Annotated in this window: 53 protein-coding genes (2 of these 53 running past the window's edge); 26 read left to right on the top strand and 27 right to left on the bottom strand. The window is 71.0% G+C overall.

Annotated elements, in window-relative coordinates:
* Both ACFYXF_RS17595 and ACFYXF_RS17590 read right to left on the bottom strand, forming a co-directional pair.
* Positions 1–714 carry the 5' portion of a helix-turn-helix domain-containing protein gene (locus ACFYXF_RS17595; protein ID WP_389350486.1) on the bottom strand. 342 nt of this gene lie to the left of the window's left edge, so the window shows 714 of its 1,056 coding nt (coding positions 1–714); it begins with the start codon at positions 712–714; its stop codon lies off the left edge, out of view.
* Positions 715–1,303: 589 nt separating this feature from the next.
* Positions 1,304–2,278, bottom strand: coding sequence for an alpha/beta hydrolase (locus ACFYXF_RS17590; protein WP_389350485.1), 975 nt, complete (start codon positions 2,276–2,278; stop codon positions 1,304–1,306).
* A gap of 259 nt (positions 2,279–2,537) precedes the next feature.
* On the opposite strand from ACFYXF_RS17590, the gene ACFYXF_RS17585 reads away from it, so the two are divergent.
* Both ACFYXF_RS17585 and ACFYXF_RS17580 read left to right on the top strand, forming a co-directional pair.
* Complete coding sequence (locus ACFYXF_RS17585; protein WP_389350484.1) at positions 2,538–3,521, top strand: TerC family protein; 984 nt, start codon at positions 2,538–2,540, stop codon at positions 3,519–3,521.
* 78 nt (positions 3,522–3,599) lie between these two features.
* Entirely contained in the window at positions 3,600–4,481 is an 882-nt protein-coding gene (locus ACFYXF_RS17580) for an LLM class F420-dependent oxidoreductase (RefSeq protein WP_389350483.1), read from the top strand.
* Between the two features lie 143 nt (positions 4,482–4,624).
* On the opposite strand, the gene ACFYXF_RS17575 is transcribed toward ACFYXF_RS17580, so the two are convergent.
* Positions 4,625–5,185, bottom strand: coding sequence for an NAD(P)H-dependent oxidoreductase (locus tag ACFYXF_RS17575; RefSeq protein WP_389350482.1), 561 nt, complete (start codon positions 5,183–5,185; stop codon positions 4,625–4,627).
* A gap of 129 nt (positions 5,186–5,314) precedes the next feature.
* Here ACFYXF_RS17575 and ACFYXF_RS17570 point away from each other — a divergent pair, with 129 nt between their 5' ends.
* From ACFYXF_RS17570 to ACFYXF_RS17560, 3 genes are all read left to right on the top strand, one after another.
* A complete protein-coding gene (locus tag ACFYXF_RS17570; RefSeq protein WP_389350481.1) occupies positions 5,315–5,989 on the top strand; it encodes a TetR/AcrR family transcriptional regulator in 675 nt (224 codons plus the stop codon).
* Between the two features lie 310 nt (positions 5,990–6,299).
* A complete protein-coding gene (locus ACFYXF_RS17565) occupies positions 6,300–7,334 on the top strand; it encodes a LacI family DNA-binding transcriptional regulator (RefSeq protein WP_389350480.1) in 1,035 nt (344 codons plus the stop codon).
* Positions 7,335–8,003: 669 nt separating this feature from the next.
* Positions 8,004–9,449 carry an aldehyde dehydrogenase family protein gene (locus ACFYXF_RS17560; protein ID WP_389350479.1) on the top strand — a complete coding sequence of 482 codons (1,446 nt, stop codon included), beginning with the start codon at positions 8,004–8,006 and terminating at the stop codon, positions 9,447–9,449.
* Positions 9,450–9,527: 78 nt separating this feature from the next.
* On the opposite strand, the gene trxA is transcribed toward ACFYXF_RS17560, so the two are convergent.
* Positions 9,528–9,896: a thioredoxin gene (trxA, locus tag ACFYXF_RS17555; RefSeq protein WP_319090984.1), complete on the bottom strand. Its 369-nt coding sequence runs from the start codon at positions 9,894–9,896 to the stop codon at positions 9,528–9,530.
* A gap of 129 nt (positions 9,897–10,025) precedes the next feature.
* Here trxA and ACFYXF_RS17550 point away from each other — a divergent pair, with 129 nt between their 5' ends.
* Positions 10,026–11,462: a dihydrolipoyl dehydrogenase family protein gene (locus tag ACFYXF_RS17550; RefSeq protein WP_389350478.1), complete on the top strand. Its 1,437-nt coding sequence runs from the start codon at positions 10,026–10,028 to the stop codon at positions 11,460–11,462.
* A gap of 37 nt (positions 11,463–11,499) precedes the next feature.
* Here ACFYXF_RS17550 and ACFYXF_RS17545 read toward each other — a convergent pair whose 3' ends face one another.
* Complete coding sequence (locus ACFYXF_RS17545; RefSeq protein WP_389350477.1) at positions 11,500–12,141, bottom strand: peptide deformylase; 642 nt, start codon at positions 12,139–12,141, stop codon at positions 11,500–11,502.
* Between the two features lie 176 nt (positions 12,142–12,317).
* Between ACFYXF_RS17545 and ACFYXF_RS17540 the strand changes: the two genes are divergently transcribed.
* A complete protein-coding gene (locus tag ACFYXF_RS17540; RefSeq protein WP_389350476.1) occupies positions 12,318–13,751 on the top strand; it encodes a PepSY-associated TM helix domain-containing protein in 1,434 nt (477 codons plus the stop codon).
* Between the two features lie 74 nt (positions 13,752–13,825).
* On the opposite strand, the gene ACFYXF_RS17535 is transcribed toward ACFYXF_RS17540, so the two are convergent.
* The 4 genes from ACFYXF_RS17535 to ACFYXF_RS17520 all read right to left on the bottom strand — a co-directional run bounded on the left by ACFYXF_RS17535 (position 13,826) and on the right by ACFYXF_RS17520 (position 16,217).
* The gene (locus ACFYXF_RS17535; protein ID WP_389350475.1) at positions 13,826–14,176 is read right to left on the bottom strand and encodes a tetratricopeptide repeat protein; all 351 of its coding nucleotides are present in this window, start codon (positions 14,174–14,176) and stop codon (positions 13,826–13,828) included.
* Positions 14,177–14,232: 56 nt separating this feature from the next.
* Positions 14,233–14,679, bottom strand: coding sequence for a MarR family transcriptional regulator (locus ACFYXF_RS17530; protein ID WP_389350474.1), 447 nt, complete (start codon positions 14,677–14,679; stop codon positions 14,233–14,235).
* Complete coding sequence (locus ACFYXF_RS17525) at positions 14,676–15,152, bottom strand: MarR family winged helix-turn-helix transcriptional regulator (RefSeq protein ID WP_389350473.1); 477 nt, start codon at positions 15,150–15,152, stop codon at positions 14,676–14,678. The genes ACFYXF_RS17530 and ACFYXF_RS17525 overlap by 4 nt, the downstream gene beginning before the upstream one ends.
* A gap of 99 nt (positions 15,153–15,251) precedes the next feature.
* Positions 15,252–16,217 carry a pirin family protein gene (locus ACFYXF_RS17520; protein ID WP_389350472.1) on the bottom strand — a complete coding sequence of 322 codons (966 nt, stop codon included), beginning with the start codon at positions 16,215–16,217 and terminating at the stop codon, positions 15,252–15,254.
* A gap of 132 nt (positions 16,218–16,349) precedes the next feature.
* Between ACFYXF_RS17520 and ACFYXF_RS17515 the strand changes: the two genes are divergently transcribed.
* The gene (locus tag ACFYXF_RS17515) at positions 16,350–17,867 is read left to right on the top strand and encodes a carboxylesterase/lipase family protein (RefSeq protein ID WP_389350471.1); all 1,518 of its coding nucleotides are present in this window, start codon (positions 16,350–16,352) and stop codon (positions 17,865–17,867) included.
* Positions 17,868–17,874: 7 nt separating this feature from the next.
* Here the strand turns inward: ACFYXF_RS17515 and ACFYXF_RS17510 are convergent, their stop codons facing one another.
* The 4 genes from ACFYXF_RS17510 to ACFYXF_RS17495 are packed head-to-tail and all read right to left on the bottom strand — an operon-like array spanning position 17,875 to position 21,763.
* Entirely contained in the window at positions 17,875–18,651 is a 777-nt protein-coding gene (locus tag ACFYXF_RS17510; RefSeq protein ID WP_389350470.1) for an SDR family NAD(P)-dependent oxidoreductase, read from the bottom strand.
* Positions 18,652–18,653: 2 nt separating this feature from the next.
* Positions 18,654–19,886 carry an amino acid deaminase/aldolase gene (locus ACFYXF_RS17505; protein ID WP_389350469.1) on the bottom strand — a complete coding sequence of 411 codons (1,233 nt, stop codon included), beginning with the start codon at positions 19,884–19,886 and terminating at the stop codon, positions 18,654–18,656.
* A complete protein-coding gene (locus ACFYXF_RS17500) occupies positions 19,883–20,746 on the bottom strand; it encodes an SDR family NAD(P)-dependent oxidoreductase (RefSeq protein WP_389350468.1) in 864 nt (287 codons plus the stop codon). Before ACFYXF_RS17500 ends, ACFYXF_RS17505 begins: the two co-directional genes overlap by 4 nt.
* A gap of 42 nt (positions 20,747–20,788) precedes the next feature.
* Positions 20,789–21,763 carry an SMP-30/gluconolactonase/LRE family protein gene (locus tag ACFYXF_RS17495; RefSeq protein WP_389350467.1) on the bottom strand — a complete coding sequence of 325 codons (975 nt, stop codon included), beginning with the start codon at positions 21,761–21,763 and terminating at the stop codon, positions 20,789–20,791.
* A gap of 246 nt (positions 21,764–22,009) precedes the next feature.
* Here ACFYXF_RS17495 and ACFYXF_RS17490 point away from each other — a divergent pair, with 246 nt between their 5' ends.
* The 5 genes from ACFYXF_RS17490 (at position 22,010) to ACFYXF_RS17470 (ending at position 27,195) form a co-directional block, all read left to right on the top strand.
* Positions 22,010–22,603 carry a TetR/AcrR family transcriptional regulator gene (locus tag ACFYXF_RS17490; protein ID WP_389350753.1) on the top strand — a complete coding sequence of 198 codons (594 nt, stop codon included), beginning with the start codon at positions 22,010–22,012 and terminating at the stop codon, positions 22,601–22,603.
* Positions 22,604–22,640: 37 nt separating this feature from the next.
* A complete protein-coding gene (locus ACFYXF_RS17485) occupies positions 22,641–23,798 on the top strand; it encodes an alpha-hydroxy-acid oxidizing protein (RefSeq protein ID WP_389350466.1) in 1,158 nt (385 codons plus the stop codon).
* A gap of 170 nt (positions 23,799–23,968) precedes the next feature.
* Positions 23,969–25,117, top strand: a complete 1,149-nt coding sequence (locus tag ACFYXF_RS17480) for an ABC transporter substrate-binding protein (protein WP_389350465.1) — start codon at positions 23,969–23,971, stop codon at positions 25,115–25,117.
* A 174-nt stretch (positions 25,118–25,291) separates the two neighbouring features.
* Positions 25,292–26,533, top strand: a complete 1,242-nt coding sequence (locus ACFYXF_RS17475; protein ID WP_389350464.1) for a sensor histidine kinase — start codon at positions 25,292–25,294, stop codon at positions 26,531–26,533.
* On the top strand, positions 26,530–27,195 hold the full coding sequence (locus tag ACFYXF_RS17470) for a response regulator (protein ID WP_389350463.1): 666 nt from the start codon (positions 26,530–26,532) through the stop codon (positions 27,193–27,195). The genes ACFYXF_RS17475 and ACFYXF_RS17470 overlap by 4 nt, the downstream gene beginning before the upstream one ends.
* A 77-nt stretch (positions 27,196–27,272) precedes the next feature.
* On the opposite strand, the gene ACFYXF_RS17465 is transcribed toward ACFYXF_RS17470, so the two are convergent.
* Complete coding sequence (locus ACFYXF_RS17465) at positions 27,273–27,398, bottom strand: hypothetical protein (RefSeq protein ID WP_389350462.1); 126 nt, start codon at positions 27,396–27,398, stop codon at positions 27,273–27,275.
* 99 nt (positions 27,399–27,497) lie between these two features.
* Between ACFYXF_RS17465 and ACFYXF_RS17460 the strand changes: the two genes are divergently transcribed.
* Positions 27,498–27,866: a cupin domain-containing protein gene (locus ACFYXF_RS17460; protein WP_389350461.1), complete on the top strand. Its 369-nt coding sequence runs from the start codon at positions 27,498–27,500 to the stop codon at positions 27,864–27,866.
* 11 nt (positions 27,867–27,877) lie between these two features.
* Here ACFYXF_RS17460 and ACFYXF_RS17455 read toward each other — a convergent pair whose 3' ends face one another.
* On the bottom strand, positions 27,878–28,855 hold the full coding sequence (locus ACFYXF_RS17455) for an NAD(P)-dependent alcohol dehydrogenase (RefSeq protein ID WP_389350460.1): 978 nt from the start codon (positions 28,853–28,855) through the stop codon (positions 27,878–27,880).
* Between the two features lie 237 nt (positions 28,856–29,092).
* Here ACFYXF_RS17455 and ACFYXF_RS17450 point away from each other — a divergent pair, with 237 nt between their 5' ends.
* Complete coding sequence (locus tag ACFYXF_RS17450; protein ID WP_369032698.1) at positions 29,093–29,794, top strand: SDR family oxidoreductase; 702 nt, start codon at positions 29,093–29,095, stop codon at positions 29,792–29,794.
* Between the two features lie 23 nt (positions 29,795–29,817).
* Here the strand turns inward: ACFYXF_RS17450 and ACFYXF_RS17445 are convergent, their stop codons facing one another.
* Both ACFYXF_RS17445 and ACFYXF_RS17440 read right to left on the bottom strand, forming a co-directional pair.
* Positions 29,818–31,197 carry a VWA domain-containing protein gene (locus ACFYXF_RS17445; RefSeq protein ID WP_389350459.1) on the bottom strand — a complete coding sequence of 460 codons (1,380 nt, stop codon included), beginning with the start codon at positions 31,195–31,197 and terminating at the stop codon, positions 29,818–29,820.
* Positions 31,194–32,051 carry an AAA family ATPase gene (locus ACFYXF_RS17440; RefSeq protein WP_389350458.1) on the bottom strand — a complete coding sequence of 286 codons (858 nt, stop codon included), beginning with the start codon at positions 32,049–32,051 and terminating at the stop codon, positions 31,194–31,196. Before ACFYXF_RS17440 ends, ACFYXF_RS17445 begins: the two co-directional genes overlap by 4 nt.
* 131 nt (positions 32,052–32,182) lie before the next feature.
* Between ACFYXF_RS17440 and ACFYXF_RS17435 the strand changes: the two genes are divergently transcribed.
* Positions 32,183–32,776 carry a TetR/AcrR family transcriptional regulator gene (locus tag ACFYXF_RS17435; protein ID WP_389350457.1) on the top strand — a complete coding sequence of 198 codons (594 nt, stop codon included), beginning with the start codon at positions 32,183–32,185 and terminating at the stop codon, positions 32,774–32,776.
* Positions 32,777–32,823: 47 nt separating this feature from the next.
* On the opposite strand, the gene ACFYXF_RS17430 is transcribed toward ACFYXF_RS17435, so the two are convergent.
* From ACFYXF_RS17430 to rhaI, 8 genes are all read right to left on the bottom strand, one after another.
* On the bottom strand, positions 32,824–34,137 hold the full coding sequence (locus ACFYXF_RS17430; protein WP_389350752.1) for an FtsX-like permease family protein: 1,314 nt from the start codon (positions 34,135–34,137) through the stop codon (positions 32,824–32,826).
* 15 nt (positions 34,138–34,152) lie between these two features.
* Positions 34,153–34,947, bottom strand: coding sequence for an ABC transporter ATP-binding protein (locus ACFYXF_RS17425; protein WP_389350456.1), 795 nt, complete (start codon positions 34,945–34,947; stop codon positions 34,153–34,155).
* Positions 34,948–35,063: 116 nt separating this feature from the next.
* Positions 35,064–35,732 (bottom strand): lactate utilization protein C, encoded by a 669-nt coding sequence (locus ACFYXF_RS17420; RefSeq protein ID WP_389350455.1) that lies wholly within the window; start codon positions 35,730–35,732, stop codon positions 35,064–35,066.
* On the bottom strand, positions 35,729–37,210 hold the full coding sequence (locus ACFYXF_RS17415) for a LutB/LldF family L-lactate oxidation iron-sulfur protein (protein WP_389350454.1): 1,482 nt from the start codon (positions 37,208–37,210) through the stop codon (positions 35,729–35,731). The genes ACFYXF_RS17420 and ACFYXF_RS17415 overlap by 4 nt, the downstream gene beginning before the upstream one ends.
* Positions 37,207–37,962 carry a (Fe-S)-binding protein gene (locus ACFYXF_RS17410; RefSeq protein WP_389350453.1) on the bottom strand — a complete coding sequence of 252 codons (756 nt, stop codon included), beginning with the start codon at positions 37,960–37,962 and terminating at the stop codon, positions 37,207–37,209. Before ACFYXF_RS17410 ends, ACFYXF_RS17415 begins: the two co-directional genes overlap by 4 nt.
* Positions 37,963–38,031: 69 nt before the next feature.
* Positions 38,032–39,495 carry a rhamnulokinase family protein gene (locus ACFYXF_RS17405; RefSeq protein ID WP_389350452.1) on the bottom strand — a complete coding sequence of 488 codons (1,464 nt, stop codon included), beginning with the start codon at positions 39,493–39,495 and terminating at the stop codon, positions 38,032–38,034.
* Positions 39,492–41,531 carry a bifunctional aldolase/short-chain dehydrogenase gene (locus tag ACFYXF_RS17400; protein WP_389350451.1) on the bottom strand — a complete coding sequence of 680 codons (2,040 nt, stop codon included), beginning with the start codon at positions 41,529–41,531 and terminating at the stop codon, positions 39,492–39,494. Before ACFYXF_RS17400 ends, ACFYXF_RS17405 begins: the two co-directional genes overlap by 4 nt.
* A 118-nt stretch (positions 41,532–41,649) precedes the next feature.
* The gene (gene rhaI / locus ACFYXF_RS17395) at positions 41,650–42,810 is read right to left on the bottom strand and encodes an L-rhamnose isomerase (RefSeq protein WP_389350450.1); all 1,161 of its coding nucleotides are present in this window, start codon (positions 42,808–42,810) and stop codon (positions 41,650–41,652) included.
* A 288-nt stretch (positions 42,811–43,098) separates the two neighbouring features.
* Between rhaI and ACFYXF_RS17390 the strand changes: the two genes are divergently transcribed.
* The 8 genes from ACFYXF_RS17390 (at position 43,099) to ACFYXF_RS17355 (ending at position 52,198) form a co-directional block, all read left to right on the top strand.
* Entirely contained in the window at positions 43,099–44,616 is a 1,518-nt protein-coding gene (locus ACFYXF_RS17390) for a sugar ABC transporter ATP-binding protein (protein WP_389350449.1), read from the top strand.
* Complete coding sequence (locus ACFYXF_RS17385; RefSeq protein WP_389350448.1) at positions 44,613–45,653, top strand: ABC transporter permease; 1,041 nt, start codon at positions 44,613–44,615, stop codon at positions 45,651–45,653. Before ACFYXF_RS17390 ends, ACFYXF_RS17385 begins: the two co-directional genes overlap by 4 nt.
* Positions 45,646–46,623, top strand: a complete 978-nt coding sequence (locus tag ACFYXF_RS17380; protein ID WP_389350447.1) for an ABC transporter permease — start codon at positions 45,646–45,648, stop codon at positions 46,621–46,623. The genes ACFYXF_RS17385 and ACFYXF_RS17380 overlap by 8 nt, the downstream gene beginning before the upstream one ends.
* A gap of 102 nt (positions 46,624–46,725) precedes the next feature.
* Entirely contained in the window at positions 46,726–47,808 is a 1,083-nt protein-coding gene (gene rhaS / locus ACFYXF_RS17375; RefSeq protein ID WP_389350446.1) for a rhamnose ABC transporter substrate-binding protein, read from the top strand.
* Positions 47,809–47,825: 17 nt separating this feature from the next.
* The gene (locus ACFYXF_RS17370) at positions 47,826–48,146 is read left to right on the top strand and encodes an L-rhamnose mutarotase (protein WP_235472834.1); all 321 of its coding nucleotides are present in this window, start codon (positions 47,826–47,828) and stop codon (positions 48,144–48,146) included.
* 86 nt (positions 48,147–48,232) lie between these two features.
* The gene (locus ACFYXF_RS17365) at positions 48,233–49,657 is read left to right on the top strand and encodes a BNR repeat-containing protein (protein WP_389350445.1); all 1,425 of its coding nucleotides are present in this window, start codon (positions 48,233–48,235) and stop codon (positions 49,655–49,657) included.
* 92 nt (positions 49,658–49,749) lie between these two features.
* Positions 49,750–50,781, top strand: a complete 1,032-nt coding sequence (locus ACFYXF_RS17360; protein WP_389350444.1) for a LacI family DNA-binding transcriptional regulator — start codon at positions 49,750–49,752, stop codon at positions 50,779–50,781.
* 112 nt (positions 50,782–50,893) lie between these two features.
* Entirely contained in the window at positions 50,894–52,198 is a 1,305-nt protein-coding gene (locus tag ACFYXF_RS17355; protein WP_389350443.1) for an alpha/beta fold hydrolase, read from the top strand.
* Between the two features lie 18 nt (positions 52,199–52,216).
* Here ACFYXF_RS17355 and ACFYXF_RS17350 read toward each other — a convergent pair whose 3' ends face one another.
* On the bottom strand, positions 52,217–52,417 hold the full coding sequence (locus ACFYXF_RS17350) for a DUF5999 family protein (RefSeq protein ID WP_389350442.1): 201 nt from the start codon (positions 52,415–52,417) through the stop codon (positions 52,217–52,219).
* Between the two features lie 107 nt (positions 52,418–52,524).
* A complete protein-coding gene (locus ACFYXF_RS17345; protein WP_389350441.1) occupies positions 52,525–53,994 on the bottom strand; it encodes a cytochrome P450 in 1,470 nt (489 codons plus the stop codon).
* A gap of 117 nt (positions 53,995–54,111) precedes the next feature.
* Between ACFYXF_RS17345 and ACFYXF_RS17340 the strand changes: the two genes are divergently transcribed.
* Positions 54,112–54,720: a TetR/AcrR family transcriptional regulator gene (locus tag ACFYXF_RS17340; RefSeq protein WP_389350440.1), complete on the top strand. Its 609-nt coding sequence runs from the start codon at positions 54,112–54,114 to the stop codon at positions 54,718–54,720.
* A 127-nt stretch (positions 54,721–54,847) separates the two neighbouring features.
* On the top strand, positions 54,848–55,235 hold the 5' portion of the coding sequence (locus ACFYXF_RS17335; protein ID WP_389350439.1) for a DUF2470 domain-containing protein. Its footprint extends 338 nt past the window's final position; only the first 388 of its 726 coding nucleotides appear in the window; it begins with the start codon at positions 54,848–54,850; its stop codon lies beyond the right edge, outside the window.

The following is a 55,235-nucleotide window of genomic DNA, read 5'->3' as shown; positions in this document are numbered from 1 at the left end:
GGCGGTGAACCGGAGCGCGGTGCGGGCGCCGGTCCAGGAGCCGGGCAGTTCGAGCACCGGCACGGCGGGGCCGACACCGACCCGGCCGGGTGGGAGGGCGGGGTCGGGGGATCTGACGTGATCCGGTGAGTCAGGGCCGCCCTCGACGGGGGCGGGCCTGCGCAGGGCGGCAGCCGCCAGGATGCGGGGCGGGCCGTCGAGCGGGGCGACCGCGCGGGCCGGGGAGGCAGGGTCCAGGCCGAGCGCGCGGGCCGCGTGCAGCCGTACCGGCTCGGGGGCGGTGGGGTCGAGGAGGGTCTCGACGAGCGCGGGGTCGTCGGCGCGGGCGGCCGGGGCGCGGCCACGGGTGCGGTCGAGGACGGTACGGATGGCTGCCGCCGCGCGTTCCAGGATCACCGCGTCGACGACGCTGGGGGCTTCCGCTCGCTCCAGCCACAGGGCAGGGGCGCCGTCCGGTGAGAGTGGGGCCGACGGCCACGCGGGGTCGGGCGGCTGGTCCGTGTCGCGGCGGCGGCCGTCGGTCTCGACGCGGAGGTGCACGCGTCGGCCGGCGTCGGCGAGGCGGGCGGGGCAGCCGGACAGGACGGCGGCGCCGCGCACCAGTGCCTCCAGGCCGGCGCGGTGCTCGGCGAGGCGGTCGAAGTAGGCGATGACCTGGACGGCGGCACCGGCGTCCGGGTCCAGCGCGGTGAGGCGCCCCGCCAGCTCTTTCATGCCCCCATGGTGCCAGTTGCTCCGCAGGTTGTGCGGTTTCTTGTCTGCGGGCCCGGTGGGGGCTGGCCGCGCAGTTCCCCGCGCCCCTGGGGGGCTGCGCCCCCGGGCCGTGGGGTCCCTGGCTCGGTGGTCTGCTGCGGGTCCGCTGGGGTTGGTCGCGCAGTTCCTCGCGCCCCTGGGGGGCTGCGCCCCCGGGCCGTGGGGTCCCTGGCTCGGTGGTCTGCTGCGGGTCCGCTGGGGCTGGTCGGGCAGTTCCTCGCGCCCCTGGGGGGCTGCGCCCCCTGGTCCCCGACCCGCCATTGGGCTGCTGGTTTGGTGTTCTGGTGCGGGTTCGGTGGGGGCTGGTCGCGCAGTTCCCCGCGCCCCTATGGGGGGCTGCGCCCCCATTCCCCCGCGCCTCTGGGGGTGCTGTCCCCGCCCCTGCCTGTGGGGCTGGCCCGCGCCCCTTGAGGGCGCTTGTCGCCCGGGTCGTGGCGCTGGGGGGCGGAGTAAGGGCCCTTGGTGGGGCGCAGCCCCCCAAAGGGGCGCGGGGAACTGCGCGGCCAGCCCCCACCGGGCCCGCAGAGGACAACCGTCCCCCGCGCCCCCCTTACTCCGCCAGCAGCCTCCGCAGCCACGCCAGCTGGGCCGTCTGGCAGGCCTGGGAGAGGGCGGCCTGGGGGGCGAAGCCGTCGAAGCCGTGGAAGCCGCCCGGCCAGACGTGCAACTCGGCGGAGCCGCCTGCCTGCCACAGGCGGGTGGCGTAGGACACCACCTCGTCGCGGAATGTCTCGGCGGAGCCTACGTCGAGGAAGGCCGGGGGCAGGCCGGTCAGGTCCTCCGCGCGGGCCGGGGCGGCGTACGGGGAGACGTCCGGGCCGCCGCGCTCCGCGCCGAGCAACGCCGTCCAGCCCGTCTCGTTGGCCGTGCGGTCCCACACGCCGAGCCCCGCCATCTGGTGCGAGGAAACGGTGTCGTTGCGGTCGTCGAGCATCGGGCACAGCAGCAGCTGCCCGAGGGGGCGGGGGCCCTTGCGGTCCCTGAGGAGCAGCGCCAGCGCCGCCGTCAGGCCACCGCCCGCGCTGGCGCCGGCGATGACGATCCGCTCCGGGTCGCCGCCGAGCTCGGCGGCGTGGTCCGCGGTCCACAGCAGTCCGGCGTAGACGTCGTCGACGGGTGCGGGGTGCGGGTGTTCCGGCGCCAGGCGGTACTCGACCGACACCACCACCGCGCCCAGCTCCTTGGCCCACCGCAGTGCGGCGTCCACGCCCACGCGGTTGTTGCCGATGACCATGCCACCGCCGTGGACGTGGTAGATCACGGGGAGTGGATTCTCTGTCGCCGGAGCGGTCGGGCGACAGATCAGCAGCGAGATGTCGGGCGCGTTCTCGGGGCCCGGCACGACCCGGTCCTCGACCTCGAAGGCCCCGTCCAGCGTCAGGTCCAGGTCCGCCAGCATCGCGAGACCGGGCCCGTTGCGGGTGGCCTCGATCTCGTCCATGGTCAGCCGGGGCGGCACCGCGTCCTTGAGCATCTCCAGGACGGCGGCGAGTTCGGGGTCGAACGGCGGTGGCGTAAGCGTCATTGCCTCTGCTCCTCATGCTGCGTGCGGCGGCTCGTACGAGGATGATCCGCGCGCCCACCCGACTCCGGAGGGCCGCCGTCCGGCGGGACTTGCCCGCCATTCGGCGGGTAGCCCGGTCGGCCCAGCCTCGGCCGGAACCCTACACACGCTGGTGACCTGGGATTTTGCCAGGTAATGAGCCGTTGTTCACCCCTTCGGGGTGGAAGTGATCTCTGACGATGACAACGCTGCCATTGCCCATCTTTTCTTTGGAGTACCTGTGAACGTCTCTTTCGCCGTCTGGGCGCTGACCATCGTGGCCCTGTGCCTCCTCGTCGCCGTCGACTTCTTCATCGGCCGCAAGCCCCACGACGTGTCCCTGAAGGAGGCCGGCACCTGGACCGTGGTGTGGGTGGTCCTCGCCTGCCTGTTCGGGCTCGGGCTGCTGATCTACGGCGGGGCAAAGCCCACCGGCGAGTTCTTCGCCGGGTACATCACCGAGAAGTCGCTGAGCGTCGACAACCTCTTCGTCTTCGTCCTGATCATGGGCAAGTTCGCGGTGCCCTCGCAGTACCAGCAGCGCGTGCTGATGGTCGGCGTGCTCGTCGCCCTCGTGCTGCGGGCCGGGTTCATCGCGGCCGGCGCGGCGATCATCTCCACGTTCTCGTGGGTGTTCTACCTCTTCGGCGCCTTCCTCATCTGGACCGCCTGGAAGCTCGTCCAGGACGCCAAGAAGGGCTCGCACGAGGAGGGGGCCGAAGAGTACGAGGAGAACAAGCTGCTCAAGATGGCGGAGGAGAAGTTCGGCGTCGCCGATCGGTACCACGGGACCAAGCTGTTCATCGTCGAGAACGGCAAGCGGATCATGACGCCGATGATGGTGGTCATGCTCGCGATCGGGTCCACGGACGTCCTGTTCGCGCTCGACTCGATCCCCGCCATCTACGGGCTGACCCAGGACCCGTACATCGTCTTCACCGCCAACGCCTTCGCCCTGATGGGCCTGCGCCAGCTGTACTTCCTCATCGGCGGCCTCCTGAAGAAGCTCGTCCATCTCTCGTACGGCCTGTCGATCATCCTCGGCTTCATCGGGGTGAAACTGGTACTGCACGCGCTGCACGAGTCCGGCGTCCACGTGCCGGAGATCTCCATCCCCTTCTCGCTCGGCTTCATCGTCCTCGTCCTGGCCGTCACGACCGTGACGAGCCTGCGGGCCTCGAAGAAGCAGGAGGAGGCCGCGGCCGAGGCCAATGCCCGGGCTTGACTTCGTGTGTGCTCCAAGAACTAGCGTCGCTCGGGGGAACACCGGAACACCGCTGGATGCAGGCGAACGGAGACGGACATGCGGCTCGGCGTGCACATCAACAGGTTCAACCACTCCTCGGGTGCCGCAGCGCTCGGCCCCGAACTGGCGGCGGCCGGTGCCGCGGCCGAGGCGGCGGGCGTCCACCGGCTCACGGTCATGGACCACTACTTCCAGATGGAGTTCAACGGCGGCGCCGAGGACCCCATGCTGGAGGCCTACACGACCCTCGGCTTCCTCGCCGCCCACACCTCCACGATCCGCCTCGGCGCGCTCGTGACCGGGGTGACGTACCGCCATCCCGGACTGCTCGCCAAGATCGCCACCACGCTCGACGTGCTGTCCGGCGGCCGGGCCACCCTCGGCATCGGGGCCGCCTGGTACGACCGTGAGCACGCGGGGCTCGGGGTGCCGTACCCGGCGACGGCCGAGCGGTTCGAGCGGTTGGAGGAGACCCTGCGGATCTGCCTCCAGATGTGGGACCAGGACGACAACGGTCCCTTCGAGGGCACCCACTACCGGCTCGCCGAGACCCTCTGCGTCCCGGCGCCCGTCAGCTCCCCGCACCCGGAGATCATGATCGGCGGCGGGGGAGAGCGGAAGACCCTGCGCCTGGTCGCCCAGTACGCGAACGCCTGCAACCTGTTCGCCTCCAGTCCGGAGGAGGTCGGGCACAAGCTCGACGTCCTGCGCGGCCACTGCGACAGCGTCGGACGCCCGTACGACGACATCACCAGGACGCTGGTCTACATGGGCGAGGCGCTGGCCGAGAACGACGTCGACGGCTTCGTCCGGGACATCGAGGGCTACGCGAAGTTCGGCATCGAGACGGTGATGCTGGGACCGCACACGGGCGAACCGGCCGCGTGGATCGAGCAGTTCGTGGCCCCGGCGGTGCGCCGCGCGGCCGAACTGGGCTGAGACCGGGGCACCAGGGACCAAGGGCGCAGGAAAGAGGGCTCGAAGCAGGCAGGAAAGAGGGCCCGGAGGAGACAGGAAAAAGGGCCGGAGCCCGTGCGGGGCTCCGGCCCTTCCTCATGTGTACGTCGTCAGGCGTACGTCGATCAGGCGGCGGCGGGCGTGGCCTGGCCGTGGATCAGACCGATGACCTCGGTCAGCTGCGCGGCGACCTCGGCGTCGTCGGCCGGGTGGGTCTCGGCGAAGCGGACCACGGAGCCGGGGATGGAGAGCTTGACGTCCTCAAGGACCTTGGCGCCGGCGATGCCGACGGCCTTGCGGGTCTCGTCCTGCGCCCAGACGCCGCCGAACTGGCCGAAGGCGGTGCCGACCACGGCGACCGGCTTGTCGGCGAGGGCGCCGGCGCCGTACGGGCGGGACAGCCAGTCGATGGCGTTCTTCAGGACGGCCGGAATCGTGCCGTTGTACTCGGGGGAGAAGAGCAGCAGGGCGTCGGCGGTGCCGGCGGCCTCACGCAGCGCGGCGGCGGCGGCCGGGACGCTGCCCTCGACGTCGATGTCCTCGTTGTAGAACGGGATGTCGGCAAGGCCTTCGTACAGCACGACCTCGGCGCCCTCGGGGGCGAGCTTCACGGCGGCCTCGGCGAGCTGACGGTTGTGGGAACCGGCGCGAAGGCTGCCGACGAGAGCAAGGATGCGAACAGACATGGGGGACTCCACAGAGGCTGTACAGGGGGCTGAAACACTGTCGTTACGATCCGGACCGAGGTCCGTTTAAAGTTGTAGCATCTAAACGGACCAGGGTCCAGTTTCATTCCTGGGCGTTACGCTGGCTTCATGTCCGAGTCCCTGCCGCCCTTCCCGAAGCCCCTGGGGTGGGCCGACGAACCCCGTTTGCTCGAACTGGGCGCCGGTGTCGGCCCCGAGGTCGATGAGCCGTGCCTGCGCGCCGACGCCGCGCGCAACCGTGCCCGGCTGCTGGAGGCCGCCGCGCAGCTGGTGGAGCAGTGCGGTGTGGGATGCGTCACCATGGAAGCGGTGGCCGCCGCGGCGCAGGTGGGCAAGGGGACCGTGTTCCGGCGCTTCGGGGACCGCACCGGTCTGCTGTTGGCGCTGCTCGACCACTCCGAGAAGAAGCTCCAGGCCGCCTTCCTGTCCGGCCCGCCGCCGCTCGGGCCGGGAGCGCCGCCGGTAGAGCGGCTGCGCGCGTTCGGTGTCGCGGTGCTGCGCCGGACCGTGGACGAACTGGAACTGCAACTGGCCGCCGAGGGCGAACCGGGCCGCCGCTTCGCTTCCGCACCCCGCATGGTGCTGTCCGGGCACGTCACGCTGCTGCTGCGGCAGGCGATTCCGGAAGCCGACTGCGAACTTCTCGCGAAAACGCTGATGGGATATCTGGATCCGGCCCTTGTCCACCACTTGACCAAGCAGTGCGGGATGCCGACGGCGCGGCTGGAGGCGGGCTGGATGGACCTCGTCGACCGGATCGCGGGCGGTACGCCTTCGTATTGAGCGCGAGTTTCGGCCAATCGGCAGGCGGGTGCTCCGGCCTGCATGGGTGGTCAACCAGTGCAATCCGTCCGGGACTTGGGGCTGGCTGTCCGGAAAGCGCGTTCGGTGTGCGGCTGTTCGGGGTGAGGCCCTGAATCCGTGAGCCAGCAGGCCTCGGCAATCCGGAAACGATCTTTGGGTGATCTTTCTGAAGCGTTTCAATAAAGCGCTTTCCCCAAGCGCTTTCGTCAACCGCCTTTGCTTCCGGATCGATTGCGAAGTTCCCCCGCTCCGACCCTTGCCCCGAGCTTCTGCAAAGATGCCGTACGTCATGGTGCAGATACCGAATTCGGCCGCCCCGGCGGCGCCCCAGCCACGCTCCGTGCCCACGAGCGCGGATGTGGCCCGCCTGGCCGGCGTCTCGCGCGCAACCGTCTCCTACGTCCTCAACAACACCAGTGCCGTCCGGATCAGCGAACCCACCCGCCGCCGCGTCCACGAGGCCGCGGAGGAACTCGGGTATGTTCCGCACGCGGCGGCCCGCAGCCTGCGGGCCGGCCACAGCCGGATGGTCCTGATGCCCGCCCCGAGCGTGCCGGTCGGCCCGCTCTACAGCGGGTTCATCAACGAACTCCAGTGGGCGCTCAGCCGCCTCGACTACACCGTCGTGCAGTACGCCTCCGTCGGACTGCGCGGGGACGAGGCCGCCCGGGCCTGGGCCGAACTGCGGCCCGCCGCCGTCCTCGTGCCAGTCGGCGGGCTCGGACCGCAGGGCGTGGCCGTCCTCAAGCGCTCCGGCGCGCGGGCCGTCGTCACGCTCGGTTCCGAGCGCATCGAGGGCGCGCACAGCCTGCTCATCGACCACGAGGGTGTCGGCCGCACGGCGGGCGCCCACCTGTACGCCCGTGGCCGTCGCCGGATCGGCGTCGTCGTGCCCGAGGAGCCGGGCCTGAAGGTCTTCTCCAAGCCCCGTCTCGACGGGGTGCGCGGCGCGGTGGAGGGCACGGACGCCTCGGTGACCGTGCTGCCGCTCGCCTACGAGGAGGAGTCAGCGGCCCGCCTCGCCGCCCGCTGGCCCGAACTCGGCCTGGACGCCGTCTTCGGGTTCAACGACGAGTACGCGATGCTCCTGATGCGCGCCCTCCAGGACGAGGGCGTCACCGTCCCCGACGACACGGCGCTGGTCGGCGCCGACGACCTGATCCTCGGCCGGCTGCTGCGGCCCAGACTGAGCACGGTCCACATCGAACTCCCGGCCGGGAAGGACCTCGCCGAACTCGTCGACCGCGCGGTGCGCAATCCCGGCGCAGCGCCGGAGACCCACCACGTCCTGGGCGCGACACTCGTCCACCGCGACTCCAGCTGAGCCGCTGCGCTGGGCTGTGGGGTCGGGTGCGTGAGGTTTGGGGTTCTCCGCGGGCTGGTGGGGGCTGGTCGCGCCCCGCGGCGGAGCCGCTGATCGAGTACAGCCTCGCGCCCCTTTGGGGGGCGTCTGAGCGCTGCCCCTCGGTGTGGTGCTCGTCCGTCGTGACTTCGGGCGAACCGTTGCGCGGGGCGGCGGGGGTGGGTGCGTGAGGTTTGGGGTTCTCTGAGGGCCGGTGGGGGCTGGGCGCGCAGTTCCCCGCGCCCCTGTAGGGCGCGTCTGAGCGCTGCCCCCTCGGTGTGGTGCTCGTCCGTCGTGACTTCAGGTGAACCGCTGCGTGAGGTCAGGGGTTCGCCGCGGGCCGGTGGGGGCTGGGTGCGCAGTTCCTCGCGCCCCTGTGGGGCGTGTCTCCGTGACCGGCTGTTTGGCTGTGGTGGGACTGGTGTGTGCGGGGGAAGTGCCGTTGCTTTGCGTCGGCCCGATTCGGCTGACAGGCCATAGGATGTTGCACGCTCAACCAGATGGGGATGCCGTCGAACACCGGGCACCGCGTGCTGCTCTGCCGTGCGCCGGATCACCGCATCCCGCTGCGCGGCCGACGGACGGCCGCGAAACCACACGGGACCCGCGTTCGCTCCGCGCGTCCCGCCGGTGACTGATCGGAGAGCCGCAATGCCGTTGCTCGACCCCAAGACCTGGCAGTCCCACGCCGCCCGTCCCCTGTCGGGCCCCGAGTACACCGTCACCGAGCCCGCCACCGGCGAGGCGCTCGGCACGGTCGTGCTCGCCACCGGTGAGGACGTCGGACCGGCCGCGCAGGCCGCCCGTACCGCCCAGGCGGCATGGGCACACACCCCGCACTTCGTCCGTGCCGGAGTGCTCCGCAAGGCCGGGGACCTCTTCGCCGCGCACGCCGAGGAACTGCGCGACTGGATCGTCCGCGAGTCCGGATCGATTCCCGGCAAGGCCGAGTTCGAGCTGCACGTCGCCGCCCAGGAGTGCTACGAGGCCGCCGCCCTCGCCTCCCGCCCCGCCGGACAGGTGCTGCCCTCCGAGGCGCCCCGGCTGTCCTACACCCGGCGCGTGCCCGTCGGAGTGGTCGGCGTGATCTCGCCGTTCAACGCCCCGCTGATCCTCTCCATCCGTTCCGTCGCCCCGGCCCTCGCGCTCGGCAACGCGGTCGTCCTGAAGCCGGACCCGCGTACGGCGGTCTGCGGCGGGCTGTCCCTGGCCGCGATCTTCGCCGAGGCGGGACTGCCCGAGGATCTGCTGCACATCCTTCCGGGCGGGCCCGACGCGGGTCAGGCCCTGGTCGCCGACCCGCTCGTCCCCGTCATCTCCTTCACCGGCTCCACGGCGGCGGGCCGCGCCGTCGGCGAGGCGGCCGGCCGTCACCTCAAGCGCGCGCACCTCGAACTCGGCGGCAACTCCGCCCTGGTCGTCCTGGAGGACGCCGACCTCGACGCGGTGATCTCCACCGCCGCCTGGGGCTCCTTCTTCCACCAGGGCCAGATCTGCATGACGACCGGCCGCCACCTCGTCCACCAGTCGCTGTACGGGGAGTACGTCGAGCGGCTCGCCGCCAAGGCCGACTCCCTCGCCGTCGGCGACCCGCACCGCGCCCAGGTCCACCTCGGGCCGATCATCGACGGCGCCCAGCTCGCCAAGATCCACGGGCTGGTGGAGTCCAGCACGGCGAGCGGTGCGAGGCTTGCGGCCGGTGGCACGCACGAGGATCTCTTCTACCGGCCGACCGTTCTCGCCGACGTCGACGACAGCACCCCCGCGTACGCGGAGGAGGTCTTCGGGCCGGTCGCGCCCGTACGTTCGTTCGCGACCGCCGACGAGGCCGCAGCGCTTGCGGCAGTCGGCCCCTACGGGTTGTCGCTCGGCATCGTCACTCGTGACACCGCGCGCGGTCTTGACCTCGCCGAGCGCATTCCGACCGGGATCGTCCACATCAATGACCAGACGGTCAATGACGAGGCCGTGGCGCCGTTCGGTGGGGTCGCCGCGTCCGGCACCGGTGCGCGGTTCGGTGGGGAGTCGAACCTGGAGGCGTTCACGGACGTGCGGTGGACCACTGTGCGGGGGGATGTGGCGCCGTACCCCTTCTAGAACGCCTCCGGTGCGCTGTCGGCCGCGGGCCCGGTGGGGGCTGGTCGCGCAGTTCCCCGCGCCCCTTTGGGGCGCGGGCTACTCCGCCTGCTGGGCCGCCACCGACTTGCGGACCTCGTCCATGTCCAGCTTGCGGGCCTGGCCGATGACGTCGGTCAGGGCGGCCTCGGGGAGGGCGCCCGGCTGGGCGAAGACGGCGACCTGGTCGCGGACGATCATCAGGGTCGGGATGGACTGGATACCGAAGGCCTGTGCCAGCTCCGGCTGGGCCTCCGTGTCGATCTTGCCGAACACCAGATCCGGGTTGTCCTCAGCGGCCTTCTCGTACACCGGGGCGAACTGACGGCACGGTCCGCACCACGATGCCCAGAAGTCGATCAGCACGAACTCGTTCTCCGTGACCGTCTGGTCGAAGTTCTCCTTGGTCAGCTCCACGGTGCTGCTCATGACCTGATTCCTCTTCCTGCTGTCGGGTCGTTTCCGGTGAGTCGCGCTCGGACAACACGTCCCGGCGACGGCGTATTCCGCGCGCGTACCCGTGTGGCCACGGGCCACACCACCCACCAGACTGGCCCCATGACGGAAACGGAATCCAACGTGTACGACGTAGTGGTGCTGGGTGCCGGACCCGTGGGGGAGAACGTGGCCGACCGCACCCGCGCGGCCGGCCTCTCCACCGCGATCGTGGAGAGCGAACTGGTCGGCGGGGAGTGCTCCTACTGGGCCTGTATGCCCAGCAAGGCCCTGCTGCGCCCGGTCATCGCCCGCGCCGACGCCCGCCGCGTGCCCGGCCTGAGCCACCTCGTGCAGGGCGACCTGGACGCCGAGGCGGTCCTCGCCCACCGCGACTACGAGACCTCGAACTGGCAGGACGACGGACAGATCGGCTGGCTCGACTCCATCGGCGCCGACCTCTACCGGGGCCAGGGGCGCCTGGCCGGGCCCCGCACTGTGACGGTGACCGGCGCGGACGGCGCCACACGCGTGCTCACCGCCCGGCACGCGGTCGCCGTGTGCACGGGCACCCGCGCCCAGCTGCCCGACCTGCCGGGCCTTGCCGAGGTCGGGCCCTGGACCAGCCGCGAGGCGACCAGCGCCAAGTCGGTGCCCGGCAGACTGATCGTGGTCGGCGGCGGTGTCGTCGCCGTCGAGATGGCCACGGCCTGGCAGGCACTCGGCTCCCAGGTGACCCTGCTGGTCCGGGGCAAGGGCCTGCTGCCCCGCATGGAGCCCTTCGCGGGCGAACTGGTCGCCGAGGCGCTGGCGGAGGCGGGCACCGACGTCCGCACGGGCACCTCGGTCCGGTCGGTGACCAGGGAGAACGGCACCGTCGTCGCGGTCACGGACACCGGCGACCGGATCGAGGCCGACGAGATCCTCTTCGCCGTCGGCCGCGCCCCGCGCACCGACGACATCGGCCTCGACACGGTCGGCCTGGAGCCGGGCTCCTGGCTGCCCGTCGACGACAGCCTGCGGGTCACCGGCAGCGAGTGGCTGTACGGGGTCGGCGACGTCAACCACCGCGCCCTCCTCACCCACCAGGGCAAGTACCAGGCCCGGATCGCGGGCGCCGCCATAGCCGCCCGCGCGGCCGGCGTACCGCTCCTGGAGACCGACCCCTGGGGCGCCCACGCGGCCACCGCCGACCACGGCGCGGTCCCACAGGTCGTCTTCACCGACCCGGAGGCTTCGGCAGTCGGCCTCTCCCTGGCCGAGGCGGAGCAGTCGGGCCGCCGGGTGCGCGCGGTCGACGTCGAGTTCTCCTCGGTCGCGGGCGCCGGTCTGTACGCCGACGGCTATCGAGGACGCGCCCGCATGGTCGTCGACCTGGACAGCGAGACCCTGCTCGGCGTGACCTTCGTCGGCCCCGGCGTCGGCGAACTGATCCACTCGGCGACCATTGCCGTCGCCGGAGAGGTGCCGCTGGGGCGGCTGTGGCACGCGGTGCCGTCCTATCCGACGATCAGCGAGGTCTGGCTGCGGCTGCTGGAAGCCTTCCGCGACGGCAAGTAGGGCCGGGACGGAACCCACAGGAGGCGGTCAGGGGCGGTCAGAGGGTGAAGCCCAGCTCCTCGGCCGCCTCCGCCGGGGTCGGCTGGCCCCACCGCTCCACCACGGCCGCGCTGGAGGACAGCGAGCGCAGTTCGGCGCGGTCCAGATAGAGCGTGCCGTCCAGGTGGTCGGTCTCGTGCTGGACGATCCGGGCCGGCCAGCCCGTGAACACCTCGTCCACCGGATGCCCGTACTCGTCCTGGCCCGTGAGCCGTACCGTCGCGGGCCGGGACACCACCGCCTGCCAGCCCGGCACGCTCAGACAGCCCTCGAAGAACGCGGCCCGCTCTGTGCCGACCGCCTCGTACGCCGGATTCACGATCACCCGGAACGGCAGCGGCACCCGCCCGCGCACCACCCGCACCTCCTCCGGTACGGGCGCCGGGTCCTCGATGACCGCGATCCGCAGTCCCACCCCCACCTGAGGGGCCGCCAGACCGACGCCCGGGGCGTCGTGCATGGTCTCGCGCAGCGCTTCCACGAAGCGGGTCAGCAGCTTCGGGCCGAGCTGCCCGTCGAAGGGCACGGTGGGGCGCCGCAGTACCGGGTCTCCGGCGGAGACGATCGGCAACGGGCCGCCGACGGCCAGGAGTTGCTCGACATGGTCTGCAAGGGCGCTTGGGTCATGGGGAGTTGCCATGGCGCCAGGATGTCATGCACCTCTGACCACCGACGCCCCCCTGTGTGACGTACGCCACTTGCGGGGCCGGGAACTCGACGGCCCGCCCATCCGACTACTGGACCGCCCCCACAGCTGTACGCCCGCACGGCCGCCCCCCCCGCTCACCGTCCCCAGCCCTCCGGAGAACCCCGCCGATGTCCACCGCTCCCACGACCACGACGGACGAATCCCCGGAGTCCCCGGATTCGTCGGACGGGTCGAAACCCTCCGCCCCGGCGAAACCGTCCGCAGCCGCCACCCTCCGCCCGCTCGTGCTGCGGCTGCACTTCTACGCGGGTGTGCTCGTCGCCCCGTTCCTGCTGGTCGCCGCTCTGACCGGCTTTCTGTACGCGGCCTCGTTCCAGGCCGAGAAGATCATCTACTCCGATGAGATGACCGTCTCCGTCGGCGACACCAAGCTGCCCATCTCCGAGCAGGTGGCCGCCGCCCGCGAGGCCCACCCCGAGGGCACCGTGACGGCCGTACGCCCCTCGCCCGAGGACGACGAGACGACGCGGGTCATGCTGTCCGGCGTGCCCGGTGTCGGCGAGACCCACACGCTGGCCGTGTTCGTCGACCCGTACACCGCGAAGGTGGAGGGCGCGCTCGAACAGTACGGGTCGACGGGTGCGCTGCCGGTGCGGACCTGGATCGACGAGCTCCACCGCGATCTGCACCTCGGCGAGAACGGCCGCCTCTACAGCGAACTCGCCGCGAGCTGGCTGTGGGTGATCGCGGGCGGCGGTCTGGTGCTGTGGTTCGCCCGCCGCCGTTCGCAGCGCAAGATACGCGGCACCAGCGGACGCCGTCGCACCCTCGGTCTGCACGGCACCGTCGGCGTCTGGGCCTCGGTCGGCTTCATCTTCCTTTCCGCGACCGGCCTGACCTGGTCGGCCTACGCGGGTGCCAACATCGACGTCCTGCGCACATCCCTCGGTCAGGCCACCCCGTCGGTGTCCTCCGCGGCGGGCGGCGAGCACGCGGGCCATGACGCCGCGGCCGGTTCCGGGAGCACCACCGAGCACGGCGTCGGCCTCGACAAGGTCCTCGCCGCGGCCCGCGCCGAGGGCCTGAGCGACCCCGTCGAGATCGTCCCGCCCGCCGACGAGTCCTCCGCGTACGTCGTCAAGCAGGTCCAGCGCAGCTGGCCCACCAAGCAGGACGCGGTCGCCGTGGACCCGACGAGCGGCGAGGTCCTCGACACCGTCCGGTTCGCGGACTACCCGGTGCTCGCGAAGCTGACCCGCTGGGGCATCGACGCGCACACCGGCGTCCTCTTCGGGATCGTCAACCAGCTCCTCCTGATGGCCCTGGCGGCCTCCCTGGTCCTGCTCATCCTGTGGGGCTACCGCATGTGGTGGCTGCGCGGCCGGGCCTCCGCCTTCGGCCGCCCGATCCCGCGCGGCGCCTGGCAGCAGGTGCCCCCGCTGCTCCTCGTACCGCTGATGGCGGTCGTGGCCGTCGTGGGCTACTTCGTTCCGCTGCTGGGCATTCCGCTCGCCGCCTTCATCGCCGTGGACGTGATCCTGGGCGAGATCGACCACCGGCGCGGCAACCGGACGTACAAGGAACGGGCAGGCGCGCAGTAGGGGGGTCGTACGAAACGGCCCGGCCCCCTTCTTCCGGAAGGGGGGCCGGGCCGTCGTGTCCGTCGTGCGGTCGGCTACTCGAAGTCGCCCGCGAGGGCCGAGGCGAGCTTCATGTGCGGTGCGGCCTCCTCGTGGCGGCCCTGGCGCTGGAGGGTGCGCCCGAGCAGCAGCCGGGCGTACTGCTCCACCGGGTCGCGCTCGACGAGGACGAGCAACTCGGCCTCCGCGCGCCGCAGTTGGGCCGAGTGGTAGTAGGCGCGCGCCAGCAGCAGCCGGGGTGCGGTCTGCTCCGGCACCTCCTCGACCAGCCCGCCCAGCACCCGTGCCGCACCGGCGTAGTCCTTGGCGTCGAAGAACAGCCGCGCCCGCTCCCAGCGCTCCGCCGCCGTTCCGTGGTCGTAGTACGTGTCCGTCGTGGTCTTCACTCGTGCCTCCTTCGGAGGCGGTAACCGGCCCGAGCGGTCATTCATTCCACCGCTGGTCAGGCCATGGCGGCCAGCTCCGCGTTGGCCCGCTCGGTGATCAGCGACAGCACCCGGCCGGCGACGGCCAGATCCCCGTCCGGGATGCCGGCGTAGATCCGCGCGGAGTAGGGGGCGGTCTCGGCGCTGGTGGTGCGGTACAGCTCGCGCCCCGCGTCCGTGACGGTGAGCAGGGCGGACTCGGCCGTCAGCAGCCCGCCTCCGACGAGTTCGTCGACGACGGAGTGCGCGTCGGCCTTGTCGGTCTTCAGCGCGTCGACGACCTCGCCGACGAGGTGCTCGCGGTCGACGGGCCCGTCGGCGACGACGGCGAGCCTGAGCGTCACCGACTGCTGGAAGGTGACGCCGTGACGGGCCAGCACGTTCTCGAGGACGCCCCGCGCGGCGTAGTGGGCCAGGGCTATGACACGGGGGTTGAGCACGGGCGTTGCGGTGGGTGTGGTCATGGCTGCTCCTTCTCGGGGTCGGCGTGGAGCGGGGTGTCGAGCAGTAGTGCCAGGTCGCGGGTGAACTCCCGGGTGCGCTCGCTGTCCAGGCCCCCGAGGGGCTCGAGCAACTGCTGAAGCAGCCCCTGTACGACCTTGATCGCGCGCCGGGTGACCTCGCTGCCCTCCTCGGTGAGGGCCAGCTGCACCGCGCGAGGGTCCTGCGGGTCCCGGGTGCGCTCCAGCAGGCCTGCGGTCTCCAGGGCGCGCGCGAGCTTCGACACGTACAGCGGTTCGAGGCCGGTGTGGTCGGCGAGCCGGCGCTGACTGGGCCGCAGTCCGGCGCGCCGCATGCCGTACAGCGAGGCGACGAGCGAGTACTGCGCGTGGGTCAGCCCCAGGGGCGCGACCGCCCGGTCGACGGCCACACGCCACTTCGTCGACAGCCGCCAGACCAGGTAGCCGGGGGTCGCGCCCTCGGATGTCGTACTCATGATGGATACAGTACATGGCTACTATATCCATGGCTACTAAATATCACCGCCATGAAGCGGGGTGTGCGCTGGGTGCTCGCCAGCTGGCGCCCGCTTCGGCTAGCGCGTCCGGCCGCGAGGCTTGAGAGGGGTCGGGGGCAGTTCGGGGGCGGGGAGCGCGCTGCCGTCGTACCCCTTCACGTCACCGAACCGGGTGCCGGTCATCCAGTCCGAGCGGGCCTGCTCGATCTCTTCCTGGGTGCGCCCCACGAAGTTCCACCACATGATCAGCTCCTCCTCGAACGGCTCACCGCCCAGGAGCATCACGCTCGCGTCCGACGCGGCGCGCAGCGGGAGTTCGGTGCGGCCGCAGCCGAGGTAGAGCATCGAGCCCGGCAGCACCGGCACCCCGTCGACGTGCACCTCGCCGGACATCGCCAGCACCCCGTACTCGAAGTCGGGCACGAGCGGCAGGCGTACGTCCGCGCCGTCCGCGAGGGTCAGGTCGGCGCCGACGATCGGGGTGTACGTCGTGCCGGGCGAGGTCGAGCCGTCGAGGGCGCCGAGGATCACCGTGGCCGTCACGCCGGGTGCCGTGACCGTGGGCAGGTCGGCGTGGTGTTCGAAGTGGGGGGCGGTGTGGCGGTCGCTGTCGGGGAGGGCGACCCAGAGCTGTGCGCCGTGCAGGAACCGCGCGTGCGACTTGGGGCTCTCCTCCGAGTGGCTGATCGCCCGGCCGGAGGTCATGAGGCCCAGCTCGCGCGGGCGGATCGTCTGGAGGCTGCCGGTCGAGTCGCGGTGCAGCACCTCGCCCTCGTGCAGCCAGCTCACCGTCTGCAGGCCCATGTGCGGGTGCGGCGGCACCTGCATACCGGGCTCGTCGGCGATGTCGTCCGGCCCGTAGTGGTCGACGAAGGCCCACGCGCCGATCATGCGGCGGCCGAGGTTGGGCAGCAGGCGGCGTACCTCGGTGCCTTCCCCGAGCTTCACGCGCCGGGGGCTCAGCAGTTCACGTACGGGTTCGGCGACGACGAATCCACGGCCGCCACAGACGCTGGGTACGGGCGCGCGGTCAAGGTTGCTCATGGCGCACAACCTAGTGGGGGAGCGGGCCTGTCCTCATCTCGCGGGGGCGAGAAAATCGGAAGCCTTGGTCCCTCTTTGGCGTCGTGGTTCGTATAGTGAAGAACCATTCACTGCGGCGTGAGGGGTCTGTCGATGAGCGCAGCCGAGTTTCCCGAGGTCAGCACGGTGGCGGGCGCGGTCCGTGGGCGTCGTGAGGGCGGCCTCGCGGTGTTCCGCGGGATTCCGTTCGCGCAGCCGCCGGTCGGGGAGCTGCGGTTCGCGGCGCCACGGCCGGCCGGGCGCTGGGACGGGGTGCGGGAGGCCTTCGCGTTCGGGCCTCCGCCGCCGCAGGAGATGATGGGCCCGGAGGTCTCGCCCGCCGGGGACGACTGGCTGACCGTCAACGTCTGGACGCCCGACGCGGACCCGGCGGCGCGCCGTCCGGTGCTGGTGTGGATCTACGGCGGCGCCTACAAGTTCGGCTCCGCCGACGACCCGAACTACGACGGGGCCCGGCTCTCCCGCGAGGGTGAGACCGTCGTGGTCACCTTCAACCACCGGGTCGGCATCGAGGGGTTCGCCCGGATCGAGGGCGCCCCGGCCAACCGGGGGCTGCTGGACCAGGTCGCCGCCCTGGAGTGGGTACGAGAGAACATCGCGGCGTTCGGCGGCGACCCCGACCGGGTCACCGTCTTCGGGGAGTCGGCCGGCGCAGGTTCCATCGCCGCGCTGCTCGGCATGGAGCGGGCGCGCGGGCTGTTCCGGCGGGCGATCCTGCAGAGCGTGCCCGGCACGTACTTCTCGGACGCGCTGGCCGGGGACATCGCCGAGACGCTCGCCGGCGAACTCGGGCTGCGCCCGACCGTGGGCGACCTGTCCGGCGTGGACCCGCGCAAGCTGCCCGAGGCGGGCGCCACCCTCAGCGCCCGGATGCGCGAGTACGTGCCGAGGTGGGGCGCGGTCGCCCTCACCCCGACCCCGTTCTCGCCGGTCGTCGACGGCGACGTCCTGCCCGTCACCCCGTACGAGGCCCTGGCGGGCGGCGCCGCGCGGGACGTGGAGCTGATCCTCGGACACACCCGGGACGAGTACCGCCTCTTCGTCATGCTCGGCGGGCTGTTCGGCCGGGTGGACGACGAACTGGCGGCGACCGTCCTGCGTCTGTTCGGACCCGGCCCCGACCCCGAGCAGGCCTACCGTGCCGCGTTCCCGGACGCCTCGGCGGAGTACCTGTTCGAACTCGTGCAGTCCGACTGGCTCTTCCGGATGCCCGTGATCCACCTCGCGGAGGCACAGGTGATCGCGGGCGGCCAGGCCCATGTGTACGAGCTGACCTGGGCGGCTCCCGCGAACGGCGGTGTCCTGGGCGCCTGTCACGGCCTGGACGTGCCCCTGACCTTCGGCGTCGGCAGCGACGTCGAAGGCGGCCTCGGCGGCATGCTGATGGGGCCCGTGCCGTTGCCCGAGGCGGAGGCGCTCTCCGCCCGCCTCCGCTCCGCCTGGACCTCCTTCGCCGCCACGGGTGACCCGGGCTGGCCCGCGTACGACACCGAGCGGCGCCTCGTCCAGCTCCTCGACACCGAGCCGACCGTCGCCGCCTACCCGGAGGAGGCCTCCCGCCGCCTGTGGGAGCGGCACACGTTCGGCGCGCTGCCCCTGACGGCGGAGTAGCGCGGCCCTATCGGGCGGCGAGCAGTCGCAGCACCCGGTCGGAGACCGGCGCGGGCAGGGCACGCAGTGTGCGGACCAACGCCGTTGTCTGCCAGGGGAAACAGGCCTGCGCCGGTTCCCGTTCCAGGGCGCGTACGACGTACCGGGCCGCGCGCTCCTGGCTGACCTGGAAGGGCTTGGGCAGGCCGTCCCCGTCGACGCGGTCCGTGCCCACGAAGCCCGGGTGGATCGAGGTGAACCGGATGCCCCTGGGCGCCAGTTCGACGCGCGCGGCGTCGAGGAGGGTGCGTACGGCCGCCTTCGCCGCCGAGTACGGGCCCTGGCGGGGGATGCCCATCAGCCCCGCGAGGGAGTTGGTGTGGGCGATCAGACCTCCGCCCGGCTGCTCGCCCAACTGCCTTACCAGCGGGACCAGATAGTTGACGACGACGTCGTAGTTCAACGCCATGATCCGGGAGACGTCCGCCGTGCTCACCCGGTCCATGGCCATGTCCGGGCCCTGGCCCGCGTTGAGCAGCGCGATGTCGACCGAGCCGAACTCCGCGACTGCGGCTGCCACGACCCCGGCCGCCGCCTCCGGGTCCAGGGCGTCGGCGGCGATGTCCAGACAGGCGCTGCCGGCCGCCCGTACCTCCTGCGCCACGGTGGCCAGTTCGGGGGCGCGGCGGGCCGTGAGGACGAGCCGGTTGCCCGCCGGGGCGAGCTGCCGGGCCACCGCCGCGCCGATTCCGGAGGAGGCACCGACGATCAGGACCGTCCGGCCGGTGATGGTCGTGGCGGTCACCGTCACAGGAAGTGGTGTCCCTCGCCGCGGTAGGTGGGCACGGTGTCCACCACCGCGCCGTCGCTGACCAGGTGCAGATCGCCGATCCGCTCGCACAGCTCACCGGCCTTGGCGTGCCGCAGCCACACCCGGTCCCCGATGTTCAGGACGCTCGCGGCCTTGCCCACCAGTGGGGTCTGCACCTCACCGAAGGACTCGGTGGCGGTGACCCGCAGCCCCAAAGGCCAGGCCAGCGTGGGCAGCCGGTCCTTGCCGAGCGGCCCGGACGCGATCCAGCCGCCGCCCAGGAGCGTCGCGACCGAGGAGGAGGGACGGCGTACGACGGGCAGCACGAAGTAGGCCGCAGGGACGGGCCGGAAGGCACGGTAGAAGTCGAACAGGCCGGGACCGTACAGGCCGGATCCCGCCGCGAGTTCGGTGACGGAGTCCTCGCGGGTGGTGGTCTCCAGGCTGCCCGTACCGCCGCCGTTGACGAACCGCAGCGGTGTCACCGCCCGTACGGCCGCGACCGCGGCTTCCCGGCGGTGGCTCAGCTCCTCGACGGAGGAACGCTGCATCGCCCGTACGACGGCCCGCTTGAGCGCGTTGCCGGGCACGTTGTCGCCCAGACCGGCGACCTGACCCTCGTACCCCATGATCCCGGTCAGCTCGAAGCCCGGCCGGGACGCGACCTCGCGCGCGAACGCCGCCGCCTCCTGCGGGGTGTGCACCGGGGACCGGCGCGGCCCCAGATGGACGCGGCCGCCCGCCAGGCGCAGGGCCGCGTCCAGTTCCAGGCAGACCTGGATACGGGTCTCGCGGGGGCCGGTCGCCGCGTCGATCAGGTCGAGATGCTCTACGCAGTCCACCATCAGCGTGATACGGGACGCGAGCCGTTCGTCGGCGGCCAGCTGGCGCAGAGCCGTGCGGTCGGCGGTGGGATAGCCGACGACGATGTCGTCGAACTCCTCGGCCAGCCACAGGGCTTCGGGCAGGGTGAAGCCGAGGATGCCGGCGAATCCCGGGCGGTCCAGGGCACGTCGCATGAGGGCGCGGGAGCGCAGCGACTTGCTGGCCAGCCGGATCGGCTTGCCGCCCGCACGGCGCTCCAGGTCGAGGGCGTTGGCGTCGAAGGCGTCCAGGTCGATGACGCCGAAGGGCGGTTCGAGGCCGGCGGTCGCCGCCCGCAGCCGGTCGAAATGGCTCTGGGTCGCCGGAGCCGAACCGGCTCTGGGGGGTGTGGTGTCGAGAGTCATCGGTCGGTGTCTCCTTGCTCGGATGCTGCTGTCGGGGCCGGGACGAGACCCGTACTGCGGCGCTGGGCCATGGCCACCACCTTGGGGATCACAAAGCGCATGAGCCGGGGGAACACACCGGCCGCCCGCTGCACGCGTCCACCGATGGCGGGGTGGACGACTTCGACGGGCTTCTTCTCGATCGCGTCGACGATCACCGACGCGACCTTCTCGGCGGTGAGCGGCTTCTCGGCGAAGGTGATGACGGAGCTGGGGTCGGCCATCTCCTGCTCCAGCATGGGCGTTCGGGTGCCGGGCGGATGGACGATGCTGAAGGTCACGGGTCCGTCCCGTTCCTCGATGGCCACGCTGTGGTGGAAGGCGCGCAGCCCGTGCTTGGTCGCGCCGTACGTGGTGTAGCCGGGCAGCGGCAGGAACGACGTCATGCTGCACACGGTGACGATGTGCCCATGGCCCTGGGCGCGCATTCGAGGCAGGGCGGCCAGCGTGCCGGTGATCGGGCCGAGCAGGTTCACCTCGACCATGTGGCGGTGCCGGTCGGGCGCCAACTCGCGTGCGTAGCCGGTGTGGATGATCCCCGCGTTGTTCACGAGCACGTCCACCGGGGCGAGTTGGTCCTCCACGGCGTCCAACGTCGCTTCCCATGCTGCCTCGTCACGGATGTCCAGCTCGAACGCGCGGGCGCCGGGCCCGAGTTCGTCGGCGATCCGGGTCGCTCCGGCCAGGTCGATGTCCGCGAGGGCGACCCGGTGACCCCGGCGCACGGCCTCGCGCGCGGTCGCCGCACCGATGCCGCTCGCGGCGCCGGTGATCAGCACGACGTGTGCGGGCGGGGCGCCGTCCGTTCGAGGTGCGTGCATGGGAACTCCCGGGGAAATGGGGCGAGTTGGCGAGGAGTGCGATCAGGACGGCAAGGTGTACGCCTCCAGCCGCGACCCGCCCAGCCCCGCCGCTCGCTGCGGGTCGTCGGTCGGTGAGGTGGCCGCGTACAGGGTGTCGCCGTCGGGTCCGGCGACCAGACAGCTCAGGGTGGGTTGGCTGGTGGCGACGCGGTCGAGGATCGCACCGCCGGGTCCGACCCGGACGCACTCGCCGCGCAGCGCGTTGGCGACCCAGGCCGTGCCGTCCCGGCCCGGTGCGATGCCGTCGGGAGCGATGGGACTGGCGGAGCGATCGGCGATCGCTCTGTGGTCGAGGAGCGCGGAGACCCGCCGGGTGATCCGGCCCAGCAGCCCGGGGTGGTTGAGAGACGTCCACAGGGCGGAGGGGATCAGGGGAGCCCAGGGTTCGGGCGGGCCCAGTCGGCCGTCGGGGAGGACGGAGAGCGCGGTGAGGCGCATCGCGAGGGTCTCGGCGACGAGCAGGGTGGACTCGTCATCGAGGAGGAACATGCCGTTCGGGAACACCAACGGCTCGCTCACGCCGAGGAGTTCACCCTCGGGGGAGAGGCAGGCGACAGCTGTCCGGGGCGGCCCCGGCGGGACGTAGAGCATCGAGTTGGGCTGCCGGCGGACGAAGCCGTGATAGTCGAAGCCGAAGTTGCCGACGTAGGCGCGGCCCAGCCGGTCGACGAACATGTCGTTGACGGGACCCCCGGCGATGCCCTTCAGATCGGCGTGCACGACCAGCGAGCCGTCCGCCTCCAGCCGGTACACGCAGTGCCCGTCCATGGAGACGACCAGCATCCGCCCGTCGGGCAGCCAGCCCAGGCCGCCCGCCCGGCCGGGCACCTCCGCCACCGTCTCCGGTTCACCCCGGGTGTCCCAGCGGTGCACCGTCCCATGGGCGAGATCGCAGAACCACAGGGCGCCGTCGTGCCAGCGCAACGACTCCAGGACGCCGTAGCCGTCCAGAACCACTGTGGTTCGTGGTCGCACCCTGCCTCCTGAGGCCGCTGAGCGGATATCGCGCCCCGATAGGGGCGCGGGGAACTGCGCGACCAGCCCCCACCGGCCCGCGGGTGAACGAACCACATGCCCGTCCCCCGCACGCTACGGTGGCCCAAGCAAGAGAAGTAAGTCAAGCGTCCTGGACATCTGACTTACTTCTTATGGGCCGGTTGGCTATCCTGACGACCGAACCAACAGGTGAGCCCCGTGCGGAGAGGAGAACGCGTGCCCCGCATGGCGGCGAGCGACCGGAGAGCGGAGCTCCTGGAGGCGGCGATCCGGGTCATGGCGCGCGACGGCGTCGCCAAGGCGACCACCCGCGCGGTGGTCACCGAGGCGGGCATGACACTCGGAGCCTTCCACTACTGCTTCGAGTCCAGGGCCCAACTGCTCGAACTCGTCACGGAAACCCTCACCGAGCGGTACGTCGCCGAGGTCCGCGGTCTGTTCGCCCCCCACAAGGACATCCGCGACAGCGTCCTCGACAGCCTGCACGCGTTCTGGAAGGGCTTCGAGGCCAACCCCGGCGAGCACCAGATCAGCTACGAGCTGACGCAGTACGCACTGCGCAACTCCGGCTTCGAGGACGTCGCCGGGAAGCAGTACGAGATCTTCCTGCGCGCCTTCGCCTCCCTGCTCGAACTCGCCGCCGACAACGCGGGGATCGAGTGGACGGAGCCCGTGCCGGTGCTCGCGCGGTACGTCCTGTCGACGATCGACGGACTCAACATGATCTGGCTCGTCGACCGCAACAGCGACGACAGCCGGGCCGCACTGGAGATGCTCGCCGATCACCTCCTCCTGCACGCCCGGCCACGAGCCGCCTGAGCCGTGGGCCGCTCGACCTGAGGGAAAGGGTGCCCGTATGGCGTTCGCCGACTACCAGAACGAGATCTACCTCAACGGGCTCGGCGGTGTTCTGCCGTCCTTCCCCATGGAGTTCGCCGAACTGGAGGAGCGGGCCCGCGCCGCGCTCCCGCCGTCCGTCTGGTCCTACGTCGCCGGAGGAGCCGGCGACGAGCGCACCCAGCGGGCCAACGTCGAGGCATTCGCCCGCTGGGGCCTGATCCCGCGCATGCTCGTCGGCGCCGCCCAACGGGACCTGACCGTCGAGCTGTTCGGGACGACACTCCCGTCGCCGGTGTTCCTCGCCCCGATCGGTGTCATCGGACTGTGCGCCCAGGACGGACACGGTGACCTGGCCACCGCCCGCGCCGCCGCTCGTACCGGAGCGCCGATGGTCGCCTCCACGCTCTCCGTCGACCCGTTGGAGGACGTGGCCGCCGAACTCGGCGACACCCCCGGCTTCTTCCAGCTCTACACCCCGACCGACCGGAGCATCGCCGAGAGCCTCGTCCAGCGTGCCGAGCGCGCCGGGTACCGGGGCATCGTCGTCACCCTCGACACCTGGATCACCGGCTGGCGCCCCAGGGACCTCGCGACGGCCAACTTCCCCCAGCTGCGCGGCCACTGCCTCGCCAACTACACGACTGACCCGGCGTTCCGGGCCGCGCTCGGCCGACCGCCCGAGGAGGATCCGCAGGCCGCGATCCTCCACTGGACCCAGATCTTCGGCAACCCGCTCACCTGGGACGACCTGGACTGGCTGCGCTCGCTGACCGACCTCCCGCTGATCCTCAAGGGCATCTGCCACCCCGAGGACGCCCGCCGCGCCCGCGACGCGGGAGTGGACGCCCTCTACTGCTCCACCCACGGCGGCCGACAGGCCAACGGCGGCCTCCCCGCCCTCAACGTCCTGCCCGGTGTCGTCGAGGCCGCGGGCGAGCTGCCGGTCCTCTTCGACTCCGGCGTCCGCGGCGGCGCCGACATCGTCAAGGCCCTCGCCCTGGGCGCGACAGCGGTCGGCATCGGCCGCCCGTACGCCTACGGCTGCGCCCTCGGCGGCACGGACGGCATCGTCCACGTCCTGCGGGCCCTGCTCGCCGAGACGGACCTGATCATGGCCGTGGACGGCTACCCGTCCCTCAAGGACCTCGTGCCCGAGGCACTACAGGCCGTCTGACCGCCTGACCGCCGGCCTGTCCGGCCACCCCGTTCAACCGATCGATTGAACGGGGATTCAACCTGCCGCCCTCCACCTCGCTCCGTACAGCCGACGCGAAGACCCTCTCGCTCGCGTCAGGATCGAACCGAAGACCCCGCAGGAGACCCCCCACCAGAGAGGCCCGCAGAGTGTCCAGCTTCCTCAGCAGACGACGTGTACTCGCCACCGGAGCCGGAGCGGCCCTCGGCGTCGGCGCGCTCGGCGCCACCGGGACCCCCGCCGCCGCGGCCTCGCCCACCGGCTTCCGCCCGGCCGCGGGCGCCGAGGAGACCCGGACGCTCGACGAGCTGTACCGGGCCGCGCTCGCCGAGGGCGGCAAGCTCGTCATCTACGCGGGCGGCGACATCGACGGCCAGGGCAACGGAATTCGGGCCGGATTCGCCGCCCGCTTCCCGGAGATCGACCTCAAGGTCGTCGTGGACTACAGCAAGTACCACGACGTCCGCGTCGACAACCAGTTCGCGACCGACACCCTCGTCCCGGACGTCGTCCAGCTCCAGACCCTCCAGGACTTCACCCGCTGGAACGAGCAGGGCCGGCTGCTGCACTACAGGCCGGCGGGCTTCTCCAAGGTGTACGACGGCCTCAAGGACCGGCACGGCGCCTGGACCGCCATCGCGGTGATCGGCTTCAGCTACTCGTACAACGTCGCCGCGGTCGGCGCCGACGTCCCGAAGTCCCCGCTCGACCTGATCGACCCGAAGTGGAAGGGGCAGATCGCGTCGTCCTACCCGCACGACGACGACGCCGTCCTCTACCTCTTCAAGCTGTACGTCGACCACTACGGCTGGGACTGGGCCGCCAGGTTCGCCGCGCAGGACGTCCGGTTCGCCCGGGGCAGCCACACGCCCGGGCTGGCCGTCTCCGGCGGGCAGAAGGCGCTCGGCGTCGGCGGGTCGGGCTCGCTCGTCGCGCCGTCCACGGCGGCGTCGCGGTGGGCCGTCGCCGAGGGGCACCCGTTCATGGCGTGGGGGCAGCGGGCGGCGATCCTGAAGCAGGGCAGGAACATCGCGGCGGCGAAGCTGTATCTCAACTGGCAGTTGTCCGTCGCTCAGCAGCAGAGTGCGTTCAACGGGTGGTCGGTGCGGACGGATGTCGCGCCTGCGGGTGGGTTGAAGCCGATCTGGACGTATCCGAACGCGAATCTTGATGGTTTCCCGCGCTTTATGGCCGACCGGGCGGGGATCGAGCGGTGGAAGCAGACGTTTGCGTTGTACTTCGGTGAGGTGAAGGGCGATCCGACGCCTGGGTGGTTGGGGTTGCACCCCGGGGCGTAGGTGGTTCCTTGGCCGCGGGCCGGTGGGGGCTTGTCGCGCAGTTCCCCGCGCCCCTAAAAGCGGTCGGTTGCGCACCTGGCGCCAGTCTCGCCCGGCTCCTCACACGGGGCATACAGGCGGTCGATAGGATCGGGGTTCTGTTCGATTGGAACCGTCCGGTCAAGGGGATCTGCCGTGCTCGAGCGTGTTCGCGGGAGTCGGCCCACGTTGGAGCATGTGTCGCATCTGGCGTTCTTCGTCATCGTCGCGTCCGCGCTTCTGCAGCTCGCCCGGCTGAACAGCTCGCTGTGCTGGTACATCGCCACCGCCAGCGGGCTGCTCGCGCTCACCTACGCGGGCGGGCTCGTCCTGTGGGAGCGGCTCGGGGTGGTCGGGCGGGCCGCGTGGATTCCGCTGCTGCTCCTGTTGTGGGGGACGCTCCTCTTCCTCGTCCCGGACGTGCTGACCTCCGCCTATGTGTGGTGTGCCCTGCCGCTCGCGTGTGCGGCGCAGCGGGTGCTCGACCGCCGGTTCGCGATGGTCGCGCTCGCTGTGATCACCCTCGTGCTCGTCACGGCACTGGTCGAGGCCAGCGGCCGGTTCGTGCCGGACATCGTGCTGGTGCCCGTGGCGGCCGTCTGGGGCACCGTCGCCCTCTACCGAGCCCAGCAGCGGGACGCCGAGGTGCGCCGGCGACTCGTCGAGGAACTGCGCGGCACGCGTGACCTCGTCGCCCGGCAGCAGCGCCGGGCGGGCGTGCTGGCAGAGCGGACGCGGATCGCCCGCGATCTGCACGACACCCTCGCCCAGGAACTCGCCGGCGGGCTGATGCTGCTCCAGGCCGCCGAACGCGACTGGGACGACCGCCCCGACGTGGCCCGCACCCGTGTGCGCGCGGTCGCCGACGGTCTGGGCAGCAACCTCACCGAGACCCGCCGGATGATCCGGGACCTCACCCCGGCCGCCGTCGCCGAGACCGGCCTCGAAGGCGCGCTGCGCGTCCTGTGCGCCCGCTCCCAGGCCGACGGGACGGCTGCACAGGTGCGGTTCCGGGCGGTCGGCGACCCCCAGCCCGTCCTCGACGAACACGCCGCCACGACGCTGTTCCGCGTCGCGCAGAGCACGCTGGCCAACGTCCGGGAACACGCCCACGCGGTGAACGTGCAGGTCACCCTCAGCCGGCGGCCGGACCGGGTGGACCTCGAAGTCAGCGACGACGGCGTCGGGTTCGACCCGGCCGAGATCTTCGCCCCCACCTCGCAGGGCCCGGGCCGCGGCTTCGGACTGCCCTCGGCGCGGGCCCGGCTGCGCGAGTACGGCGGTGACCTCGACGTCTGCGGCGAGCCCGGCCGGGGCACCCGCGTCCGGGCCACGGTCTCCGCGCGGCCCCGACCGCAACCCGCTGCCGCGCCCGTCCCGACGGCGACCGCCGGATGACCGCCGACCCGCCCGGCGCTACCGGGCCGTTGCGCGTCCTGATCGCGGACGACCACGCCGTCGTACGGGCCGGCCTGCGCGCGCTCCTCGACGGCGAACCGGACCTCGATGTGATCGCCGAGGCAGGCAGCGGCGAGGAGGCTGTCTCCCTGGTCGCCCGGATGCTTCCCGATGTCGCGCTGATGGACCTCCGGTTCGGGAGTCCGGGCGGCGGGATCGACGGGATCGAGGCCATCCGCCGGCTCGCCGCCGAGGCACCCGGCGTGGCGGTGGTGATGCTGACCAGCTACGCCGGACGGGCCGATGTCGTACGGGCGTTGGAGGCGGGCGCCCGGGGCTACGTCCTCAAGGCGGGACCGCCCGAGGAACTGTTCCGTGCGGTGCGCGGGGCCGCCGCCGGGGCGTTGGGCCTGGCACCGGAGATCGTCGGGGAACTCGTCGGCCAAGTGGTCAGCCCGGAGCACGAGTTGACCGGGCGCGAGATCGAGGTCGTACGGCTGATGGCGGAGGGGCACAGCAACCGGGCCATCGCCGCGGCGCTGTTCCTCAGCGAGGCCACGGTCAAGACGCATCTCGTCCGCGTCTACCGCAAGCTCAAGGTCGACAACAGGGCGGCGGCGGTGTCGGAGGCCGTGCGCAGGGGAGTACTCGAACTCACCTGACGTGGACGGGGGGTTGGCCGGATGTCGGAGACTGCGCCTCGATGTCAGCCCCGGGCGGTGAGCCAGTCCTCGTCCGCTCAGGTCGCCGTCTTCGGGATGCATGATCCGTAGTCCTGGAACTCGTCCATGTGGGGCAGGGCCCAGATCCAGCCCATCCGGTGCACCTTGCCGCCCTCGCCGTCGGGTGCCAACGCGCCGTCCACGACCCACTTGACTCGCTCGGATGGCGGCCCCGGCTTGACAGGCGGACGATGGAAGGGAGCGGGGGTCCGACAGCCATGACGGGGGACGGGAGGCACGACATGCTGGAGATCAAGACGGTCGAGAAGCCTGACGAGCGGCGCGACTTCCCCAGGGGACACGTCGAAGCGGTGCACCTGACCGGGCTCGACTTCGCGGTGGGGACCTTTGAACCGGGCTGGCGCTGGTCCGAGTCCGTCGGGCCCATCGCGGGCACGAAGAGCTGCGAGATCCACCACAACGGCTACGTCCTCCAGGGCCGGATGCACATCCGTATGGACGACGGCGGCGAGAGCGAGGTGGGACCCGGCGACGTCTTCATGTGTCCGGCCGGGCATGACGCGTGGGTCGTCGGCGACGAGCAGGTCATCGTCCACGACTTCGCGGGAGGCATGGCGCAGGACTACGCGAAGGCACCGGAAGGAAGCTGACGGAGCCCGTCTCAGACCGTGATGACGACCTTCGCCCGCGCATGCTCCTTCACGAGATACCGCATCGCCTCGGGGACCTCGCTCAGCGCATACGTGCGGTCGATGACCGGGGCTATCTTCCCCGCCTCCGCCAGTTCGCACAGTGCCGTGAGGTTCTCCCGGCTCGCCACAGCCGGTAGTTCGAGGAGCCGCTGACGGACGAAGGGCGCCACCAGCCTCCGCTTGATGAACAGCCCCATCGGCCCGACGAGGCTGCCGCCCTCGTACACCCCGCCGCCCGACAGCAGGAGCGTCCCGGTGGGTGTGAGCACGCGCCGGAACGCGCCCAGGGAGTGGTTGCCGACCAGGTCGAGCACGACGTCGTAGCGCTTCTCGCCGAGGGTGAAGTTCTCCTGGGTGTAGTCGATGACGTGGTCCGCGCCGAGTGAGGCGACCATCTCCACGTTCCGCGTCCGGCACACGGCGGTCACCTCAGCGCCGTAGGCCTTGGCGATCTGTACGGCGAACGTGCCCACGCCGCCCGACGCGCCGTTGATCAGTACCGTCTGGCCCGGCGTCACCCGGGCCAGATCGCGCAGGCCGATGAGGGCGGTGTTCGCGGCCAGGGGGATCGCGGCGGCCTGTTCGAAGGTGAGCCCGGCGGGTTTGCGGGCCACCGAGTCCTCGGCCGCGCACACGTACTCCGCGAAGGAGCCGTCCGCCTCGCCGTACACCTCGTCGCCGAGCGAGATGCCCTTGACCTCGCTGCCGACGGCCTCCACCCGGCCGGCGAAGTCCCGGCCCCGGACCTTCAGCTTGGGCCTGGCGGGCCCGAACATCGCGAGGCGTGCCAGCTTCGGGTCACCGTGCATGAAATGCCAGTCGTACGCGTTGAGCGACGAGGCGTGCACACGCACCAGCACCTGCCGGGCGGTCGGCACCGGCTTGTCGATGTCCGTCACCTTCAGCACGTCCGCCGAGCCGTAGGCGTCCTGAGTCACTGCCTTCATCCTGTCCCGTCCCCCCTCGCGCACGGCGTCTGCCGCTACTCGCGAGCGTAGGGGGAGCGTCATGGGCGCGGGTATCCGGGAAAAGCCGTATTCGACCCGTAGGGGTCCGACCCCACTTGCCCCGAGAAACCGATCGGTTTACTCTCATGGAAGCCGGATGGAAACCGATCGGTTTCCCGGTGGTTCCAACGGGCTCTGCCCGCCCTGCCCCCTTGTCCCACGCTCCAGGAGAACCCCATGACGCGCATCGAAGGCTCGGTCGCCCTTGTCACCGGCGGCAGCCGAGGTATCGGACGGGCGCTGGTCGAAGCGCTCTACGAACGGGGCGCGAAGAAGGTGTACGCCACGGCTCGCGACCCCCGGACCGTCACCCACCCCGACGCGGTACCGCTGGCCCTGGAGGTGAGCGACCCCGCGTCCGTCGCGGCGGCGGCCGAGCGGGCCCAGGACGTGACCGTCCTGATCAACAACGCGGGCGCCTCCGTGAACGCCAACTTCCTGGACTCGCCCGTGGACGACGTACGCCGCGAGTTCGAGACCAACTTCTACGGCCCCCTCCTCGTCACCCGCGCCTTCGTCCCGGTCATCGAGCGCAACGGCGGCGGCCACATCCTCAACGTCCACTCGGTGCTGTCCTGGATCGGCCTCGCGGGCTCCTACAGCGCCTCCAAGGCCGCCTTCTGGTCCCAGACCAACTCCCTGCGCCTCGACCTGAAGCCGCGCGGCATCGACGTCACGGGACTGCACGTCGGCTACGTCGACACGGACATGACCGCCGGCATCGACGCCCTCAAGTCCACCCCGGACGGCGTCGCCGCACAGGCCCTGGACGGCATCGAGTCCGGCGCCTTCGAGGTACTCGCCGACGACCTCAGCCGCCAGGTCAAGGCGGGCCTGGCGGCGGGCGTCGAGGTGCTCTACCCGCAACTCACCGCGTAGTCGCCCCGATTGCCCGGCCATCGTCACACCGGCAGCAACCGGGTGATCAGCGCGCCGAGTTGGCGGGCGTTGCGGCACTCGCGCATCTCCACCAGCTCGGCGTAGGCGGGCGCCGCCGAGTCGCCCGTGCCCCACTGGGACCGTCCCTCGGGGTTCAACCAGTAGACGTGGCGCGCCCGTTCGGCCAGCAGCCGTACCGCGGGCAGGTTCGGGTCGCTCATGTTCGTACGGGCGTCACCGAGCACGAACACGGTGGTCCGCGGGCCGACCGCGTCGGCGTACCGCTCCGTGAACTCGCCCAGCGCGACGCCGTAGTCGCTGCTGCCGTGCCAGCCCGTCACGGTCGCCTCCGCAAGGATGCGGGCGCCCAGCCCCTCGGGGTCGGCGGAGCCGTGCACGAGCAGGCCGGTCACCTCGTCGACGCGATTGACGAAGGCGAACACCCGGACCTTGCTGAACTGGTCGTGCAGCGCCTGCACCAGCAGCATCGTGAAGTCGGAGAAACCGGCCACCGAGCCCGACACATCGCACAGCAGCACCAGTTCGGGCCGGGCGGGACGGCGCCGGCGCAGGACAGGCCGCATCGGCACGCCGCCCGTCGACAGCGACGCGCGCACCGTGCGCCGCAGGTCGATCGAGCCGCGTGCGGCCTTGCGGCGGCGCGCCGCCAGCCGGGTGGCGAGTTTGCGCGCGAGCGGCTGAACCGCCCTGCGCAGTTCGGTCAGTTGGGCGCGTCCGGCGATCAGGAAGTCGACCCGGTCTGCCGTCGGGGCCACCGCCCGCCGGGCGATCTCGTCCCGGCCGCGCCGCTCGGCCACCCGGCGCCGCGCCTCCGCGCCGACCAGCCGCCGGAACTCCTCGATCCGCCGCCGGATCTCGTCGTCGAGCAGCCGGTCGGCGAACCCGGTCTCCCCGGCCCCCTCGCGGAGGCTCGCCCGTACCCGGGCCAGCAGGGTCTGCGGCCGGAGCCGGTCCAGCGTCTGGTACGACGACCAGCCGTCCGACCCCGGCGAGGAGCCGTATCCGCCGAAGCCGTCGACCGCCTCGACGGCCAACTGGGCAAGCAGCGCCCGGTCGTTGGCTGCCAGTGCGGCGGCGAGTCGGTCGCGCAGTCCGTCCCGGTCCGCGGGTTCCGTGCCAGGCGCTCCGACGCTCCGGGGAAAGTACAGGTCGAAGACCGGATCGAACACCGGACGCTGGTCCGTGCCGTGCAGCAGGGTCGCGGCCAGCCCCTCGCGCAGCAACTCCCGGTCCGCGAACCCGAGTACGGCCACTGCCTGTGCCGCGTCCACGGTCTCGCCGGTGCCGATCCGGACGCCGTGCGAGCGCAGCGCCCCGACGAGCCCTGTCAGGCGTTCACCGACACCGGCACCAGAACCGGCGTCGGCGGAGCGGGCGTTCACAGTGCTTCCAGGTCCAACTTGGCGCTCGCCTTGAGGACGTCGTCCTGATGCTTGAGGAGAACGCCCAGGCTGTCCCGTACGACCGTCTCATCGAGCGTGTCCGCCCCCAGGGCCAGCAAAGTCCGGGCCCAGTCGATGGTCTCGGAGACCGACGGGACCTTCCGCAGGTCCATCGCGCGCAGTGCGCCCACTACCCGTACCACCGACTCGGCCAGCGCCGCGTCCAGGTCCGGCACCTTCAGCCGTACGATGCGACGCTCCAACTCGGCGTCGGGGAAGCCGATATGGAGGAAGAGGCAGCGGCGGCGCAGCGCCTCGGAGAGTTCGCGGCTGGCGTTGGAGGTGAGGACGACGAAGGGGCGGCGGGTCGCGGTGATCGTGCCCAGTTCGGGGACCGTGACCTGGAAGTCGGAGAGCACTTCGAGGAGCAGGCCCTCCACCTCGACGTCCGCCTTGTCGGTCTCGTCGATCAGGAGCACCTTGGGCTCGTCGCCGCGAATGGCGGTCAGCAGGGGCCGGGGGAGCAGGAACTCCTCGCTGAAGATGTCCGAGCGGGTCGCGTCCCAGGTCTCGTCGCGGCCCGCGCTGATGCGCAGCAGCTGCTTGGCGTGGTTCCACTCGTACAGCGCCCGTGCCTCGTCGACGCCCTCGTAGCACTGGAGGCGGATCAGTTCGGCTCCGGCGATCTCGGCGACGGCCTTGGCCAGCTCGGTCTTGCCGACGCCGGCCGGGCCCTCCACCAGGAGCGGCTTGCCGATCCGGTCGGCCAGGAAGACCGTGGTGGCGACGGCGGGGGAGGCCAGGTAGCCGGTCTCGGCGAGGCGTGCGGAGACGTCGTCGACGGATGTGAACAACGGGGCCTCCAGCGTGGGCGTGAACGGGGTGCGAACAGGTTCGGATCTACTATCTAAGCGCTTGGTCACCCCCTCTGTCACGAGTGAACCGATCGGTTTCCCCGCTGCGGTCCGCGAGGTAACCTCGCACTATGGCCACCACGGACAAGGCGCCGGGCAACGCGCCCGAGAAGGCATCCCCGCGCGACCGGCTGCTCGACGCCGCCGCCGAGCTGTTCTACCGCGACGGCGTCTCCATCGGCGTCGAGGCGCTGTGCAAGGCCGCCGGAGTCTCCAAGCGGTCGATGTACCAGCTCTTCACCAGCAAGGACGAGGTGCTCGCGGCCAGCCTGGACCGACGCTCGGCCGGGTACGCGGAGCAGCTCCTGCCCGGCCCGCAGGACGACGGCACCCCACGCGAGCGCGTCATCGGCCTGTTCGAGCGGCTGGAGAAGGCCTCCACGGAACCCGACTACCAGGGCTGCCCCTTTCTGGCCGCCCTCGTCGAACTGAAGGACCCCGGGCACCCGGCAAGTGTGGTCGCCCAGCAGGCCAAGCAGCACCTCCAGGACTGGTTCCGTACCCAGGCGGAAGCGGGCGGCGCGCGTGAACCAGAGCTGCTGGCCCGGCAGTTGATGCTCGTCTTCGACGGCGCGAGCGCCCGCTCCGGCGCCCGTATCGAGTCGCTGGACGGGCTGACCACGGTGACGGTGGCGACTCTGATGGACGCGGCGGGAGTGGCGTGAACGAGTGAGGGGCCGGTCGCTTCGGCGACCGGCCCCTCAAAGCCTGTTCACGCGGCGAGCGCGACCGCCGTCACCGCGGGCGTCCGCAGCACCCGCCGTGCCGTGGCCAGGATCGTCCCCAGCGTCGCCGCCACCGCCACCGCCACGACCGTCAGCCAGATGCCGAGCCCCTGCTGTCCCGGCAGCACCGCGTCCGTCCGGACCATCGTGAACGGAACGATCCCGGCCAGCCCCGCCGCCGTACCGAGCAAGACCCCGGTCGCCGTGAGGATCGCGCCCTCGACGGCGACCGTGCCCAGGAGCTGGCCGGGTGTCGCGCCCGCGAGGCGCTGCTGGCCGAACTCCCGTGCGCGGTACGTCGTTTCGGCGTAGAGGGAGTTGACCAGCATCACGCAGACGAAGACCACGATGATCCCGACGACCGTGAGGTTGAGCGTCTCCAGGTTCTTCGCCTCGACCGACTTCCGCAGCCCCGACGCCGAGATCGCGTCGCTCTCCACGGCCTGCATACAGAGCGTCGCCGTGGAGACCGCCGTGAACAGGACCAGCGACATCAGGGTCCCGGCGAGCCGGCCGGCCCGCTCCCGCAGATTCCGTACGGCCAGCCAGCCGCTCGCGCCCGTCAGCGGCAGCCGGTCGAGCACCCCCGTCAGCAGCCGAGGCGCGAGCAGCGCGCCGCCCACGGACAGCAGGATCGCCCCGTACGCCGGAGCCGCCATCAGCGCCGCGTCCGTCGCCGAGAAGGCGAAGGTCGAGCACACCGCGACACCGCCGCCGGCCAGAGCCGCGTACGCGGCGAACTTCCTTGCCCGGTCGCGTCGTTGAGCCCGACCAGTGGCCCGCCGCACCGCCAGGAACGCGGCGCCCGCCGCGGCGAGCAGCGTGATGTCGAAGCCCGACATCAGCGCGACGGGACCGAAGGAGTGCTCGACGGACCCGGAGACCTGGCCCGTGTCCTGGAACATGTCCAGCAGCGCCCGGCCGCCGAGCATCGCCGGGACGACCGCCAGCAGCGAGCCCACCAGGGCGACCGCCACCGCCTCACCCACGACCATCCGCTTGACCTGCGCCGGAGTCGCCCCCGAGCAGCGCAGCAGTTCCAGCTCGGCCGAGCGCCGACGGACGTTCACGGTGAGTGTCGAGGCGACGACGAAGAAGACCAGAAGGGTGCCGTACCCGCCCACCGCGCCCGCCGCCGTGGACAGGGTCTCCGCGCTCACGGAGTCCACGCCCGGCTGCCCGGCCGTGTCGTGCATCGAGTTGAACGTCATGATCACCGCTGCGCCGAGGAAGGCGGCGAGCAGGGTCGACGCGAACTGTCCGGGACGCTGCCGTACGGACCGTACGGCGAGCACGAACATGGGCATGGCCATGGCTCACACCCCCGCCTTCATGTCGTCGCCCAGGTGCGCCAGCCGCTCGGCCACCGCGTCGACGGTCGGTGCCTGGAGCCGGCCCGCGAGCCGCCCGTCCGCGAGGAACTGCACGGAGTCCGCGTACGAGGCGGCCACCGGGTCGTGCGTCACCATGACGACCGTCCGGCCGTGCACCCGCACCGCCTCCTGGAGCAGCCCCAGCACACCCCGCGCGCTGCGCGAGTCGAGCGCGCCCGTCGGCTCGTCCGCGAAGATCACCCGGGGCTCGGCGACCAGCGCACGCGCGATCGCCACCCGCTGCCGCTGCCCGCCGGACAACTGGTCGGGACGGTGCCCGAGCCGGTCGCCGAGCCCGACGGACGTCAGGATCTCCTGGACGCGCCCGCGGTCGACGCGCCGCCCGGCCAGCTTCAGCGGCAGGATCGTGTTCTGGGCGACGGTCAGCGTCGGCAGCAGGTTGTACTGCTGGAAGACGAAGCCGATCCGGCGCCGCCTGAACCGCGTCAGCGCGGCCTCGCCGTCGCCCGTCAGTTCCGTACCGTCGACCATCACGATCCCGCTGTCCGGCCGGTCGAGCCCGGCCGCGCACTGCAACAGCGTGGACTTGCCCGAGCCAGAGGGCCCCATGACGGCGGTGAAGGTGCCCCGCCGCAGGCTCAGGGTCACCTCGTCGAGGGCCCGCACCGCGCTGTCGTCGTTCCCGTAACTCCCGTACGTCTTGCTGACCTTGACCAGGCGCAGCGCCTCGGGGGCGGGTCCCTGGTCGTGCGAGCGCCGTGTGCCGGAGCGAAACATCGCGTCATCACCCTTTGCCGGCAACCGAGTTCGACACCGTCCGGTGCCTCGCTCACGACGCTACGCAGAGGGCGGCCGTGCCACATTGGGCGTAGAACCCGTATCGCGGGGTGTACTCAGCGACACCCCGGATCATCCGCCCCACCACTCACCAGCACCACTTCCAGCGTGCGCGGACCGTGCACCCCCTCGACCCGGTCCAGCTCGATGTCGCTGGTCGCCGAAGGCCCGGAGATCCAGGTCAACGGGCGGGCAGGGTCGAGGAGTTCGAGCGCCTGAGGGACGGACGAGACGACCTGGTCCGGCACCCGTACGACACAGACATGGTGGTCGGGGACGAGGGTGATGCGGCGGCGGCCCTGGTCGGGGGAGCCGTCCAGGACGATCGTGCCGGTCTCGGCGACGGCGAGCGCGCAGGCCGTGACCACGCTGTCGACCTGGTCCAGGTCGTACGGAGTGCTCTCGCCCCGGTCCGGGACGCGGACGGCGTCGGTGGCCGACAGCCATCGCTCGTCCAGACCGGGAGGCACGGCCACCGAGGCCGAGCCGTGTCCGGCCAGTATCCCGGCGAGGAGTGCCGGAAGCTCGTCGTCGGTGCAGCGGTGCACGATCGCCCGGTAGTCCGCCAGGTTCTCGGCGAGGAGTTCGACCGTCTCCTCGACGCTCCGGTTCCCGTGCTCGCGCAGATAGTCGCGGTCGACGGCCTGGTCGTACGGCGTGTCGTCGCGCGGTACGTCGGCGAGGGCGCGGCGCACCCGGCCCAGGATCAGGTCGCGGCTGTTCACTTGGTGGTGTCCTTTCCGCCGTTGGTGCGCTGCCACCAGTCGCGGAACGGCTCCGCCGGTACGGTCGGCAGATCGCGGGTGGCGCTCCAGGCCTTGCCGGGGCCGGGCAGAGTGCGGGGATGGAAACGGCGCGTCCGGGACGCGAGGCGCTGTCCGGTGCGCAGGGCGCCGGGGTGGCTGAACGCCCAGCGGGCGGCGCGCATCGCGGCCCGTTCGGCGGCATGGCCCTTCGCCGGCTTCAGGACGACCTTGTTGCCCTCCCGCGTCACCGGCCCGCCCTCCACGACCCGCTCGCGCAGATGCACCAGAACCTCGGGGATGTCGATGGCGACCGGGCAGACCTCGTAGCAGGCTCCGCACAGCGAGGAGGCGTACGGGAGCGAGGCGTCGATCTCGCTTGCGGTGCCCCGGAGTTGGGGGCTGAGGATGGCGCCGATCGGGCCGGGATAGACGGAGCCGTAGGCGTGGCCGCCGGCCCGCTCGTACACCGGGCAGACGTTCAGACAGGCCGAGCAGCGGATGCAGCGCAGGGCCTGGCGGCCGACCTCGTCGGCGAGGGTGTCGGTGCGGCCGTTGTCGATGAGGACCAGGTGGAAGGTCTGGGGGCCGTCGCCGTCCGTCGTGCCCGTCCAAGTCGAGGTGTACGGGTTCATGCGCTCGGCGGTCGAGGAGCGGGGGAGGGTCTGGAGGAAGACCTCCAGGTCCCGCCAGGTCGGCACGATCTTCTCGATGCCGACGACCGAGATCAGCGTCTCGGGCAGGGTCAGACACATCCGCCCGTTGCCCTCCGACTCGACCACCACCAGGGTGCCGGTCTCGGCGACCATGAAGTTGGCGCCGGACACGCCGACCTTGGCCCGCAGGAACTTCTCCCGGAGGTGGAGTCGTGCCGCTTCGGCCAGTTCGGCGGGGGTGTCGGTGAGACCCTCGGGAGCCGGGCGGCCCCACTCGCTCATCTCGCGCACGAAGATGTCCCGGATCTCACCCCGGTTGCGATGGATCGCCGGGACCAGGATGTGCGAGGGCCGGTCCTTGCCCAACTGCACGATCAGCTCGGCGAGATCGGTCTCGTAGGCGCTGATGCCCTCGGCCTCCAGGGCCTCGTTCAGCCCGATCTCCTGCGTGGCCATCGACTTGACCTTGACGACCTCCGACTCCCCGGTCATCCGCACCAGTTCGACGACGATCCGGTTGGCCTCCTCGGCATCGGCGGCCCAGTGCACATGGCCACCCGCCGCCGTGACCGACTCCTCCAACTGGACGAGATAGCGGTCGAGATGACGGAGCGTATGGTCCTTGATCCGCTTCCCCGCCTCCCGCAACTCCGCCCAGTCCGACACCTCGGCGACGGCCTTCTCCCGTTTGCCGCGGATCGTGTGGGTGGCGTGTCGCAGATTTCCGCGCAGGGTCTGGTTGTTGACCGCCTCGTGGGCCGCCTTGGGAAAGGCCGGCATCCCGACGAACGTCCCGCCGCTCATGTCAGGGGCTCCTCTTCCGTGCTCGCCAGGATCTCCGCGATGTGCACCGGCCGCATCCCGGTGGAGAGCCGGGTCATGGTGCCGCCGATGTGCATGAGACACGAGTTGTCGGCGGCGCACAGCACCTCCGCGCCCGTCGACTCGGCGTTGCGCACCTTGTCGGCACCCATCGCCGCCGAGACATCGGAGTTCTTCAGCGCGAACGTCCCGCCGAAGCCACAGCACTCGTCGGCCCCCGGCAGTTCGCGCAGCTCCAGCCCCTTGACGGCCTGGAGCAGCCGACGCGGCCGGTCGGCCAGCCCGAGCCCGCGCAGCCCGTGGCAGGTCGGGTGATAGGTGACGGTGTGCGGGTAGTAGGCGCCCACGTCCGTCACCTCCAGTACGTCCACCAGGAACTCCGTCAGCTCGTACGTCTTCGGCACGACCGGCGCCAGCGTGGCCGCGAGGGAATCCCCGCGCCCCTCGGCCCGCGCCCGCTCACCCATCCGGGGATACAGCTCCCGCACCATCGCCCCGCACGACCCGGAGGGCGTCACGATCGCCTCGTACCCCCCGAATACATCGGAGAAATGCCGGGCGAGCGGCTCGGCCTCGTGCCGGTACCCGGTGTTGTAGTGCGCCTGCCCGCAGCAGGTCTGGGCCATCGGGAAGTCGACCTCGACGCCCAGCCTGGTCAGCAGTTTCACCACGGCGCGGCCCGTGTCCGGATAGAGCGTGTCGTTGACACAGGTCAGGAACAGGGCGACACGCATCGCAGCTCCTAGTGGTCGATCATCGGATGAGTGCAGGGTACGCGGACGGCGCACAGGGAGGGAGCCCCCTCACCGGCCTTCGGTGAGCCGGGCTTGGGTGAGTCGGGCCTCCGCCGCCCGCCAGGCCGCCGGGTCACCGGACGGCTCGTAGCGGGTCAGCGGCTGGGTACGGGCGAGCAGCCGGCGCATGTCCGTACGGTCGCCCACGAGCCCGTGGGCCCTGCCCTGGACGAGGACGTTGCCGAGCGCGGCGGCCTCGGCGGGTCCCGCCACCACCGGCAACCCGCAGGCATCGGCGGTGAGTTGGCACAGCAGCGCGTTGCGCGTCCCGCCCCCGACGATGTGCACGACGTCGACGGCGTGCCCGGCGAGCCGCTGGGCGTCCACCACCGCCCGCCGATGGGCGAGCGCGAGGGAGTCGAGGATGCACCGCGTGATCTCGCCCGGCGACTCGGGCACCGGCTGCCCGGAGACCCGGCAGGCTTCGGTGATCCGCTCGGGCATCCGCCCCGGCGCCAGAAACGCCGCGTCCCCGGCGTCCACCACGGACCGCAGCCCGGGCGCCTCGGCGGCGGCCCGCAGCAACGTACCCAACTCCGGGTCCCCCCAGGCCCGTACACACTCCTGGAGCAGCCACAGCCCCATGATGTTGCGCAGATAGCGGACCGTGCCGTCGAGCCCCAGCTCATTGGTGAAGTTGGCGGCCCGGCTCTCCTCGGAGAGCACGGGCGCGTCCAGCTCCAACCCCGCCAGGGACCAGGTGCCGGTACAGATATAGGCGAACCGCTCGTCGACCGCAGGCACGGCGGCCACGGCGGAGGCGGTGTCGTGCGACCCGACCGTGGTCACCGGCACCGGCCCGGTGAGCCCGGTCTCCTCCAGCACCTCGGCGCGCAGCACGCCCGCCGGATCACCGGGCTGCCGCAGCGGGGCGAACAGTCCGAGGTCGATGTCCAGCTTGCGTGCGATGTCATGGGCCCAGTCGCGGGTCCGGGGATCGATCAGCTGGGTGGTGGAGGCGTTGGTCAGCTCGGTGCCGGCCTCGCCCGTGAGCCAGTAGGTCAGCAGATCGGGGATGAGCAACAGGCGGGAGGCGGCGGCGAGTTGGCGGGTGCCGCGAGCCGCCGTGAGCTGGTACAGGGTGTTGAAGGGCGCGTACTGCAACCCGGTGGCCGCGTACAGCTCGGCGGCCGGAACCGACCCCCACACCTTCTCCGCGACACCCTCGGTACGGGCGTCGCGATAGTGCACCGGATTGCCGAGCAGCGCCCCGTCCCGATCCAGCAGCCCGTAGTCCACGGCCCAGCTGTCGATGCCGACGGAGTCGACCTGCCCGGCGGCCCGCAGCCCGTCGAGGACACCGGCGTACAGGGACAGCACGTCCCAGCGCAGCCCCTCGGGCACCCGCACGGGCCGGTTGGCGAACCGGTGCGCCTCGGTCAGCTCCAGCGTGTCGGACCCGACCCGGCCGACCATGACGCGCCCGCTGGACGCGCCGAGGTCGACAGCGGCGTACGACTTGATCACGCTCATCGCAGGAAGGCGGCGGCGACGCCGGCGTCGACCGGGACGTGCAGCCCCGTGGTGTGCGTCAGCTCGCCGCCGGTCAGTGCGAAGACGGCGTTGGCGACGTGCTCGGGCAGCACCTCGCGCTTGAGGATGGTCCGCTGGGCGTAGAACTCGCCGAGCTTCTCCTCCTCGATGCCGTACGTGGCGGCGCGCTGGGCACCCCAGCCCCCGGCGAAGATCCCGGAGCCCCGCACCACGCCATCGGGGTTGACCCCGTTGACGCGAATGCCGTGCGCCCCCAACTCGGCGGCCAGGAGCCGCACTTGGTGGGCCTGGTCGGCCTTGGTGGCGGAGTACGCGATGTTGTTGGGCCCGGCGAAGACGGCGTTCTTGGACGCGATGTAGACGACATCGCCACCCAGCTCCTGCGCGATCATCACCCGAGCCGCCTCACGCGAGACGAGGAACGACCCGCGCGCCATGATGTCGTGCTGGAGGTCCCAGTCACGCGCGGAGGTCTCCAGCAGCGGCTTGGAGATGGAGATCCCGGCGTTGTTGACGACGAGGTCCACTCCACCGAAGGCGAGCACGGCGTCCCGGAAGGCAGCGCCGATCTGCTCCTCGGAGGTCACATCGACAGTGACGGCGACGGCCTTGTCAGGCCCACCGAGCTCCTCCGCCACAGCCGCCGCGTTCTCCGCGTTGAGATCGGCGACGACGACACAGGCCCCCTCGGCGACCAGCCGCTCGGCGATGGCCTTCCCGATCCCACTGCCCGCACCGGTCACCAGTGCGACCCGAGTGGCCAGCGCCTTCGGCTTGGGCATCCGCTGAAGTTTCGCCTCCTCCAGGGCCCAGTACTCGATACGGAACTTCTCCGACTCCTCGATCGGCGCGTACGTCGAGACCGCCTCGGCCCCGTGCATCACGTTGATCGCGTTGACGTAGAACTCGCCTGCGACGCGAGCGGTCTGCTTGTCCTTGCCGAAGGAGAACATGCCGACGCCGGGCACGAGCACGATCGCCGGGTCGGCGCCGCGCATCGCGGGGGAGTCGGGCAGGGCGTTGCGCCGGTAGTAGGCGGCGTACTCCTCGCGGTACTCGGCGTGCAGCTCCTTGAGCCGCGCGATCGCCTCGTCGAGGGGAGCGGAGGCCGGCAGATCGAGGACGAGTGGCCGGACCTTCGTACGGAGGAAGTGATCAGGGCAGGAGGTACCGAGCGCCGCCAGCCGGGGGTGCTCGGCACGCGAGACGAAGTCCAGCACGACGTCGGAGTCGGTGAAGTGCCCGACCTGCGGCTTGTCCTGCGAGGCGATGGCCCGGATGTAAGGGGCAAGGGCGGCGGCCCGCTCACGCCGCTCGTCCGGCGCGAGGGGACCGTACCCCTCGACGACGGGCCCGAACGGCTCGGCCTTCCCCTTCTCCTCCAGGAAGGCCTCGGCGGTACGGATGATGTGCAGCGAGTTGCGCTCGCACTCCTCGGCGGTGTCGCCCCAGGCGGTGATGCCGTGCCCGCCGAGGACGCACCCGACGGCCTGCGGGTTCTCGGCCTTCACGGCGGCGATGTCCAGCCCGAGCTGGAACCCGGGCCGCCGCCACGGCACCCACACCACGCCGTCCCCGAAGCACGCGGCGGTCAGCTTCTCCCCGTCGGCGGCGCAGGCGAGCGCGATCCCGGAGTCGGGGTGGAGGTGATCCACGTGGGCGGCGTCGACGAGACCGTGCATGGCGGTGTCGATCGACGGCGCCGCCCCACCCTTGCCGTGCAGGCAGTAGTCGAACGCGGCGACCATCTCGTCCTCGCGCTCCACCCCCGGATACACACCCTTGAGCGCGCGCAACCGGTCCAGCCGCAACACGGCCAGCCCACCCTCGGTCAGGGTCCCCAGATCACCTCCGGACCCCTTGACCCACATCAGCTCCACATCACCTCCGGTGACGGGATCGGTGTCGGTCCCCTTGGCGGACGTGTTCCCACCGGCGTAGTTCGTGTTACGGGGGTCAGCACCAAGCCGACGAGACCGAGCGATGAGGGCGGCGGCTTCGGGATGGGTAGCCATGCGTGATCAATCCTTACGTGATGTGGAGCGCCCCTTCAGGGGCGCGGGGAACTACGCGACAAGCCACAACGAACCGGTGGCCCGCGACGAACCGAACCAGGCAGACGAGACGCGGAAGTCACGCCCCCCAACCGGCCTGCTCCCCACCAACCCGCTCCGCAGCGATCTTCGCCCCCCACCCGGACCGGGCATACGCAGCGATCGGATCCCCGTCCAACCCCAGCTCCTCCCGAACCTCAACGAGCAACGGCCGCACATCCGTGTTGTACGCGTCCATCAGAACCGCGTTGGCAGCCAGGACATCCCCAGCCCGCTGAGCGGCCCCCAACGCCGACGCATCAACAAGGAGCGCCTTGGCGGTCGCTTCCTGCACATTCATCACCGACCGGATGATCGCCGGAATCTTCGCCTCGATGTTGTGGCACTGATCCAACATGAACGCCACCTCGGGCACGAACCCCCCGCCCCGGATCACCTCGTACATGATCCGGAACAGCTGGAAGGGATCAGCGGCCCCCACCATCAGGTCATCGTCCGCATAGAACCGCGAGTTGAAGTCGAACGCGCCCAGCTTCCCCTCCCGCAGCAGCGTCGCGACGATGAACTCGATGTTGGTCCCGGGAGCGTGGTGCCCGGTGTCGACGACGACCTGCGCCTTCGGCCCCAGCTTCAGACAGTGGGCGTACGCCGTCCCCCAGTCCGGCACGTCGGTCGCGTAGAAGGCCGGCTCGAAGAACTTGTACTCAAGGAGCATCCGCTGGTCGTCACCGAGCCGCTCGTACACCGCGGCCAGCGCCTCGGAGAGCCGGTCCTGCCGCTCACGGATGTCGTCCTGACCGGGATAGTTCGTCCCGTCGGCGAACCACAGCTTCAGGTCCTTGGACCCCGTCGCATCCATGATGTCGACGCACTCCAGCAAGTGACCGAGCGCCTTGCGCCGCACCACCGCGTCCGGATGGCAGATGCTGCCCAGCTTGTAGTCGTCGTCCTGGAAGGTGTTCGAGTTGATCGCGCCCAGCTTCAGACCGCGCTCTTCGGCGTACTTCGCCAGGGCCGCGTAGTCCTCGACCTTGTCCCACGGAATGTGCATCGCGACGGTCGGCGCGACCCCCGTGAAGGCGTGCACCTGGGCGGCGTCGTCCAGCTTCTCGAAGGGGTTGCGGGGTACGCCGGGCTGGGCGAACACCTTGAAACGGGTCCCCGAGTTCCCGTACGCCCACGACGGCGTTTCGATGGCCTGGGTCTTGAGAGCGGCCTTCACCGCGCTGCGCTCGGTCACTGCGGGACTCCTGTGACATCGGGTCGGAACGACGACTGGGAAACAGCCTGCGGAACGACGATCTGATGAAACGATTCAGAACGGGAAGCTATGAGCCCCCCGAAGGGGTGTCAACCCCTCTGACCAACTCAGGCTGCCGTGACTTGGCCGTGACCTTCAACTATCGAAAGAATTTCGACACGGACCCATTGACGTGACATGGCTCCCGTGTCTAACGTCCCGGCAACCCAGTTGAAACCTTTCACGACGTCGTGAGGCCAGTCCCACGGGCGTCGTCGAGGAGCCCTCATGACCCACCCGTCCGACCCGGGGCCGGCCCCAGTGCTGGCGCTCAAGGACATTTCGAAGTCCTTCGGTGCGGTGCGTGCCCTGCGGGACGTCTCCATGGAGCTGTTCCCCGGCGAAGTGCACGCACTCGCCGGTGAGAACGGCGCCGGCAAGTCGACCCTCATCAAGACGCTCGCCGGGGTGCACCGACCGGACGCCGGCCAGGTGCTGCTCGACGGAGCGCCCGTCGTCTTCCACGGCCCCGGCGACGCCCGCGACGCCGGTATCGCCGTGATCTACCAGGAGCCCACGCTCTTTCCCGATCTGTCGATCGCCGAGAACATCTTCATGGGGCGCCAGCCGCGCCGAGCCCTCGGCCGGATCGACCACAAGGCCACCCACTCGGCGACCGCCGCCCTGATGCGGCGCCTCGGCGTCGAACTCGACCCCGACCGCCCCGCGCGCGGCCTGTCCATCGCCGACCAGCAGATCGTCGAGATCGCCAAGGCCCTTTCCTTCGACGCCCGCGTCCTGATCATGGACGAGCCGACCGCCGCCCTCACCGGCAGCGAGGTCGCCCGCCTCTTCGGTGTCGTGCGCACCCTGCGCGAACAGGGCGCCGCCGTGCTGTTCATCTCGCACCGGCTGGAGGAGATCTTCCAGATCTGCCAGCGGGTGACGACCCTTCGCGACGGAGCCTGGATCGCGAGCGAGCCGATCGACGGCATGACCGAGGACGACCTCGTACGCCGCATGGTCGGCCGCGACCTCGACGAGCTGTACCCCAAGCAGGACGTGACGGCCGGTGAAGTCGCCCTCAGTGTGCGGCGGCTGACCCGCGAGGGTGTCTTCACCGATGTCTCCTTCGAGGTGCGGCACGGCGAGATCGTCGGCCTCGCCGGACTCGTCGGCGCGGGCCGTACCGAGGTCGCCCGGGCCGTCTTCGGCATCGACCGCTGGGACGCCGGAGAGGTCGAGGTGGACGGCACCGTCCTCACGAACGGCGCCCCCTCCACGGCCATGGCCGCCGGGCTCGCCCTCGTCCCCGAGGACCGGCGCGCCCAGGGCCTGGTGATGGACATGTCCATCGAGCGGAACATCGGCCTCACCGGCCTGCGTACGACCGTCAAGGCCGGCCTCATGGACCGGGGCGCCGAGCGCAGCCGTTCCCTCGACTGGGCCGTCAAGCTCCAGGTCAAGTACGCCCGTATCGCCGACACCGTCAACACGCTGTCCGGCGGCAACCAGCAGAAGGTCGTCCTGGCCAAGTGGCTCGCCACCGGCCCCAGGGTGCTGATCGTCGACGAGCCCACCCGGGGCATCGACGTCGGTACGAAGGCCGAGGTGCACCGCCTGCTCAGTCAGCTGGCCGCCGACGGGGTGGCCGTCCTGATGATCTCCTCCGACCTGCCCGAGATCCTCGGTATGGCCGACCGCGTGCTCGTGATGCACGAGGGCCGCCTCGCCGCCGAGATCCCGCGCTCCGAAGCAACCGAGGAAACGGTGATGGCCGCAGCCACCGGGAGGGCCGCCGCATGACGGTGACCGCTCCCAACCCCGCCCCCGCCGCCGAGGTGCCCAAGGCCGGCGCCACCCGGCTGGTGGACCGAGTCTTCAAGATGCGCGAACTCGCCATCCTGGTCGTCTTCCTGGTGATGATCGCCGTCACCCAGGCTGGCAACAGCGAGTTCCTGTCCGAACAGGGCATCAAGGACCTGCTGCTCAACGCGACGATCCTGGTCCTGGTCGCCACCGGCCAGTCGCTGGTCGTCATCACCCGCAACGTCGACCTGTCGGTCGGCTCCACCCTCGGGATCAGCGCCTTCGCGGCCGGTCTGTACCTCCAGGACGGTGGCAGCTCCCTCGTCGCCATCCTGCTCGCAGTCCTGATGGGCATCGGCTTCGGCCTGCTCAACGGCCTGCTGGTGAGCTTCGGTCAGGTGCCCGCCCTGGTCGTCACCCTCGGCACGATGTACATCATCCGGGGCATCGACTCGATCTGGGTCGGCTCCCGCCAGATCACGGCGGCGGGCCTCCCGGACGGATTCATCGACTTCGGGTCCGGTGGCATCTGGGCGGTGCCGTACCTGGCGCTCATCGCGCTGGCGGTCCTGGTGGCCACCGCGTACTACCTCAAGCACTTCGGCAGCGGCCGTGAGCTGTACGCCCTCGGCTCCAGCCCCGAGGCCGCCCGGCTCGCCGGCATCCCGGTCCGCAAGCGGATCCTGGCCGCGTACACCTTCTGCGGGGGCCTCGCCGGACTCGCGGGCGCGATGTACCTGGCACGGTTCGGCAACGTCGACTCCGGTACCGGGAACGGCTACGAGATGACCGTCGTCAGCGCGGTCGTGGTCGGCGGTGTCGTCTTCACCGGCGGCTCCGGCAGCGTCTACGGCGCGGCTCTCGGCGCGCTGCTGCTGACCTCCATCAACAGTGTGCTGCCCGCCCTCGGGGTCAGCTCCGTGTGGGTGCTCGCGATCAACGGCATCCTGCTCATCCTCGCCATCGCGGTCGACCGGGTCGTCGCGCTGCGCGTGGCCTCCGCACTGAAGAAGAGGAACGCCCGCCATGGCTGACTTTTCCCTGAGCCGAGCGGTCCGCTGGGACACGGTGGTCGGCGCCCTCCTGATCGTCGTCCTGCTGCTGTCCTTCGGCACCGTCGACGGCTTCGGCAACGCGCTCAACCTGTCGTTCCTGATCGGCAACACCCTTCCAATCGCGCTGATCGCCCTGCCCATGACCCTGCTCGTGGTCTCCGGCGAGATCGATCTGTCGGTCGCCTCCACGGCCGGTCTGTCGGGCGCCGTGATGGGCGCCCTGTGGAACGAGGGCCTGACCATCGAGGCGATCATCCCGATCTGCCTGCTGCTCGGCGTGGTCTGCGGCCTCGTCAACGGCCTGCTCGTCACCCGCCTCGGGCTGCCCTCCCTCGCCGTCACCATCGGCACCCTCGCCGCCTACCGGGGCATCGCACAGATCGTGCTCGGCTCGGACGCGGTGACCGACTTCCCCACCCAGTACCTGGACTTCGCCGCCGGACGGATCGGGGACTCGTTCGTCCCCCAGGCCGTCCTGCCCTTCCTGGTGCTGCTCGCCATCGCCGTGGTCGTGCTGCACGCCACCCCCTTCGGGCGGTCCACGTTCGCCATCGGCGCGAGCGAGGAGGCGGCGCGCTTCGCCGGCATCCGGGTGAAGCGGCAGAAGCTGATCCTGTTCACGGTGACCGGGCTGATGGCCTCGCTCACCGGGATCTTCTGGGCGCTGCACTACGCGAGCGCTCGCTATGACAATGCCACCGGGCTCGAACTCTCCGTCATCGCCGCCGTGTTGCTCGGTGGGATCGACTTCGACGGGGGGAAGGGGACGCTCGGCGGTGCGATTGCCGGGGTGTTCCTGCTCGGGGCGTTGCAGAACGTGATGAGCCTTCAGGATGTCTCGGCTCAGTCGCAGATCGTCGTCACGGGCGTCCTGCTGGTTCTCTCCGTGCTCGCGCCTCGGGTGGCGCGGCAGATCTCACTGGCCAGAGCCTCACAAAGGCTGACGTAAACGGTTGTTCGCAGACTGCGGACCGGCTGTGGCTGGTCGCGCAGTTCCCCGCGCCCCTAAAAACGGGGCGCTTCTCCTCACCCTCTGTTCTAAGGAACCCTCATGCGTAAGTCATCCATTCGTCGTGCCTCCGCGGCGCTCGCCGCGGCCACCTCGCTCGCGCTCGCCCTCACCGCCTGTGGTGGTACCACCAAGGAGGACGTCAAGGACGAGGGCGCCTCGGCCGCCGCGACCGGCAAGGCCGACCCGAACGCGGCCACCAAGAAGGGGCTGACCGTCGGCTTCCTGCCGAAGCAGGTCAACAACCCGTACTTCACCTCCGCCGACAAGGGCGGCGAGAAGGCGCTCCAGGCCCTGGGCTCCAGCTACAAGGAGGTCGGTCCGTCCAGCGCCACCGACACCTCCGGGCAGGTGTCGTACGTCAACACGCTCACCCAGCAGCAGGTCGACGCGATGGCCGTGTCCGCGCAGGACCCGGGTGCCCTGTGCACCGCGCTCAAGCAGGCCATGAAGAACGACATCAAGGTCGTCACGTACGACTCCGACACCAAGGCCGACTGCCGCAACGCCTTCGTCTCGCAGGCCAGCGCCGAGGACCTGGGCCGCACCGAGGTGCAGCTGCTCGCCGAACAGATCGACTACAAGGGCGAGATCGCGATCCTGTCTGCCGCGCAGACCGCGACGAACCAGAACGTCTGGATCGACTTCATGAAGAAGGAGCTGGAGGACCCGAAGTACAAGGACATCAAGCTGGTCAAGGTCGCGTACGGCAACGACGACGCCCAGCAGTCCTTCCAGCAGACCCAGGGCCTCCTCCAGGAGTACCCGAACCTGAAGGGGATCATCTCCCCGACCACCGTCGGCATCAAGGCCGCCGCCCAGTACCTGTCCGGCTCGAAGTACAAGGGCAAGGTCAAGCTGACCGGCCTCGGCACCCCCAACGACATGCGCAAGTACGTCAAGAACGGCACCGTCGAGGGCTTCGAGCTGTGGGACCCGGCGAAGCTCGGCGAGCTGGCCGCGTACACCGCCGTCGCGCTGGTGTCGGGGCAGATCACCGGCAAGGAGGGCGAGACCTTCAAGGCCGGCGACATGGGCGAGTACACCATCGGCGCGGACGGTGTGATCAGCCTCGGCAAGCCCACCGTGTTCACCAAGGACAACATCGACCAGTTCAACTTCTGATTCCCTGGGGGCTGTTGATGCAGCGTGTGTGCTTTCTGCTGAAGGTCCGGGCGGACCGCCTCGACGAGTACCGCGAGCGGCACGCCGCCGTGTGGCCCGAGATGCTCGACGCGCTCTCGGCCACCGGCTGGCACAACTACTCGCTCTTCCTGCGCGAAGACGGCCTGCTGGTCGGCTACTTGGAGACCGAGGACTTCGCCGCCGCCCAGGCCGGCATGGAGGCCGCAGAGGTCAACGCCCGTTGGCAGGCGGAGATGGCGCCGTTCTTCGAGTCGCTGGACGGCGCCCGCCCCGACGAGGCCATGAAGCCCCTCACCGAGGTGTTCCACCTCGCCTGAACACTCCGTTCCGCTCCCCGAGTTCCCCACTCCCCGCTCGACTCACCCCGCTCCTCTCACCTCGCACGACAATGGAGTCTCCCGAGATGAACAGACGTACGTTGCTGGGCGCCGCGCTCGCCGGTGCCGTGGTGACCCCCGCCTTCGCCGTCGGCACTGCCCGTGCCGCCGACCCCGGCCCGTCGGTCACCCAGACCGGCAACACCACGCTCGACTCCCAGGCGGTCTTCTTCGTCTCCTACGACGGCCTGGTCAACAACAACTCGTTCCAGAAGAACGGCCTGTTGACCTACAAGGGCTACCAGTACGCCGTCTGGTACACCGCCGACAAGAACGCCGTCGTCGCCCGCCGCGTCCTCGGCGGCAGCACCTGGTCGACGGTCCAGGTGGGGCACACCCTCAAGGCCAGCGACTCCCACAACGTCATCTCCATGGGCGTCTCCAAGGCCGACGGCCGCCTCCACCTCAACATGGACTCGCACAGCGACGGATTCACCTACGTCAAGTCGGTCGCCGGGCTCATGGACAACCCCTCCGGCCTCAGCTGGACCGCCGCCCGCTTCGGCTCACCCCAGTCGACGCTCGACGGACTCGCGCTCACCACCCAGTTCACGTACCCCCAGTTCGTCTCCACGCCCGAGGGCAAACTCCAGCTCAGCTACCGCGTCGGCATCTCCGGGAACGGCCGCAACGCCCTTGCCGAGTACGACGGTTCGACCTGGACGGCGCTCGGCGAGTGGACCAGCTCCACCGGCACGTACACCAGCGAGCACGGCTCGTCGACGGTCCGCAACATGTACCTGCACGGCATCGACTACGACAGGAACGGCCGGCTGCACTCGTTCTTCACCTGGCGCGAGCAGAACGGCGCCGTGATGTGCAACAGCGGCGGCATCACCAACCACGACACCGGCTACGTCTACTCCGACGACCGGGGCCGCACCTGGCGCAACAACGCGGGCACCGCCGTCGGCACCACCGGCGGCACCGACAAGGTCGCCGTGACGGACAGCGGGCTCGTCGTCGACTCCCTCAACCCGGACCACTCCCTGATGAACCAGGAGAGCCAGTTCACCGACTCGGCCGGACTGCCGCACGCGATCATCAGCTACGTCCCCGGACGCTTCGGCCAGTGCACCACCAACTACGTCACCAACCGCACCGCCAACGGCCGCGCCTTCCACGTCCGCAAGAACTCCGCCGGCACCTGGCAGAAGACCGAGATCCCGTTCCCGCTCAACTCCAGCCAGCGCACCAAGCTGGTCCTCGACAAGTACGACAACGCCTACGCGATCTTCCCCTTCGGGCGGATAGCCGGCGCCTCGAAGTCCTCCGGGTACACCGACTGGGCGATCCTCTACGACGGCAGCACGCTCAACGCCTTCGGTGAGGTCGTCGTCGACGAGACGCGGATCGCCCAGGACAACGTCCTGTCCGTCCTCTACCAGGAGAAGTCGAGCGGTACGACCCCGTCCGCGCTCCATGTCGTCGACTTCAGCCTTCCCGCGTGACCGGATTAGGCCGGATTAACAAGGGTCGGGCAGGCCGCGGTTAATGTAAGGGCCTGCCCGCCACCGTTCGTTTCCCTGGAGGTCCCCGCCCGATGGCCCAGCCGGTGGGTATCAAGGACGTCGCCCGTGCAGCCGGAGTCTCCGTCGGCACGGTCTCGAACGTCATCAACCGTCCGGACTCGGTCGCCACCGAGACCCGGGCCCGGGTGCTGTCCGCGATCGACCGTCTCGGCTACGTCCGCAGCGAGTCCGCGCGTCAGCTGCGCGCCGGGCGCAGCCGCATCATGGGGCTGCTCGTCCTCGACATGGGCAACCCCTTCTTCGTCGACGTGGCACGCGGCGCCGAGCGGGCCGCGCGTGACGCCGGGCTCGGTGTGATGGTCTGCAACAGCGCGCAGAGCGCCGGCGAGGAGGCCGACTACCTGTCGCTCTTCGCCGAGCAACGGGTACGCGGAGTGCTGCTCACCCCGGCCGACGCGACCGGCCGCAACATCGCCTCCTTCCGCCGGCACGGCATCCCGTTCGTGCTGGTCGACCGGGTCGCCGAGGGCACCACCGAGTGCTCGGTCTCCGTGGACGACGTCGCGGGCGGCGCCCTGGCCGTCCGCCATCTCATCGACGCCGGCCATCGCTCCATCGCGTACGTCAGCGGTCCGCCCGGCTTCAACCAGGTCCGCGACCGCCGCACGGGCGCCCTGAACGCGCTCGCCGAGGCCGGCCTCAGCCCCTCGGCCCTGCGCGAGCTGCCCACCGAACGCCTCGACGTGGCAGCGGGCCGGGACGCGGGCGCCCGCCTGCTGGGCCTCGCCGAGCGCCCGACAGCCGTCTTCTGCGCCAACGACCTGCTCGCCCTCGGCGTCCTCCAGGCCATGTACGCGGCCGGGGTCGGCGTCCCGGACGACCTCGCGATCGTCGGCTACGACGACATCGAGTTCGCCGCCGCCGCGGCCGTCCCGCTGACCTCCGTACGCCAGCCCGCCGTCACCATGGGCGCCCTGGCCGCCGAACTCCTCCTGGAGGAGACCGAGGCGGACGCCGAGACCGGGCCTAGCAGGCACGCCCACCGCAGGGTCGTCCTCCAGCCGGAACTGGTGGTCCGCCGCTCCAGCCTGTCGGCCCGCTGATGTCCGGAACTGATCCCGCGTTCAGTACGTTGTCATGATCCAGGGGCTCGGCAGGGCCGCGAACATGTGCTGAACTGGGGCGGCCTGGAATCCAACCGTCTCGGGAGCACCGTTGACCGTCAGTTACCGCCAGCCCGGCGTAGTCCTCACCGACCGCCGCTTCACCGTGCCCCTGGACCACGACGATCCCGGGGGCGAGACCATCGAGCTGTACGCCCGTGAGGTCGTCGCGAGCGGCGAGGCGAACCGGGACGACCTGCCCTGGCTGCTCTATCTCCAGGGCGGTCCTGGCTTCGGGGCGAATCGTTTCGTCGGCCAGGCGGCCTGGCTCGGCCGGGCCCTGGAGGAGTTCCGTGTCCTCCTGCTCGACCAGCGCGGCACCGGCGCCTCCACCCCCGCCAACCGTCAGACGCTCCCGCTGCGCGGCGGCCCCGCCGAACAGGCCGCCTATCTGACCCGCTTCCGCGCGGACTCGATCGTCCGGGACTGCGAGGCGATCCGCCCGGAGGTCACCGGCGGCGCCCCCTGGACCGTCCTCGGCCAGAGTTTCGGCGGCTTCTGCGCGGTGCACTATCTGTCGACGGCGCCCGAGGGCCTGGCCGCCGCCCTGATCACCGGCGGCCTCCCGTCCCTCGACGGACACGCGGACGACGTCTACCGGGCCGCCTACCCCCGTATCGAACGCAAGGTCGCCGCGCACTACGCGCGTTACCCCCAGGACGTGGAACGCGCGAGACGCATCGCCGAATACGTCAGCGGCCACGAGCCGCTCCTCCCGAACGGCTACCGCCTGACCGTCGAGGCATTCCAGTCCCTGGGCATCCTGCTCGGCGGCGGCGAGGGCAGTCACCGGCTGCACTACCTCCTGGAGGACGCCTTCGTCCGCACCCCCGACGGCACGGCCCTCTCCGACGCGTTCCTGGAGGAGGTCCAGGGTCTCCTGTCGTACGCCGGACATCCGCTGTACGCCCTCGTCCACGAGGCCTGCTACGGCCAGGACTCGCGCCCCACCGACTGGTCCGCCGAGCGGGTGCGCGCCGAGTTCCCGCAGTTCGACGCGGGCAAGTCCCTCGCGGACGACAGCCCGTTGCTCTTCACCGGCGAGTCGGTCCACCCCTGGCTGTTCGACGTCGACCCGGCTCTGCGCCCCCTGCGCGAGACCGCCGGACTCCTCGCCGCCCACACGAACTGGCAGCCCCTGTACGACCGTTCGCGCCTCGCCGTCAACGAGGTCCCGGTCGCCGCGGCCGTCTACCACGACGACATGTACGTCGACACGGGCCACGCCCTGGAGACCGCGCGGGCGATCCGGGGGCTGCGGACCTGGGTGACCGACGAGTTCGAGCACGACGGAGTGCGGATGGGCGGCCCCAGGGTGCTCGACCGGCTGCTGGCCCTGACCCGGGACGAGGTGTGAGCACCGGCAGCCGGTGAGTCAGGCGGCGACGGCCAGGTGACCGACGGCGCGCAGCGGGCCCACCGCCCGGCCGTCCGGCAGGAGTTCACCGGTGTCGTCGAACACGATCGTGCCGTTGCAGAGCAGGTTCCAGCCCTGCTCCGGGTGGGCCGCGACGATGACCGCCGCGTCGTGGTCCGGGCTGTCGACGGACGGGCACGGAGGCTGGTGGGTGCACATGGTCTCTCCCGTGTGTCAGGGGTCTGCCTCAGTAGTAGAGCGGAGGTTGTTTTCCTCTGTATGTGGAGACCCCGACACGCCGGGAAATTCATCTGTGAGGTTTCTGCTCAGGCAGCCGCCAACTCCTCGCCCGGGGACCGGCGTTCGAGGTGCAGCCGCAGCCCCTCCGGCATCACCGTCAGCCGTTCCGTCACCCGCAGCCGGTAGTCCGGGTCGGGCTTCAGGTCGTAGCGGCGCAGCAGCAGGCCGAGGACGAGTGTCGCCTCGTGCAGCGCGAACTGGCGGCCGATGCACGCCCGGGCCCCGGTGCCCCAGGGCTTGAACGCGTGGGCGGGGCGGGCGCGTACGGCCGCCGCGTCGAAGCGGTCCGGGTCGAACCGGTCGGCGTCGGCGCCCCAGACGGCCGGGTCGCGGTGCAGCAGCGGGGCGAGGACCAGTGTCCAGGCGCCCTCGCGCATCGGATGCTCACCGCCGAGCACCGTGTCGTGCCGGGCCTCGCGGGAGAAGCCGGGAGCCGTCGGCCACAGCCGCAGCGACTCGTCCAGCACCCGGCGGACGTACCGCAGCTTGGCGACCTGGTCGTAGCCGGGGACGGCCGCCCCGCCCCAGACGCGGTCCACCTCGGCGCGGGCGCGGGCGGCGGCCTCCGGGTGCTGGGAGAGGTAGTGCAGGGCGAAGGAGAGCGCGCCGGACGTCGTCTCGTGGCCCGCGATGAGGAAGGTGAGGACCTGCCGGCGCACGTTCTCCGGCGCGAGGCGTTCACCGGTCTCCGGGTGGGCGGTGTCGAGCATCCGGTCGAGCAGATCGCCGGTGCCGTCGCCGTCGGACGCCCGGCGGGCCCGTACGAGGTCGTCGACCGTGCGGTTCAGATACGCCATGGACGCCTCGTTGCGGCGGGTGGCCCGGCGCAGCAGCAGCGGGGCGAGCGGCGCGGGGACGACGTTCAGGTACTGCGCGTGGTTGAGCGTGCCGACCATCGCCGTCACGAAGGGGTGCGGGCGGTCGCGTTCGAACGAGCCGAAGTCGTGCCCGAAGCCGGTGCGGGCGATCGTCTCCAGAGTCAGCTTCGTCATGTCACCGGGCACGTCCACCGCGCGGCCCGCCGTCAGCTGCCGGTCCCAGTGGTCGGTGAGCCGCTCGGCCACGGCCAGCATCATCGGGTGGTAGCCGGCCATCGCCTCACGGCTGAAACCGGGGGCGAGGACATCGTGCGCCAGCTGCCAGTTGGACTCGTGGTTGTACGCCGTGAACAGGCCGTCCCCGGCGATCGGGCGAAGGTTGGCCACCCCGAGGCCCACATGCTTGGCGAAGCGCGACTCGTCCGCGAGATCGGCGGTGAGATCCGCGCCCCACACGAACACGATCTCCTTGCCGAACGCCTTGCGCCGGAAGATCGGCCCCAGCCGCTGCCCGACGCGCATCGAGTCCTGGAGGGGAGTGCGGGGGCTGACGCCGATCAGATCGCCGAGCAGCGGTATCCGGCGCGGCGGACGCGGAATGCGGTGCAGCTCCGGCCAGCCCAGCTCGGCACTGCGGAATCCCCCGGGTGAATCGGTCCGGGTCGCCGTCTCGGTCATGACGCCATCTCCCTTGATCCTACGGCGTGTTGAACCTGTTGTACGTGGATTCAATAACGGTTTCAGTCTGGTCCCGCTGTTGAACCGACGTCAAGTAGCGTCGAGTAAAGTGCGGACATGGCCGCGAAAGAAGGGGAGCGCACACGCCGTCGGTTGAGCACCGGCGAGCGCCGGGAGCAGCTCCTGTCGGTCGGCGCGCGCCTGTTCTCGGAGAGTCCGTACGACGAGGTGTGGATCGAGCAGGTCGCCGAGATCGCCGGAGTCTCGCGCGGGCTGCTCTACCACTACTTCCCGACCAAGCGGGACTTCTTCGCGGCGGTCGTGGAGCGCGAGAGCGAGCGCATGATGCGGATGACGGCCGCTGTCCCGGGCGTCCCCGCACGCGAGCAACTGGACGCCAACCTCGACGCGTTCCTCGCGTACGTCGAGGAGCACGCGCACGGCTATCGCGCCTTCCACCGTGCCGACGCGTCCGGCGACCAGGCCGTACGCAAGGTCTATCAGCGGGCGTTGGCCACGCAGGAGCGGCAGATCCTCGAAGCGCTCGCGGCCGACCCGGAGTTCGGGAGACTGGCCGAGGAACGGCCCGAACTGCGCCTCGCCGTCCGTGGCTGGCTGGCGTTCACGACCGCTGTCTGTCTGGAGTGGCTGCGCGGCTCGGACCTGTCCCGCGAGCAGGTGCGGGAGTTGTGCGCGCGGGCGCTGTTGGGCACCCTCGCGCTCTGAACGCCCCCTGAGTGCCGCCGATTCGCGGCCGGGTCGCGGTACAGGAATCGCACAGGATCACGGGAGGTGGTTGGCGTGCGCCCAGATCTTCGATAGGTTAGGCAAGGCTTACCTAAGGAGGTTTGGGATGGGTGACAGTCCGACCTGGACGGCCGCGCCCGCGGCGGCGGAACGCGCGCGCTCGGTGCTCGCGGCCGCGTGGTCCTGTGCGGTGACCGCGGACGGCGGGCGCGAGGAGTTCGTCGGCGCGCACACCGTCGGCGAGGACGGCCGGGTGATCCTGGACGTGCCGGCGGACAGCACGCTGCTCGCCGCCGCCGTCTGCGCCCCGCGCGGCGAGCCCTCGGCCGTGCTGGAGTTCGCCGACGTCTCGCCCGTCCCCGTGCGCAACCGGATCCGCGCCCGGCTGTGGATGGCCGGCTGGTTCTCCGTCGAGGGCGAGCAGCTGGCGTTCCGGCCGACGCGGGTGGTGCTGCGCCAGACGTCCGGTGCCACCGTCGTCGACCTCGACGACT

It is taken from the genome of Streptomyces sp. NPDC002680 (assembly GCF_042889145.1).
GTDB classification, from domain to species: domain Bacteria; phylum Actinomycetota; class Actinomycetes; order Streptomycetales; family Streptomycetaceae; genus Streptomyces; species Streptomyces adonidis.
This window is presented reverse-complemented; position numbering and strand designations above follow the sequence as displayed.

What these genes read in the sequence shown, in the direction of transcription:
- ACFYXF_RS17380 (WP_389350447.1), top strand. Translation starts at nt 45,646, where the DNA reads ATGGCTGACTTTTCCCTGAGCCGAGCGGTCCGCTGGGACACGGTGGTC.
- ACFYXF_RS17590 (WP_389350485.1), bottom strand. Translation starts at nt 2,278, where the DNA reads ATGACGCTTACGCCACCGCCGTTCGACCCCGAACTCGCCGCCGTCCTG.
- ACFYXF_RS17370 (WP_235472834.1), top strand. Translation starts at nt 47,826, where the DNA reads ATGCAGCGTGTGTGCTTTCTGCTGAAGGTCCGGGCGGACCGCCTCGAC.
- rhaS (WP_389350446.1), top strand. Translation starts at nt 46,726, where the DNA reads ATGCGTAAGTCATCCATTCGTCGTGCCTCCGCGGCGCTCGCCGCGGCC.
- ACFYXF_RS17360 (WP_389350444.1), top strand. Translation starts at nt 49,750, where the DNA reads ATGGCCCAGCCGGTGGGTATCAAGGACGTCGCCCGTGCAGCCGGAGTC.
- ACFYXF_RS17515 (WP_389350471.1), top strand. Translation starts at nt 16,350, where the DNA reads ATGAGCGCAGCCGAGTTTCCCGAGGTCAGCACGGTGGCGGGCGCGGTC.
- trxA (WP_319090984.1), bottom strand. Translation starts at nt 9,896, where the DNA reads ATGAGCAGCACCGTGGAGCTGACCAAGGAGAACTTCGACCAGACGGTC.
- ACFYXF_RS17540 (WP_389350476.1), top strand. Translation starts at nt 12,318, where the DNA reads ATGTCCACCGCTCCCACGACCACGACGGACGAATCCCCGGAGTCCCCG.
- ACFYXF_RS17470 (WP_389350463.1), top strand. Translation starts at nt 26,530, where the DNA reads ATGACCGCCGACCCGCCCGGCGCTACCGGGCCGTTGCGCGTCCTGATC.
- ACFYXF_RS17430 (WP_389350752.1), bottom strand. Translation starts at nt 34,137, where the DNA reads ATGTTCGTGCTCGCCGTACGGTCCGTACGGCAGCGTCCCGGACAGTTC.
- ACFYXF_RS17545 (WP_389350477.1), bottom strand. Translation starts at nt 12,141, where the DNA reads ATGGCAACTCCCCATGACCCAAGCGCCCTTGCAGACCATGTCGAGCAA.
- ACFYXF_RS17415 (WP_389350454.1), bottom strand. Translation starts at nt 37,210, where the DNA reads ATGAGCGGCGGGACGTTCGTCGGGATGCCGGCCTTTCCCAAGGCGGCC.
- ACFYXF_RS17565 (WP_389350480.1), top strand. Translation starts at nt 6,300, where the DNA reads ATGGTGCAGATACCGAATTCGGCCGCCCCGGCGGCGCCCCAGCCACGC.
- ACFYXF_RS17560 (WP_389350479.1), top strand. Translation starts at nt 8,004, where the DNA reads ATGCCGTTGCTCGACCCCAAGACCTGGCAGTCCCACGCCGCCCGTCCC.
- ACFYXF_RS17460 (WP_389350461.1), top strand. Translation starts at nt 27,498, where the DNA reads ATGCTGGAGATCAAGACGGTCGAGAAGCCTGACGAGCGGCGCGACTTC.
- ACFYXF_RS17340 (WP_389350440.1), top strand. Translation starts at nt 54,112, where the DNA reads ATGGCCGCGAAAGAAGGGGAGCGCACACGCCGTCGGTTGAGCACCGGC.
- ACFYXF_RS17345 (WP_389350441.1), bottom strand. Translation starts at nt 53,994, where the DNA reads ATGACCGAGACGGCGACCCGGACCGATTCACCCGGGGGATTCCGCAGT.
- ACFYXF_RS17425 (WP_389350456.1), bottom strand. Translation starts at nt 34,947, where the DNA reads ATGTTTCGCTCCGGCACACGGCGCTCGCACGACCAGGGACCCGCCCCC.
- ACFYXF_RS17400 (WP_389350451.1), bottom strand. Translation starts at nt 41,531, where the DNA reads ATGGCTACCCATCCCGAAGCCGCCGCCCTCATCGCTCGGTCTCGTCGG.
- ACFYXF_RS17405 (WP_389350452.1), bottom strand. Translation starts at nt 39,495, where the DNA reads ATGAGCGTGATCAAGTCGTACGCCGCTGTCGACCTCGGCGCGTCCAGC.
- ACFYXF_RS17390 (WP_389350449.1), top strand. Translation starts at nt 43,099, where the DNA reads ATGACCCACCCGTCCGACCCGGGGCCGGCCCCAGTGCTGGCGCTCAAG.
- ACFYXF_RS17580 (WP_389350483.1), top strand. Translation starts at nt 3,600, where the DNA reads ATGCGGCTCGGCGTGCACATCAACAGGTTCAACCACTCCTCGGGTGCC.
- ACFYXF_RS17450 (WP_369032698.1), top strand. Translation starts at nt 29,093, where the DNA reads ATGACGCGCATCGAAGGCTCGGTCGCCCTTGTCACCGGCGGCAGCCGA.
- ACFYXF_RS17490 (WP_389350753.1), top strand. Translation starts at nt 22,010, where the DNA reads ATGGCGGCGAGCGACCGGAGAGCGGAGCTCCTGGAGGCGGCGATCCGG.
- ACFYXF_RS17435 (WP_389350457.1), top strand. Translation starts at nt 32,183, where the DNA reads ATGGCCACCACGGACAAGGCGCCGGGCAACGCGCCCGAGAAGGCATCC.
- ACFYXF_RS17365 (WP_389350445.1), top strand. Translation starts at nt 48,233, where the DNA reads ATGAACAGACGTACGTTGCTGGGCGCCGCGCTCGCCGGTGCCGTGGTG.
- ACFYXF_RS17455 (WP_389350460.1), bottom strand. Translation starts at nt 28,855, where the DNA reads ATGAAGGCAGTGACTCAGGACGCCTACGGCTCGGCGGACGTGCTGAAG.
- ACFYXF_RS17520 (WP_389350472.1), bottom strand. Translation starts at nt 16,217, where the DNA reads ATGAGCAACCTTGACCGCGCGCCCGTACCCAGCGTCTGTGGCGGCCGT.
- ACFYXF_RS17575 (WP_389350482.1), bottom strand. Translation starts at nt 5,185, where the DNA reads ATGTCTGTTCGCATCCTTGCTCTCGTCGGCAGCCTTCGCGCCGGTTCC.
- ACFYXF_RS17350 (WP_389350442.1), bottom strand. Translation starts at nt 52,417, where the DNA reads ATGTGCACCCACCAGCCTCCGTGCCCGTCCGTCGACAGCCCGGACCAC.
- ACFYXF_RS17385 (WP_389350448.1), top strand. Translation starts at nt 44,613, where the DNA reads ATGACGGTGACCGCTCCCAACCCCGCCCCCGCCGCCGAGGTGCCCAAG.
- ACFYXF_RS17550 (WP_389350478.1), top strand. Translation starts at nt 10,026, where the DNA reads ATGACGGAAACGGAATCCAACGTGTACGACGTAGTGGTGCTGGGTGCC.
- ACFYXF_RS17500 (WP_389350468.1), bottom strand. Translation starts at nt 20,746, where the DNA reads ATGCACGCACCTCGAACGGACGGCGCCCCGCCCGCACACGTCGTGCTG.
- ACFYXF_RS17505 (WP_389350469.1), bottom strand. Translation starts at nt 19,886, where the DNA reads ATGACTCTCGACACCACACCCCCCAGAGCCGGTTCGGCTCCGGCGACC.
- ACFYXF_RS17525 (WP_389350473.1), bottom strand. Translation starts at nt 15,152, where the DNA reads ATGAGTACGACATCCGAGGGCGCGACCCCCGGCTACCTGGTCTGGCGG.
- ACFYXF_RS17570 (WP_389350481.1), top strand. Translation starts at nt 5,315, where the DNA reads ATGTCCGAGTCCCTGCCGCCCTTCCCGAAGCCCCTGGGGTGGGCCGAC.
- ACFYXF_RS17485 (WP_389350466.1), top strand. Translation starts at nt 22,641, where the DNA reads ATGGCGTTCGCCGACTACCAGAACGAGATCTACCTCAACGGGCTCGGC.
- ACFYXF_RS17410 (WP_389350453.1), bottom strand. Translation starts at nt 37,962, where the DNA reads ATGCGTGTCGCCCTGTTCCTGACCTGTGTCAACGACACGCTCTATCCG.
- ACFYXF_RS17530 (WP_389350474.1), bottom strand. Translation starts at nt 14,679, where the DNA reads ATGACCACACCCACCGCAACGCCCGTGCTCAACCCCCGTGTCATAGCC.